The following is a 56,482-nucleotide window of genomic DNA, read 5'->3' as shown; positions in this document are numbered from 1 at the left end:
AGCATGCACGTACCCAGCCCCATCACCAGCAAAGCCATCAGCCAACCATGCGCAGCCTGTATGCGCCAGCGAAAAAGGATCATCAGCCTAGCCATGCCGCCCCCTCATTCGCCGCGACTATAGATAGTCTGCAAAACCACTTCCGTATCCGGTTGTGGCCCGAAGCCTATCGCTGTAACGCGATAGCAGTAATGCGGCGCCGCGCCAGCTGCGGCATCGTCACCGGGCTGGTGGCAAACCAGCCGCTCTATCAGGTAGCGCGGCCGCTTGAAAGGCAGCGCTCCGTCGGCCGCATCGAAACTGGCGCCCGTGCGGGCACCATATTCCACACTGCAGGCGCCATCATCCTCCCGCCCCGAGACATCGACCTTTTGCCATGCAGGTGTCTGCACGCAGGGCGTAAGCACTGCCGTCCCATTCTCCAGATCATGTTCTGCATCCGCCACAGCTGCCTCCGCTGCCTGAAATGCCACGTCCCTATCGCGCGCGGCCCGTGCCGACCGCGTTCCCTGCAAACTCAGCTGCGCTGCCGAGGTGCCCAGCAACAGCACGATCACCAGCAACACCAGACTAAGCAGCACCGCCATACCCCGCTGGGTGCGCCCGCGCATGGCTAGCCCCGCGTATTGCGCAATGCGATGGTGGCGCCCAGCATGACGCGGCTCAGTCGCCGCTGCGCCTGCGGCAGCCTGCGCTCGTCGATGCGCACGCCTTCATCCTCGCCATGCCCGTCCGCATAATCAGCGCCGAACAGATCGAACTGACGGCTGCCCGTGTCGGCTCGCGTCGCCAGCGCGCTGCGCAATAGCAGCGCGACGCGTATGCTGGCTACGCGCTTCCAGTAAGTCTTGCGCCGCAGGTCGGCCTGCCGCTGTGCCGCATCGGTGCCTTCCAGTTCCAGCGCGGCATCGAGTCCATCGACGGCCGATGCACTGAAGTAGGCATTGGGGATGCCATCGGCCGGCACATCCGTATCCACGCCATACAGCACCTGAAAGCTCTCTACGCCACGCACCAGCGCATCACTGCCCCACCCCGCTGCCGAGCGATATTTGCAGCGCAGTTCCGCCACTCCGCTCGTATCAGTCGCCACATAGAAAATGCTCCAGCCCTGCGCTGCAGGCGTGGCCGGAGCAGCTACGCCAAAACCTGCGCAATTGACGCTGGAACCATCACCGGTGGCCCCGCTGCCCGAACCGGCATAACGCAAAGCCAGTACATCACTGCCATGCGCCACGCCGGGCAATGGCGTAGCGATACCGTCACCATCCGGCAAGAGGCTACGGCCGTCCAGCCCGCTCACCGCAGCGGCACCATCGTCCGCCCAGCCCACAGGTGCGGCGCTACTGTCCCACTCCACATAGGCCGCCTGCCGGATCGCCTGCGCGATCAGCGCCAGGGCCTGCTGGGCACCATCATTCAAGTCCTGCTGATCGCTGTGCTGGTGGTAGCTTTGGGCCGCCACCAGCAGCAGGCCGGTAGCGAGCAACGCCAGCAAAGCCGTCAGGCCCAGTGCAAGCAGGAACTCCACCAGCGTGCGACCCGAACTGCGCCTGGGTGTGCGTCCGTAGTACAGCATCACGGCACCCGTACCGTCACGGCCAGCACCGGCGCGGGTGCCGTCATAGCCAGCTCGCCATTATTCTGCACAGCGCCATCCGCCAGTTTGCCGTGCCAGCCCAGCTTGATCACCAGTGGCGCATCGGGGCCACCATCGCAGTCCCACTGCAGCTTGCCCGCCGTAACAGGGTGCTGGTCGCGGCAGATCTGCAGGCGGCCCGCAGGAAGCAGCCGGTACACCAGCAACTGCGCTTCGTAGCAGTCGAACAGCGCTAGCTGGCGGCTGGTGCAGGCAGCGCCGAAACACAGTACCGGCGGCACAGGGGGCGCTGCGCCGCTGGCCGCATCATAGGCAAACAGATAGGGATTGTCGGCAGTGCCATCGCGTGCCGTGGCGGCATTCGCGCGCATGCGTTCAGCCAGCGTTCCGGCAAGATGGCTGGCCTGCACCAGTAACTGGTCCTGATAGGCCACGCGCAGTGCCACCAGCTGCATGGCCGCGCTGCCAGCGATGCCCAGCGCCAGCAACAGCAAGGCCACCAGCACTTCGAGCAGAGTAAAACCGGAACAGGAAAAATGTGCGCGCATGGCACACCTACGCGTTTCGTCTGGGGATAATGCTAGACGCTACGCGCAGCGTAGGGACAATGGCTGAGCCACCTCAATGGTGCGCCCGATGGGAGTGTGTCGCAGGCCGGAGCAGGTTCGGCCAGATTAGGCTAGGCCAGACTAGGCCTTGCGCGGTTTGCGTTCTTGCCCCACTTCGGCAATCGCATCCTGAAACTCGGCCAGATCTTCGAAGTTCTTGTAGACGGAAGCAAAGCGGATGTAGGCGATCTTGTCGAGGCGTTTGAGTTCCTGCATCACCAGTTCACCGATATAGCCCGATTCCACCTCGCGCTGGCCGCTGGTCAGCAGCTTTTCTTCGATGGACAGTATGGCCGCATCCACGGCGGGCGCCGCGACGGGACGTTTGCGCAATGCCAGCATCAGACTGGCGCGCAGCTTATCGGCGGTAAATTCGGTACGGCTACCGTTTTTCTTCACCACGTACGGCATCACCAGTTCGATCCGTTCGTAGGTGGTAAAACGCTTATCGCAATTCACACAGCGACGACGCCGGCGGATGGCATCGCCCTCCTCGGATACACGCGTATCGAGGACCTGGGTATCTTCATGCTGGCAAAAAGGACATTTCATAGGTGCGTAGTTCCGGTGGGTGGCGCCGATCGTGTCAGCGCCACCTTACCACGATATTACTTGGCGTAGACAGGGAACTTGTCAGCCAGTACCTTCACGGCCGCTTTCACGCGCTCGATGGTAGCAGCGTCGTGCGGGTTATCCAGCACGTCGGCGATCAGGTTACCTACCTGCTCGGCTTCCGCTGCGCCGAAACCACGGGTGGTCATGGCTGGGCTGCCCAGACGGATACCCGAAGTCACGAATGGCTTCTGTGGATCGTTAGGGATACCGTTCTTGTTGCAGGTGATGTGGGCGCTGCCCAGAATCGCTTCGGCTTCTTTACCGGTCAGATTCTTAGGACGCAGGTCCACCAGCATCACGTGCGACTCGGTGCCGCCCGAAACGATGCGCAGACCGCGCTTGATCAGGGTCTTGGCCAGTACGTCGGCGTTGATCACCACTTGCTGCTGGTATGCCTTGAACTCTGGGCTCAGGGCTTCCTTGAACGCTACAGCCTTACCGGCAATAACGTGCATCAGCGGACCACCCTGGATACCTGGGAAGATTGCCGAGTTGATGATCTTCTCGTGCTCGGCCTTCATCAGGATGATGCCGCCGCGTGGGCCGCGCAGCGATTTGTGCGTGGTCGAGGTTACGAAGTCAGCGTGTGGCACTGGGTTAGGATACAGACCGGCAGCGATCAGACCGGCGTAGTGCGCCATGTCGACCATGAAGTAGGCGCCAACAGCTTTAGCCACGGCAGCGAAACGCTCGAAATCGATCTTCTTCGAGAAAGCCGATGCGCCAGCGATGATCAGCTTAGGCTTGTGCTCTTTGGCCAGTGCTTCCATGGCATCGTAGTCGATGTCTTCAGCGGCGGTCAGACCGTAGGAAACCACGTTGAACCATTTGCCCGACATGTTCAGCGGCATACCGTGGGTCAGGTGACCGCCTTCGGCCAGCGACATACCCATGATGGTGTCGCCCGGTTTCAGCACAGCGAAGAACACGCCCTGATTGGCTTGCGAACCCGAGTTAGGCTGCACGTTGGCGGCTTCGGCGCCGAACAGCTGCTTGACACGGTCAATGGCCAGTTGCTCGACCACGTCCACGTGCTCGCAACCGCCGTAGTAGCGCTTGCCCGGATAGCCTTCGGCGTATTTATTGGTCAGCTGGGAACCTTGCGCTTCCATTACGGCTGGCGAGGTGTAGTTCTCCGAAGCGATCAGTTCGATGTGATCGTGCTGACGGGTGTTTTCGTGCTGGATAGCGCCGAACAATTCCGGATCGACGTTGGCGAGGGTGTGATCTTTTGCGAACATGTAAAAACTCCAATCGAATGAGTAACTTGTTACTGGCAGGCTGGATCGAATGAGGGACGCCAATAGCGCATAGGCAGCCTCTTCGTGCTTTCCATCGATGGCTGCCCAGGCGAACGGCTGTTGAAATCTCACGTTTCCCGGTGGAGCCCCACCTTTCACTGCACGCATGATGCACCATTTCGGTGCGTCGCGCAGCTTTTCGCCAGTTACGTGAGACGTAATGGAAGCCCGATTGTAATTTATGCGCCTGAAATGAGCAAGGAAGCACTTGACAATATAGTAACGAAATGCGTGTTTTTGTCGCTGCACTGCGGCAGCGCAAACATTTCGGCTACAATTTTGCCGACCTTCCCACTTGCTTCCAACTTACTTCTAACTCATCCACAAGGACAGATCATGATCGTCTTCATCACGGGCGCTACCGCCGGCTTCGGCGCCGCCATGGCCCGCGTTTTCGCCCGCAACGGCCACAAGGTACTGATCAGCGGCCGCCGCGTCGAGCGCCTGCAGGCGCTGGCGGCGGAACTGGGCGAGCAGGCCCTGCCCGTGGAACTGGACGTCACCGACCGCCACTCCATCGACAAGGCGCTGGCCAGCCTGCCTGCCGAATGGCAGGCCATCGATGTGCTGGTTAATAATGCCGGTCTGGCGCTGGGCGTCACCCCTGCGCACGAATCTTCGCTGGCCGACTGGGACACCATGATCGCTACCAACTGCAGCGGTCTGGTAGCGATGACGCGCGCGATTCTGCCCGGCATGGTGGCACGCAACAGCGGCACCATCATCAATCTGGGTTCGGTAGCGGGTGAAACGCCTTATCCGGGCGGCAATGTGTATGGCGCCACCAAGGCCTTCGTCGAACAGTTCACCCTGAACCTGCGCGCCGATCTGGTCGGCACGGGCGTACGCGCCACCAATCTGGCGCCCGGCCTGTGCGGCGGTACGGAATTCTCCAATGTACGCCTGAAAGGCAACGACGCGGCCGCCGCCAAGGTCTACGAAGGCACCCAGCCGCTGACAGCCGATGATGTAGCCAATACGGCCTACTGGATCGCCACCCTGCCGGCCCACGTCAACATCAATCGCATCGAAATGATGCCGACCTGTCAGGCTTACGGCCCGCTGGCCATCAAGCGCGAGCTGTAATACTACGCGGCGCGAAAGCGGGGCCGGCGCCCTGCTTTCGTTTGCCCAGCCTCCATAGCCGTAGTTTTACTATATTGCTAAACAAAACGTAAGCGCTTGTTACAAACCTTGGCAAGCGGCGGGGAAAAAGCTTTACTATAGTAAAATATTGCTCATTCTTACCTGTAGTTAAACAAACATGCCAGCAGAGTTTATCTGGAACGTACGGGTCTATTACGAAGATACCGACGCCGGCGGGATCGTCTATTACGCGAATTACCTGAAATTCTTTGAGCGTGCCCGCACCGAATGGCTGCGCGCCCTGCAGGTGGAGCAGCACGTGCTGGCACAGGAACACGGCATCCTGTTCGTCGTAAAAAGCGTGAGCAGCGACTATCACGCCCCCGCAAAACTCGACGATGTACTAAAATTAACCCTTTCGATCGAAAAAATGGGGCGCGCCTCCATCCAGTTCATCCAGCAGGCTTGGTGCGGCGAACGGCTGCTCAATACGGCTCAGGTGAAGGTGGCGTGCGTCGGTACGGACATGAATCCCTGTGCCATCCCTGCCCTGGTTATCGATAAAATGCGCAGTACCATCAAAACAGCTAGCTCAGACTGAACTTACATGAACGTCACCCAAGACCTTTCCTTCCTGTCCCTCATCGCCAATGCACACCTGATCGTGCAGCTGATCATGGCGCTGCTGTTCGTTATTTCGCTGACCAGCTGGACCTATATCTTCAGCAAACTGTTCGCAATCCGTTCAGCCCGTCGCCTGACGGTGGAATTCGAAAAGACCTTCTGGGCCGGCGGCAATCTGCATGCGCTGCACCAGAACGCCGGCAAGGACCGCGCCAGCAGCGGCCCGCTGGCCCGTATCTTCGAAGCCGGCATGGGCGAGTTCATCAAGAGCAAGGCTGCGTATGCTGCCAGCCGCGAAACCATGGACCACGGCGCAATTCTGGACGGCGCCCGCCGCGCCATGCGCGCCGCCTTCCAGCGCGAAATGGATGCGCTGGAATCGCATCTGGCCTTCCTCGCCTCGGTCGGTTCCGTCTCCCCCTACATTGGTCTGCTGGGTACGGTCTGGGGCATCATGAACGCTTTCCGCGGTCTGGCCAACGTACAGCAGGCCACGCTGGCGGCCGTGGCGCCCGGCATTGCCGAAGCGCTGATCGCCACCGCCATCGGTCTGTTTGCCGCCATTCCGGCCTTCGTGGCCTACAACCGTTTCTCGCACGATGTAGACCGTCTGGCGATCCGCTTCGAAACCTTCGTCGAAGAGTTCTCCAACATTCTGCAGCGTCAGTCGCGTTAAGAGGACAGCATTCATGGCATCGTCTTTCTCCAGCAGCATGCGTGGCGGCCGTGGCCGCAAGCTGAAATCGGAAATCAACGTCGTGCCTTACATCGACGTGATGCTGGTACTGCTGATTATTTTCATGGTCATGCCATCGTCGAATGACCCTAGCGTGGTGGACCTGCCGAGCGCAGAAAAGTCCACCAAGCCGCCATCCGACTACGTGCAGATCGTGCTGAAACAGAACGGCGCCCTCTCCATCGGCGTCAAAGGCAAAGGCGAAGAAGCGCCGGAAACGGCACCGAACCGCGACGCGCTGGTCAAAAAACTGCGTACCATCCATACCGACCATCCTGACTATCCGGTGCTGATCGCCGGTGACAAGGAAAGCAAGTACGACGACGTGATCCAGCTGATTTCGGAAGCGAAGAAAATGGGCATCAGCCGCGTAGGCCTGTCCACCAAATAAACCGTGCAGAACATGAAACCCGCAATGGCAGGCGGCCCCTACAAGGTGCCGCGACAATCCGAAGGCTGGCGCGCTGTCGTGCTGGCCACGGCCGTGCACGCCATTCTGCTGCTGTTCCTGTGGGTGGGCGTGAGCTGGCAGAACAACACGCCGACCGAAGTGCAGGCCGAAATCTGGGACATGAAAGTGCAGGATGCGGCACCACCCGCCCCGCCTACGCCGGAACCTGAGCCGCAACCCGAACCGGAGCCGGAAACCCCGGCTGCACCGCCTACGCCTACCCCTGCACCACCGACGCCGAAAGAACCGGACATCGCGCTCGAGCGCCTGAAGGCCAAGCAGAAGCTGGAACAGGAAAAGCTGGAAGCCGCCAAGCAGGCCAAGCTGAAGAAGGAAGCGGACGAAAAACTGGCCAAACTGGAAGCGAAGAAACTGGCCGAGAAGAAGGAAGCCGAACAGAAGGCCAAGGAAGCCAAGGAGCAGGCTGAGAAGGACAAGAAGAAAGCTGCGGCCGACAAACTTGCCAAGGAAAAAGCCGAGAAAGCGGAAAAAGCTGCCAAGGATAAAGCCTTCGCTGCCGAAATGAGCCGTATTACAGGCAATGCCGCCAAGGGCAGCACGGGCACGGCCGAGAAATCGACCGGCGGCCGTGTCGATGGCGGCTATCAGGCGGCGATCCGCGCCAAAATCAAGAGCAACCTGATTTACGGTACGGTGGACGATACGCTCAGCGCCACCTACCAGATTACCCAGTTACCTACCGGTGAAATCATCGGCGTGCGCAAAATGAAAAGCAGCGGCTCGGCTGCTTACGATAGTGCAATCGAGAACGCGATTGCCAAATCGTCCCCACTACCCAAGAAAAAAGATGGTACGGTAGAGCGCGAATTTGTCGCCGATTTCAACATGAAGGATATGCACTGATGTACACCATGAAAAAATTCAATCAGGTATGGCTGGCCGCTGGCCTGGCCGCCAGCATGGCGCTGTGCGGTACGGCACAGGCCCAGATGCGCATCGAAATTTCCGGCGTCGGCAGCAACCAGATTCCTGTCGCCGTGGCCGGTTTCGCTGACGAAGGTATCGCCCCGCAACAGATTTCGGCCATCATCAAGGCTGACCTCGAGCGCAGCGGTGCCTTCAAGCTGATCGACGCTGGCGTCATCACCAGCATGAACAACATCGACTACGCCGGCTGGAAAGCCAAGGGCGCTGACGCCCTCGTGATCGGCACCGTGGCCAAAGCAACCAGCGGCGATTACGAAGTGCGCTACAAACTGCTCGACACCGTCAAGCAGACCGAATTGTCGCAACTGGGCCTGTCGCGCGCGCCGCAGTACACCCGTCTGACTGCCCACACCATAGCCGACGATATTTTCCTCAAGCTGACCGGCATCCGCGGCGCCTTCTCGACCCGCATTTCCTACGTCAAGGAATACGACAAGCGCCACTACGAACTGCTGGTGGCCGATGCCGACGGCGAAGAAGAACAGATGGCCCTGCGCTCCAACGAGCCTATCATTTCGCCCTCGTGGTCGCCGGACGGCACCAAGGTGGCCTATGTGTCGTTCGAGCAGAAAAAGCCGGTGGTCTACATCCAGAACCTGATCACCCGCGCCCGCACCGTGGTAGCCAATGAAAAAGGCAGCAACTCCTCGCCTGCCTGGTCGCCAGCCGGCAACAAGCTGGCCGTGTCGCTGTCCAAAGACGGCCACACCCAGATCTACACGGTGAATGCCGATGGCAGCAATCTGCGCCGCGTGTCGAACAGCAACGGCATCGACTCAGAAGCCCAGTTCTCGCCGGACGGCAGCAGCATCTACTTCATGAGCGACCGCAGCGGCGGCCCGCAGATCTACCGCATGGGCGTGGACGGCAGCGATCCCAAGCGCATCACCTTCAGCGGCAACTACAACATCAGCCCGCGCATCTCGGCAGACGGCAAGACTCTGGCCTACATCTCCCGCCGCGACGGCAATTTCCAGCTTTACACTCTGGACCTGGCTACCGGCCAGGAACAGCGCCTGTCTGACAGCACCGACGACCAATACCCGAGCTTCGCTCCGAACGGCCGCTACATCATGTACGCCACGCAGGCAGGTGGCCGCAAGTCGCTGGCTGTGGTATCGGTAGACGGACGTGTAAAACAACGCCTGACCACTCAGGCGGGCAATATCAAGGAGCCCACCTGGGGCCCGTTCATGCAGTAATTACTTATCCATCTAGGAGCAACCCATGCGCAAACTCAGCAGCTTAGCTTTCGTTGTCACCACCGCCGCCATCCTGTCGGCCTGCTCGACCCCGGTCAAAATCTCGGAACCGCCTCCTGTCGTCGAGCGTCAGGTTGAGCAGAAAACCACGCCACCAGCCGACACCCGCGCGGTACAACCAGTAGAAACCAAATCGCTGGATCCGCTGGACGATCCAAAAGGCGTGCTGGCCAACCGTAGCGTGTACTTCGATTTCGACAGCTACGTCGTGCGTGAAGACGGCAAGCCAGTGGTAGAAAACCACTCGGCCTATCTGGGCAAAAACAAAGCCCGTTCGATCCTGATCCAAGGCAACACCGATGAACGCGGCGGCGCCGAATACAATCTGGCGCTGGGTCAAAAACGTGCCGAAGCCGTACGTAAAGCCATGACCACTCTGGGCGTCGCCGAAGGCCAGATCGAAGCCGTCTCGCTGGGCAAGGAAAAGCCTAAAGCATCGGGCTCGAACGAAGAAGCCTGGGCACAGAACCGTCGCGCAGACATCGTCTACAAGTAATCAAAAGCACTACCCTTTTGCCGGGTGACAGGCATAATACGGGGCAGCCGACGGATTTACCGTACGCTGCCCCGTTTTCCTTTTAGAAGAGTGTGAAAGTGCCCGACATGAAGAAATTCTCCAAATCCGGCCTGAGCGCCGCCGCCCTGCTGGCTGCAATGACCTGGCTGCCACTGCAAGCCCACGCCGGCCTGTTTGACGACGACGAGGCGCGCCGCGCCCTGCTCGACCTGCGCGCCAAGGTGGAAGCCATGCGTGCCGAGCTGAACGCCCGTATCGACACCAAATCCGACAAGTCCAGCACGCTCGATCTGGTCAGCCAGAACGAACTGACGCTGCAGGAAGTGGCCAAGCTGCGCGGCCAGATCGAAGTGCTGGCCAATGAAATCGCCAACACCCAGAAGCGCCAGAAAGATTTCTACGTCGACCTCGACAACCGCCTGCGCAAGCTGGAGCCACGTGAAGTAGTCATCGACGGCAAATCCGCCCAGGTCGATCCTGCCGAGCAGAAGAACTTCGATGCCGCCATGCAGATCTTCAAAGCGGGCGACTACAAGGCAGCCGGCACGGCCTTCTCCGACTTCGTGCTGCGCCATCCGGGTTCCAGCTATGCCGCCAATGCACAGTACTACCTGGGCAGCGCCTTCTACGCCCAGCGCGACTGCAAGAGCGCCATCAACGCCCAGCTGCTGGTCCTGAAGAACTATCCGGACAGCCCGAAAGCGCCCGATGCCATGCTGAACATCGCCAGCTGTCAGATCGAACTCAAGGACAAGGCTGCCAAGAAGACGCTGCAGGACCTGATCAAGACTTACCCTGACTCGGCCGCAGCAGTCGCCGCAAAAAATCAGCTGAACGGTAAATAATTACCCGGGGGCATTTGACAGAACAGTTAAATTCCTCCATAATCTTGCTTCTTCGGGGGTCGTTAGCTCAGCTGGTAGAGCAGCGGACTTTTAATCCGTTGGTCGCAGGTTCGAATCCCGCACGGCCTACCACCGAAGCCCTTGGGTCGTTAGCTCAGCTGGTAGAGCAGCGGACTTTTAATCCGTTGGTCGCAGGTTCGAATCCCGCACGGCCTACCAAGAATTATCAAGGAAGCCCACGAATTTCGGTTCGTGGGCTTTTTTGTTTCTGGTCGCTCTCTGGTCTGCTCGGGCTCGCCCACTACTTCGCCGCCTAGTAGTAGACAGGTATCAATATTATCCGTACACTAATTTCCTAGAGGCATTCCTGTTCATTACCAGAGCGTTAGGTGCGTAAATGGAAGATAAGGTTAAGGGTGCATGGCTGGTCCATCACGCCCAGAAGATCCAGGCAACTACAAATCAAGATTTCGACTCGATAGCTTTCGCAGGCAAGTGCGGAACCCTGCTTTCCGCAATCTCAGCATCCAAACAAGACCAGATTCCGCAGCGAAAACTGGAAGCGCTGGCCAAAGCTAATCATATTAGCCCTAAGACGGAGATGCCATCAATCCTTACGGAACTTGAGCGGCAGAAGCTAATCCTTCCAGGCGCAGGCGGCTACGAAATCCTGGGGCTCACAGGCCAATCCATTCTTGAGCATACTTCGACGATCTTCAGCGAAAGTACGCACGACCCACATGAAGATGCGGTAATTGAAGCATCCGAAATTGCATCTGAATCACCGCTAACCGAGAGGGCGCTATCCGAGTACATTTCGGATACGTTCGGACTGACCAGCACGAACGCCACAAGCACGCTCCAGCTTGGGCAGAGCATCGGCTTTTTTGATTCGGAAAACATCAACAATACCGATAAGCTGATCTTCAACGGCAACTTATTCCGGAAAGAGGATGCGAAGAAGATTAACGCAGTGCTTAACTCCTTGAAACCAGCTCAAAGTGCCTTGGTATGCGAGCTGAACGAGCGACTGCAAAAAAGCGGCTGCATCCCGCTTGATGCCGCGAACAAAATGCTCGGTGAAGAGCTGTTCAAGACGCTGCATTCGATCGGCATGTTCGATGTCAGTGTGGTCGGAAACGAAGGGGGCAAAAACTATTTTGTTACCCGACCAGCCGCCTTCTCCAAGTTCACCAACTCCATAGCAGACGACGCACTTGACCTGGCAAAGGCCCTCGTGGCATCCCTAACCTACGGGATGACCATAAGCAGTTATTATCGTGGTCGCATAACAATGATTTCGGCACTGATGAATAAATTAATCGCCGGTGGAACGGTCGGCCCTGCAACCGCAATCGGCAACGACTACCAGGCCCTCGAATACAAAGGCGTAGTAAAAGTGACCCCATCAGCCCGGGGGATGTTCACCATGACCCTGTTGAAGCCAGAAATCGGCCGACTAGCATTGTCTGTGATCCAAAGCGGCGATATCATTGCCGAGAGCATACCAAATCTGCCTGGCGCTAAAGTTACTGAATACATCAACCCAGAGGTCAGCCGCACCCTGGTCCGCAAGAGCGCCGACGAGGGCGTCAAACTTGGCGCAAAAAATCTACTAAACGAAATCCGTACTGGTGGGCTGACGAAATGATAGAACCACTGCTAAAAGGCCCAGCTGCGGAAGAAGCGCTGCGCAATTATTTCCTGAGCATCGGGTATTTTGTTATTCGGGGCCCTCGTTTTCAATACAACGGCTTTGACGTAACTGATGTAGATCTTTGGCTATACGGAAAAAGTTCCCCGCTAAGCCGCGAGCGAATAAACGTTGACATCAAAAACAAGAAGACCCCACAAGCTCTGGAGAGAATATTCTGGGCCAAGGGACTTCAATCCATTCTTGGCTTCAGCGGCTGCATTGTCGCGACCAGCGACGTACGGCCCGACGTCCGCGAATTTGGCCTTCAGCATGACGTAAAGGTCTTCGATGGCAGGTTCATGGCTCGACTAACCAAGAGCCAGCGCAGCCAGCAAGAGCGTATTTCAGAAGAGAATTTTTTCGAAGAGTTGGATAATGCCTCGCTAGGGAAACTCGGGGGCGATTGGCGAGGAAAATACGAGGCGAGCAAATCCCGCATCCTTGATTCCCTTTCCTTCGATGGCTGCAATGCATGGCTAGAAGATCTACGCTATTTTTTCGGCGAGATAATGACCCAACCGAATCCGCCAAAATCAACTTGGCGAATGATCAACATGACAGCGGCCTTCTTCGTAGTTGCAATTGATTTCATTTTACGCGAGCACATTTCTGCAGAACACGAACAGCGAAAGGTATTACTTGAAGATGGATTTAGGTACGGCACAGCAGGTCGCGCATATGCGGAGAAGCTAGGACGCATGGCTTCCGGACTTGTAGGTCAATTCACCTCCCAACCGGGCTTAGCCAAAAGCATAGAACACGAACTGCATGAACAGGCTAAAGAGGTTCGCGCTGAAGTATTAGCTGAGTTCTTCTCACGCTCTGCGACTCATACTAATCTTTTCGACATTGCCCGCGAACTGGAAGCCGCCGCATTCGATTTAGAAGTCCGAACTCCGGGCATGCTTAGTGCTAGCACACAGGCGCTATTTGGCATAATTGCCGATTTCTTTTCCCTCGATCGGAAACGAGTACTCATTTAGCCATGCCGTAGCAAGGGGCAAGCCAACACACATGAACGCCTGCTAATTTATAAGTCGTGAAGAAAAACCGCACTGCGCGGCAGTGCGGTTACCCAATCAGCTAAACAAAATCAGCTGACCTGGATGCGAACGCCAGTGCTGGCAGACATTCTCAAACCGCCCGAAGCGGAAGCGAGTGTATTCGCGAACATGCACGGTCTTCGGTCGATCGTAGTGCATATGTCCTCCAAATTAGGATTGGAGGGGTGTTATGCTTGCCTACAGCCTCGCTTGTATCTTAAACTACAAGCAGTCTTCCCCAAGACTGGCTGTAGGTGGCAAGGTTTCCCCTCACCACCTTTGCCGATGGTGAAGCTCATATCACTAATAAGGTCATATGGGGTTTAGCCATATCCGGGCCCTCCTTGATAGCTCTAGCATTGCTACCTATGTAACCGCCGTCCAAGCGGGTGGGTTCACAAAAAGAAAGCCACATCCTCCCCAGGATGTGGCTTTCGCCTTTATACAGCTTGCACAAGGCCGATATCCATCTCCACCGGTTCAGCATCGTCGTCATATACCTGACTCACGTTCATTGCAAACGTCCTAAACCAACGCAACCGCTTCTCTGCTGGCCAAGCCTCGCTCTGTGGAGGAATCTTCTGCAACAATGCGATCAGCAGTGGGTCCAAGTCCAGATTCACAACGGTGCCAGCCGAATTATTCCCTCCGCCACCACCGCCCTTGCCTTGCTCGCTGACAGCCTGAGTTTCTGGTTTCATCACCACCGCAGGCATCACCAAGCGAGATGGTCCATGCTCCCGGAAACCCGTCTGCTGAGCCGAGCTTTCAAAGACTTGGCGAGCGCGCGCCTTCTGCTTCTCAGCCACTCCCAACGATGCTATTTCCCTTTCCAGCGCAGCATTTGGAGGCGTCACGCCTGTCTTATACTTCTCGTACAGCGCCTTGAAGAGAGGCACCCGCAAGAAAGCCTCGGCCTTGGCCATTCGGCTTTGCTGCGGATCGGCCAATTGCGTGCCCAACGTCGTGAGTCGATAGGCTTCCGCGTTATCGCTCTCGATTAGGCCGAACAGGCGAGCTGCAGCGAGATTCGTCCTAAAACCACTACTCTTGGAGCTCACTCCCATCCAAGACGCCAACTGAGCAGAGGCAGAACAGGTACCGTGCCCAACATGATCGTGGATCGACCGAGCAACCGAAGCGGCCGCATCAAAATCCGTATAGGGAAATCCAATCGTCGATCGCTGACGCCCTTTTGGGTCGTCCGCGCTATCGCCTCCATCCCCATCAATTGGCTCTACGCTGGCATTCATAAAGGTTTCCTCTACCCAAGTCCACACATTGGACCCAAGCATATCCACTTTCGAAAAAAGAGTCAAAGAAAAACGAAGAAAAATTGGTTAGCTATTCTGTGAAAGTCATTACGCGCATTAATCGACTCGCAGAAACATCAAGTCAATATTTCTTTTTAGAAATTAAATTCGGTGCAAGTGCCAAAGTTAGCGCTTGTTAGCCCAATCTTCGGCAATTTTATATTTTCTCGCTTAACCAAAATCGACTGCGCATGTTCAAAATATGCAATGCGACAACCGGCGTAGCATTGAGTGAGCTAAACATTTACCTCTGCCGCCAAGCGAAATCCGCCCCGCCCCCCCTCCCTTAACGCCGCTACAGGCGATTTCGCATTAACTCGCACCGCCTGCCACAGCGACCGGAAATGGACCAGAAATACAACTGGCAGCACTCTCAAGAAAACAGCCGTTTCGATTACCTACGTCACACCTCACACATAGTGGCAACGTGCACCGCTCGTCGGGCCGGATCCACGGATTCGAACTCCGTGACTCCACCACCGAGCGGAGGAACAATGTCACTTGTGATATGGCTCAATGAATTTTGTTGGCCCGGCGTGTTGTACTCCTGCTGCCGTATAATTGCCAAATCATGAGCAAAAAAACCTCCCAGATCGCGTCCGAGTTCGCAACGACTGAAGAAGCCGAAGCTTACGACCATTGGTTTCGGACGAAAGTGCAGAAGTCGCTTAACGATCATCGCCCCGCCACCGCTCACGAAGAAGTAATGGCAGCACTCAGGAAAATCATCGAAGCGAAGCGTGACATCAATGCTTCCGATCCGATGGCAAATTGAAGCGCAAGCAGATCTGGCGGCGATTCTCTCCTACATCGCGGAGCGTAGCCAGCATGCAGCGACCGATCTGTACAACGAGATCGATCGCACTGTCTCGCTGCTCCCGCGTCACCCAAATCTATACCGGCCGGGGCGCGTAGCTGGCACCCATGAAATGCTCGTTCATTCAAACTACCTTGTCGTGTATCGCGTTAGCGCTACCGCAATAGAAATTCTTTCCGTTGTTCATACGCGCCAACAGTATCCCTGATTAGCCCCGGCAACAATGCCATAACATGCTGGTCCCCTTCCGGTCGCAGCCAGTTCCAATGAAATCAAGCTACGTCCATCGCGATAGGCCTGCCCTTGTTGATAGCAATCAACGGCGGCCGAATTAGGCGCGACGCTAGGCCAAGCCGCCCGATTATGACCAAAATTGGGGGTACTTTCGGATTGAGGTCAGATACAATGCGCTCAACTAATGTCTACCAGGGAAACCGTCTGCGGTCGGCTTCTCTGTTTGCGCGGAGTACATCATGCCGAAAGCAGCAATTACCCCGATCACCATAGGCCCTTTCGAATTCAGCGCGCCGCTCTGGTGCTACACCGCCGAAAAAGCCAGCTGGTATTTCGTCTCCCTTCCTGTCGACACCGCAGACGATATTCGTGCATGCACGGATGGCGCACGACGCGGCTGGGGCAGCATCCCTGTCAGCGCAACGATAGGCAGCTCCGTCTGGTCCACTTCCCTCTTTCCACACAAAGAAAGTTCGACCTATCTGCTCCCGATAAAAGCAGAAATCCGCAAAAAACAAGCGCTGGAAATCGACAAGATTGCACAGGTCGTACTCTCCATAAAGATCGCCTGACCAGCAGCGCCCAGCTCAGACCGACAGCGTTTCCCGCGCCGCCTGCCGGATCGCCTGCGAAGCCGGATGGCTGATGTGGCGCTCCGTCGTGATCGCATACACCTGCTCGCGCAGGCTGGAGATGGCCCCCACCAGCGCCACGCCATACTGGGCGCAGATGGCATCGGCAATCGCCGCCGGTGCAAAGAACAGCCCTGCGCCCGACTGCCCGAAGGCTTTCAGCATGGCGCTGTCATCGAATTCACCGATCACATGCACCCGCGCCACGTACTTGTGCAGCCACTGCATCAGCCTCGCATGTACGGCAAAGTCTTCGCCGGGCAAGAGCAGCGGCATGCCGCTCAGACATTCAGGGAATTCCCCTTTCAGCTGCTGCACCAGCGCGGGGGCAGCAAATACGGCCAGTTCACTTTCACCCAGCAGGTGGCTATAGCCACGCACGCTCAGATGGCTGGGCATCATGCGGTCGGCAATGATCAGATCGAGCTTGTGCACGGCCAGATCAGCCAGCAGCGCGGCCAGCCGCCCCTCGCGGCAGATCAGGCGGGTCGGCTCGGCCAGCGCCAGTGCCGGCGCCACCAGCTGGCAAGCCACCGCCTTGGAGACGGAATCGGAAACGCCGACACGAAAAATGGTGACCTGCGGCGCCGTCTGGTCCTTGACCACTTCCAGCAAGGCATCGCCGGCGCTGAAAATATCCTCGGCGTGACGCAGCACGCGGTTGCCCGTCTCGGTCAGTTCCAGCCGCCGCCCCACGCGCCGGAATAGCTCGACGCCCAGCGTATCGGCAAATTCCGTGAGCTGGCCGGAAATCGACTGCGGCGTCAGGTGCAGCTCGCCCGCCGCCTTGGCGATGCTGCCGCAGCGCGCCACCATCCAGAAATAGCGCAGGTGCTTGTAGTTGAGTGCCGCCATTACCATCCTTTCAATGCATCGGATTATTCGATGTTTAGTGAAAGTATATTCGAATTGTACGAATGGTTGAGCGTCCCTATCATGAGTTCTGTCATTCACTACGAAAGGAAATGATCATGAACATCGCGATTCAATCCAGCGGTCTGGTCCTGACAGAGAGCCTGCGTGCCTATGTGCACCGTCGCCTGCAGACGGCGCTGGGCTGGGCGCTGACGCGCCGGCTGGCCGTCTGGCTGTCGGACATCAACGGTCCTCGTGGCGGGCGCGACAAGCGCTGCAAGATTCAGATCAGCCTCGATCATGGCAAGACCATCATCATCGAGGATACCGAGGAAGATATGTACGCTGCCATCGACCTCGCCGCTGAACGGGCCGACCGCGCACTGGTCCGCCAGATGGCGAAAAACCGCGCCTACAGCCACGACAAGGGCCACACGCTGGCGACGTCCGAGCCGGAGTCCGACACCACGGACCCGCGCTGACAAGTCCAACTCAAGGGAGAGTAAGCCATGACGGGAACGGAACACATCGGCAGCACTGCCCTCTGGGCTGGCTTCGTCGCTTTCGTGCTGCTGATGCTGGCCGTAGACCTGTGGGTCTTCGGCGGCAACAAGTCGGAGAAAGTGACGGCGCGTGCTGCGGGCGCATGGTCGCTGGGCTGGTTCGGCCTTGCGCTGGCCTTTAATGGCGGCCTGTGGTGGTATCTGCAGGGCAGCGTAGGCGCCGAGATCGCCGGGCAGAAGTCGCTCGAGTTCCTGTCTGGCTACCTGATCGAGAAAGCCCTGTCGGTCGATAACATCTTCATCTTTCTGCTGATCTTCTCGGCGTTTCAAGTCAAACCCGAGTACCAGCGCCGTGTGCTGATCTACGGCGTGCTGGGCGCCATCATCATGCGCGCGATCATGATACTGGCCGGTGCGTGGGTGGTGAGCGAGTTCAGCTGGGTGCTGTATCTGTTCGGCGCCTTCCTGCTGTACACGGGCGTGAAGATGTTCCGCGCAGTAGATCACCAGCCCGACGTGCGCAACAACCCCGTGCTACGCTTTGCCCGCCGCTATCTGCCCGTAGCGGAAGGCGAGCATGGCGAGAAGTTCGTCATCTGGAAAGATGGCAAGCGCTACGTCACGCCGCTGCTGCTGGTGCTGATCCTGATCGAAGCCACGGATCTGGTGTTTGCCGTCGATTCCATTCCGGCCATCTTCGCCATCACCTCGGATCCTTTCATCGTTTTCACTTCGAACATGTTTGCGATTCTGGGCTTGCGGGCGCTGTACTTCCTGCTGGCCGATATCGCCGGGCGCTTCCACCTGCTCAAGTATGGGCTGGCACTGGTGCTGTGCTTCATCGGTCTGAAGATGCTGCTACTGCCATGGCTGCACATACCGGTGCACATCTCGCTGTCCGTCGTCGCTGCGCTGATCGCTGCCAGCGTGCTCGCCAGCCTGTATGTAACACGTAACAACTGACCTTACCAAATTTCTCAAGGAGTACTGCAATGCGACATTACGAAACTGATAGCGCCAGCGCCGCTGGCCGTCTTCTGGCTCTGTGCATGGTGGTGGACGGCAACCTCGCCCCAGCCGAACTGCGCGCGCTGCAGCGTTCGCGCCTGCTGGAATTCATCGATATCGACATCGATACCTTTCACGACCTGTTGAGCGACCTGTGCCACGACATGCTGAGTACTTCAGTCAAGCATGAGCACGTGGTGCTCGATATCGCCACCATCGACGCGCTACTGGGCGAGATTCACGCTCCCGAACTGCGCCGCGAACTGCTGCGTGCCATGTGGATTATTGCCGATGCCGACGGCGTGCTGGCCGATGCCGAGGCCAGACTGCTGGCGCGGGCCTGCGCGGTATGGTCGGCCGAATCGCGCTTCGTCAAGCAAGAGGCGCAGGAACTCGCGCAAGACTGATGCTGCAGCGACGGCCTGCGCGGGCAAAATGTTAGAATGCCGCCTCACCGGTGCGCGCTACCCAGCCGCCCATCGATACCCCCGCAGGCCCACGAAAGCACAACATGAGAAAAACCGATCTGGCCAAATACGACGCCAAGAAACTGATGAATAAAATGACCGTTCCGGGTACGGAATTCGGCAAAGCCGTCGTTACGATCGACAAACGCGAACAGCGCCGTCTCGATCAGGCCGCAGGTCTGGTGCCGTTTGCCACCAAGCTCAATGCGGAGCTGGTGGCACAGTTGCACGCACTGGCCAAAGAACAGGGTAGCGACGTGGGTACGGTAGTCACCACGCTGCTGAAAAAAGCCCTCGCAGCCTGAAGCTGGCGCGCAACCGACCTGCCCCAAGCGCCCCCGCTGCCAGCACGCCCGTGGAACTCGATCATATTTTTCTGCGTACCTCGGCCGGCGCGCCCGAAGCCGCGCTGCTGCTCGAGCTCGGCCTGACCGAAGGCAGCGCCAACCAGCATCCGGGCCAAGGCACGGCCAACCGCCGCTTCTTTTTCAACAACGCGTTTCTGGAACTGCTGTGGATAGCGCATCCGGCAGAAGTAAGCAACGCCGCCACCAGCCCCACCCAGCTGGCGCAACGGCTAGCCCCCGAACAGACGGCATCGCCGTTCGGCCTCTGCTTCCGCCCATCAGGGGCCGGCTCGACACCGCCTTTCCCCAGCTGGCCCTACCGCCCCGCCTATCTGCCAGCCGGCATGCAGGTCGATATCGCCAGCAACACACCCTTGCACGAACCCATGTGGTTCTACCTGGCGCAGGCTGTGCCGCCAGCACAGGCAGTGGCAGCGCGGCGCCAGCCACTACAGCATGCGTTAGGTGTGCACGATATCACCGCCGTCACGCTCACCGTGGCAACGGACACAGACTGGTCGCCGGCCGCGCAGGCAGCCGGCGCCAGCGCCGGCATCACGCTCAAGCGCGGCACCTGCCATCTGCTGGAACTGGGCTTCGACCATGGCGCGCAAGGCCGCAGCATCGATCTGCGCCCTACCCTGCCCCTGCTATTGCATCTCTAGCCTGCTGCCACTCGGCAGCCCGGGACTTTTGCATGGATAATACTTCTGCCTATCTCCGGCAATCCATCCTGAGGCGCTATCGATGCAGCTACTTTTCGTTCACGGACTAGGGTCGACCCGCTTTGATTTTCTGCTTAACGCCAGACGGCTGCGCCGGCACGGCCATCACTGCTCGGCATTTGCCTACTGGGCCGCATTCGAATCGCTGGCAAGCATCCGCCAGCGCCTGATCGCCCGCCTGACGGCAATGGCGCAGCAAGGTGATTATGCTGTCATCGGCCATTCCCTGGGCGGTGTTCTGCTGCGCGATGCCTTGCTACAGCTACCGGCCGGCGTGCGCCCGCCCTGCCATCTGTTTCTGCTAGGTTCACCGATGCTGGCCACGCAGGCCAACCAGTTTCTGAACCGCTCGCGCATCTACCGCTATCTGGCCGGCCCCTGCGGACAACTGGTGGTATCCGCCAGCGCCATGGCTGCCATCGGCCTGCCTGCCCTGCCCACCACCTGCATCGCCGGCACACGGGGACTGACGGGGCGTTACTCGCCGTTCGGCACGCAGGCCAACGACAGCATCGTGCGCACCGCGGAGCTGAGTCTGGAAAGGTTCGAAGATGTGGTCACGCTACCCCTGCGGCACCCGATGCTGCCGGCCAGCGCCGCAGTGGGCGCCGCTATCGCCAGCCGGCTCAGGCAGTAGCCGAACGCGCGCCCAGCTGCAGGCCGGTCGCTTCCATCAGGCGGCCCAGCGGCAGTTCCACCCAGCGGTGGAACACGGCGCCCGCCATCAGGCTCAGCCCCCATGCGGCCAGCATGCCCAGCGCCTGTGCCAGCGGCTCGGCCGGCGCAAAGCGGGTAAAGGCGGCGTTCACCAGCAGGCAGACAGGGAAATGGATCAGGAACACCGCATAGGAAATCTTGCCCATGCCGTGGATGGCCGTCCAGAAATGGCCCCGTGCCGGCACCTTGATGCGGCCGCACACCATCAGCAGCACGGCCACCAGCAGCGCCAGCGCAATGCGGCTACGGAAGTCCACCAGCAAGGCCACCAGCGCCGGCAGCAGCGCCATCAGCACCAGCAAGGCCACCGCCAGCGGCTTGCGGCGCGCATCGCTGCCCCACCAGGCCAGCAGGCCCAGACCATAGCTACCGAAGAAATACGGCGCCCAGTTATCCCAGTCCGGATCGAGATTGAAATGCAGCAGCGACAGGGTGACGCCCAGCGCCATCAGGATGGGCACCAGCCAGCCCAGCCGGCGCGCGCCCGTGCTGCGCCCCACTAGCCACAGCACCAGTACCACCGAGCTATACAGCTGGAAATCGATGGCCACATACCACGCACCGGCCGACAGCGAAGGATAGCCGAGCACACTATGCAGCAGCAGCGCATGGGCGCTGAGCTGGCTCAGCGTGGCCGGTTCCGAGATCGAGTGGTGGCTCATCCACTGCGCGGCGAAATAGGTGGCCGCTGCGGCGAACAGGGTGGCGACGAAGAACGGCGGCGCCAGCTTGGCATAGCGGCGCCAGATGGCCGACAACGGCTCCAGAGTGCCGGCATGGCCGGACGGCGCCAGCGACTTGGCCACCAGAAAACCGCTAATCACCAGAAACACCTGTACAGCGATGCGCGCATTACCGCTCAGGAAGGAGAACAGTTCCGGCCACAGGATACGGGCGTGATCCGACATCGGGCCATAAAAGGCCAGATGGTGCAGCACGATCAGCTGCGCCGCGCCTGCTTTCAACAGATTGATCAAACCAAATTGCGGCGGCGTCGATGCATGTGCCGCAGATTGTTCCCGTGCCACTACCGTCATTCACTTCCTCGAAATACCAGACTACCCAGGGGATGAAACGAAAGGCCGATATGATAGCCGACCTTGCCCCCTCGTGGCGCACTGTTGGCCCCGCCAGCCATGAAAAACGCGACATTATTCGGGTAATGGCCGCTTCGGCCTAACGATAGTTTAACGACGGAAGCGCTTGGGCTGCCGCTTGCGCGCAGCCGAGTTCTGTTCATGCAGCAGCGAGTCCACCCGGTCCGAAGCCTGCCGCGACAATTGCTGGGCCAGTTCCGTATCGGGGAAGTGTTCCGGCTGGCGGTAGGCCAGCCAGGCATAGGCCGAATACAGCCGGCAGGCATCTTCCACTTCCTGCAGCGACATATAGTGCAGCGGCACCTGCACCGCCTTCAGCCCGGTGACTTTTTTCGCTGCCAGCGCGGTCGCCCAGTGTTCCCACGCACGCTGCAGCGACGGCACCTTGCTCGATATCGGCACCAGCGACAGGGCAAATTTTTCCGCCACCGACAGGTCCAGCGTATCGAGCCAGGCGGCCCGCTCGAACTGTTCCTCGGTGATGCGCGGATAGAAGAAACCATCGGGCACGTCGATGTTGTGAACGAAACGCTTGAGCAGCTTGGCCAGCGACTGTTCCAGCGTCACCGAGGAAATCCGGTGCAAATGTTCCAGCGTGGGCGCCACGGCAAAACCGTTGGTCTTGATCGGTACGGGCTTCTCTTTCAGCAGCGAACGCATCACGTTATGCGTCTCGTTGTCGTAGCCGGCTACCAGCCCTTCCTCGTGCACGCCATAGCGCCCTGCCCGTCCCGCGATCTGGCGCGCCAGCGCGGCCGGAATCTCTTCTTCCTCGTAGCCGTTGTATTTCACCGTGGTGGTCATGACGATACGGGCGATCGGCATGTTGAGCCCCATGGCAATGGCATCCGTGCCCACCACCACATCGGCCGCGCCCTCGCGGAAACGCTGGGCCTGGGCACGCCGCACTTCAGGCGACAGGTTGCCGTACACGGTGGCCACCGACAGCCCCAGCTCCGTCACCATATCGCGCCACATCAGCACTTCACGGCGCGAGAAGCAGATGACCGCGTCGCCACGGCGCAAATTACCGAGCTTGCGCACCGCCGTCGGCTCCATGCTGAGCGGCCCTTTGCGTTTGAGGATGTGCACTTCCAGCTCGCATTCGAGGCGGGCGGCCAGCGCTTCGATGGCGCGGCGCGCTTCCGGCGCCCCCACCAGATACACGGTATGGGCCGGCGCACCGCACACGGCCGCCGTCCACGCCGCGCCGCGATCACGGTCGGCCAGCATCTGGATTTCATCGATCACGGCCACATCCACTTCGGTGCGGGTGTCCAGCATTTCCACCGTGCTGGCCACGTGGGTGGCCCCCGGCACCAGCCGGCGCTCTTCGCCCGTCACCAGACTCACGGCCAGCGGCTTGCCGCGCGCCTGCATGCCTTGCAAGCGCTCGTAGTTTTCCAGCGCCAGCAGACGCAGCGGCGCCAGATACACGCCGCTAGGTGCTTTAGCCAGCGCTTCGATGGCCATATGGGTCTTGCCGGAATTGGTGGGCCCCAGCACGGCGATGAAGCGGCGCTTGATGCGGCGCGCCACGTCGAAGGTGGCAGGATACTCGGCCAGATTGATACTCTGGCGCGTACGCTCGGCATGCTGTTCTTCCATCTCGCGCTCGACCGCATGCTCGAGCCGCTGGCGCAGCCGGTCGAACACGATGGCGGCCGGCTCGGCCAGCTGCATGCTGGCCAGCGCATCGAGGAAAGGTGCGGCATCGATATCGCAATCAGCACAGGCTTCGGCGATCTCCACCACGAAGGCCGCCACTTCGGCGTGCAGCGCATCGGCCGCGGCAGCACTAGCACGTTCGCGCAGCGTGGCGCTGCGCGTTGCCACATCCATCTTGCGCCACTTCGAGGCTTTGGCCAGCACACCGTAGGCCGGCACCAGATCATAGGCCACGCTCTGCCCGGCATATTCCACGCTACCGCTAAAGCGCAGGAACACCCGGCCTTCCTGGCGCGCCAGCTGTACGCCTTGCGCTGTCAGGTCTAGCTGGCGCATCAGCTCATCGTCTTCCAGTTGTTCGGGATCGACAGCAAGGGTGGCAGACGGGCGGGAAGTGGAGGACATGATGGGCAGTTTCAACAATTTCTAAACAAGGGGCGGAATTTTAGCAGGTGGTGATAGTTGGTGAGAAAGCCACACTCTGCGGCCTACTATAATCTCGCGCTAGCCAGTGGTGACTGGCTCACTTATGCTCTCAGGCGTGAGTACATTACCTTCATAACAATAACCGATCTGGAAGGACTTTATGGGCATGGTATTCTGCCGCGGCTGCGGCAAAGAAATTCACGAGTCAGCACCTGTCTGCCCGCACTGCGGCGCACCGCAAAACCTCCGGGGCGATAGCGGCCCGCGATCCGACAAGGATTTCGTCGTGACCGTGCTGCTGTGCTTCTTCCTCGGCATGTTCGGCGTGCACCGCTTCTACGTGGGCAAGGTCGGCACCGGCCTGCTGATGCTGTTCACTTTCGGTGGTCTGGGCATCTGGACGCTGATCGATTTCATCATCATCATTCTCGGCAACTTCACCGATAGCGACGGCCAGAAAATCAAGAACGGCTGATCGCGCTGTCCTCCCGCCTTTGTATTTCACAGGATTTCTGGCACCATAGGCCGGTTTACACCGGTTTCCTGCCAGAAGTCCTCATGCCTTATTCCATAGCTGCCCCCGTTCACAGCGAGCTGATCATCAAGAAAAGCCGCTTCATCGCCTGCGTCCAGCCCATGACCGACCGCGCCGCTGCGCAAAAAGTGGTGGCCGAGCTATGGGCCCAGCATCCGGGCGCCGTGCATGTGTGCTGGGCACTGCTGGCAGGCGGGCAATCGGCGGCCGTCGACGACGGCGAACCCAGCGGCACCGCGGGCCGCCCCATGCTCGACGTGCTGCGCCATCAGGATCTGGAAGGTGTGCAGGCCACGGTGGTGCGCTATTTCGGCGGCGTCAAACTGGGTGCGGGCGGCCTGGTCCGGGCCTACACGGACAGCGTGGCACAGGCCCTGCTCAAGGCCGAGAAAGTGGCCATCATCAAGCTACAGCATCTGCGCTGCTGTGCGCCGTATGCCATGGAAGGCATGGTGCGGCGTGAAATCGAACTGGCCGGCGCCACGCTGGCGCAAGTGTCGCACAGCGATCTGGTGCAATTCGAATTCCATCTGCCCGATACGGCGGCACCGGCACTGGTCAGCCGCCTCAACGAAGCTGGCCACGGCCGGCTGCAGTGGCTGGCCGACGAGGACCTGTAAGCACGGCCGGGCGGATGCCCCCCGCGACATCTGCTAAGCCCGCACCAGCGCCAGCGTGGGGCGCGTCCGCCTTGCAGCTACGGCCGGCACAGCCTGCTGGTCCAGCCGGAAGATGCTGACCATCTGCTCCAGATGGGCGGCCTGCTGCTTGAGCGCATCGGCCGCAGCTGCCGCCTCTTCCACCAGTGCCGCATTCTGCTGGGTCACTGCATCCATTTCCGTCACAGCCTGATTGATCTGCTCGATCCCTGCACTCTGCTGTTCGCCTGCGGTGGAGATGTCGCCCATGATATTGGTCACCCGCTCTACGCTGGCCACCACTTCCGTCATCGTCACGCCGGCCTGCTCCACCAGTTTGCTACCGGTATCGACCCGCTCCACCGAAGCACCGATCAACTCCTTGATTTCCTTGGCCGCTGCGGCCGAGCGATGGGCCAGGGTACGCACCTCGCTGGCCACCACGGCAAAACCGCGCCCCTGCTCGCCCGCGCGCGCCGCTTCCACAGCCGCATTCAAGGCCAGAATATTGGTCTGGAAGGCAATCCCGTCGATCACGCTGATGATGTCGACGATCTTGCGCGAAGACTCGTTGATGGCGCCCATGGTTTCCACCACCTGCCCCACCACTGAACCACCCTGTAGCGCCACGGCCGAGGCCGACTTGGCCAGCTGATTGGCATGCTGGGCATTGTCGTTGTTGTGCTGGACGGCAGCCGTCAGCTGCTCCATGGCGGAAGCAGTTTCTTCCAGCGCGCCGGCCTGCTCTTCCGTGCGGTTCGACAGATCCTGATTGCCATGTGCAATCTCGCTGGTAGCGGCCGCTATCGCTACCGTGCCGCCGCGTACTTCGGCCACGATGTTATACAGCGATTCGCGCATGCTCTCCAGCGCGTGCAGCATGCTGTGCTCGTCGCCCTGCTTGATACGGATGTGCACAGTCAGATCGCCGGCAGCGATGCGGTTGGCCACCGTCACGGCAAAGGCCGGTTCACCACCCAGCTGGCGCAGCAGCGAACGGCTGATCAGCAAAGCTGCTGCCACCCCCACCAGTAAAGCCAGCCCGCTCAGCACCAGCATGCTCTGCTGCGCGCGCGCATAGGAGGCTGCCGCATCTGCCGCATCGGCCAGGCTGTTCTGCTTCTGCAGAGCGATATATTCATCCATCGCATCCTGCCAGTGCTGCACGGCAGGGCCGGCTTCCCTGAGTAACACGTCCAGCGCTTCCGCGTCCTGATTGGCGCGTGCCAGCGTCACGACTTTTTCCGTCAGCGGCAGGCTGTGCCGGGCCGCCGCTGCAATGGAAAGGCGCAGCGCCGTTTCATCGGCTTCGGCGCCCAGCGCTTCCAGCGCATCATGCGCCTTGTGGTAACTGTCCCGCGCGTGGTGCAGCTTGCCCAGTTCGGCATCGATGGCCGCAGCATCCGTCAGCAGCACCACCGTATTGCTGATGCGGGCGATCACGTGCACAGCTTCCGACATGTCCTGCACCTGCGCCGTCTTGGCGACATTGCTATGCAAAATCTCTTCGAGCTTGGCATGGATCATGCTCATCCCATACAGGCCTAGCCCTGCTATCAGCAGCAGCAAGGCCAGCACCAGCCCGAAACCGCTGCCCAAACGTGCGCTCACGCGCATCTGATCGATCGCCATAAAACTACCCTTTCATGAACCACATCCAACATTTCATGCATGGAAAACCTGTTAAACAGCTACTTCCTGTCGCAATAATTTCCGCAGAAAAACTTTCAGTTACGAAGTTAGCGGATTCAGCAGGCTTTGTATATGGATATAGCGAAATATTCGAGCGCAAGGCCGCGGAATGCCTCGCGTCTGTCGGATTGGAGACGCTACAATGCCGCCCAGACAGCTTTAATCTAATTTCAATCTGCTCTTTTCAGCAAGCCTGACGACGGACGCAAACCCCCATGACCCTCAACGTGCTTTTCAATCTGCTGGCCGCGATCGCTGTGCTGGCGCTCCTGTATGTCCAGCAACGCCATACCTCGTCCTTTTCGGTGCGCGTATTCACCGGCATGGGGCTGGGCGTGCTGCTTGGTGCCGTGCTGCAGGCGATCTACGGCGCCAGCCATGCCGATTTGCTGACCACGAGCAGTTATCTCGACATCGTCGGTAGCGGCTATGTGAAATTGCTGCAGATGGTGATCGTGCCGCTGATCATGGTCTCCATCATCGGTGCCATCCTCAAACTCAAGGGCATCGATGCGCTGGGCAAGATCAGCGCCCTGACCATAGGCACGCTGATGGCTACCACGCTGGTGGCCGCCTGCCTCGGCATACTGATGGCCAAGCTGTTCGGCCTGACGGCCGTGGGCCTGACTGCTTCAGCGGCCGATATTGCACGCGGCGTCTACCTGCAAGGCAAACTGGAAGCGGCGCAGGCGATCTCCCTGCCCAGCATGCTGCTCAGCTTCATCCCAGCCAATCCCTTCCTCGACATGACGGGCGCGCGCAAAACGTCCACCATCGCCGTGGTGGTGTTCTCCGTCTTCATCGGCGTCGCCGCCAGCGGCATCCACAGCGAGAAGCCGGCCCTGTACGCCAGTTTCGAACATTTCATCCAGGTAGCCCATGCACTGGTGATGAAACTGGTGCGCATGGTGCTGCGCCTCACGCCCTACGGCGTGTTTGCCCTGATGGCACAGGTGGTCTCCACTTCCAGCTATACCGACATCCTGCACCTGATCGACTTCGTGCTGGCCTCCTACAGCGCCATCCTGCTGATGTTCGGCGTGCATCTGGTACTGGTGGCAACGACCGGCCTGAACCCGCTGCGCTATGTGAAAAAAATCCTGCCGCTGCTGACCTTTGCGTTCACTTCGCGCAGCAGCGCAGGTGCCATCCCCATGAGTGTACAGACCCAGACGCTGCGGCTGGGCACGCCGGAGGGCATCGCCAACTTTGCCGCCTCGTTCGGCGCCACCATAGGCCAGAACGGCTGCGCCGGCATCTATCCGGCCATGCTGGCCGTGATGATCGCCCCCACGGTGGGCATCGATCCCTACACGCTCAGCTTTATCGCCCCGCTGCTGGCCATCATCACCATCGGTTCGGTCGGCATAGCCGGCGTCGGCGGCGGCGCCACGTTTGCCGCCCTGATCGTGCTCTCGACCATGAATCTGCCGGTGGCGCTGGCCGGCCTGCTGATCTCGATCGAACCGCTGATCGATATGGGCCGCACGGCCCTCAATGTCAGCGGCTCGGTGGCGGCCGGCACGCTGACCAGCCGCCTGCTGGGCGAAACTGACCAGCAAGTGTTCAACAGCGATGCCGACCTGCCCGTCGATCAGGAAGCTTCAGCAGCCTGAAGGGAACCCGATGGCATTCAGGTGGTCTAACGGATTCCTCTTAATGAAAGGAATCGTTATGACCACCTCCCCCCATACTCCGCGCCTGCTTCTCGTAACTGTACTGGCCGTGGCGGCCTTGGCAGCCTGCAATAAACGTCCGGTCGACCAGCCGCCCACACCTACCGTCGCACCGGAACCGGCTACACCCGCCCCTGCAACACCGGCCACCACGCCGGACACCATGCCCCCCGGCAGCACCAACCCGGCCAATCCCAACGCCAACCCGAGCGCACCAGCGCCTGCCAGCGCCCCGCCCCCTGTCACCCGCCAGTAACTAGCCCGCTTTTTCCGGACGAAAAAAAAGGGCCCGAGGGCCCTTTTTTACTCGCTGCGAAAGACAGGCTTAGAACTTGTAGTTGTAAGCCAGGCCGATCAGCGACAAATGAGTCTGGTAGGTACCACGCGTGGTTTCGCCGTTACCCGTGCAGGTGGTCATCAGCGGATTGCACTTGTTGGTGTAGTTGATGTTCGCATCCTTGAAGTTCAGGTAGCTGTAGGCCAGATCGATGGACGCATTGTTGGCCACTTTCCAGTTAGCACCGAACGAGTACTGGATACGGGTGCTGTCTGGCAGTGCCGGATGGGTCAGTTCTGCGTTCTTGACTGGCGATTCGTCATACGCCACACCAGCGCGCAGGGTCAGCTTTTCGTTGTAGGCATAGTTGCCGCCCAGCGAAACGCGGATGGTGTTTTTCCATTGCTGACGGATCACTTCCGCACCTTCGGTGGTGCCAGGGAACTGGATGTCCAGATCGCCCAGACGGTTGTGGCGCACGAAGGTGATGTCTGCCATACCAGCCAGTTTCGAATCGAACTGGTGGAATACGTTGGCGGACAGGGTTTCCGGAGTACGCAGTTCAACCAGCGCAGCCGAGTTGACTTTGTGCGAAGCAGCCGACAGCACGCCATTGACCACTGGATCGGTGGTCACTTTGGAGAAGTCCCACACCGTGCTGCCGCGCAGTTTGTGCGCGATCGACGAACGGTAAGCCAGGCCGAAGCGGGTGTTCTGATCCAGCGTGAACATATAGCCCAGATTGAAGCCCCAGCCCCAGTCTTTGCCATCGTTGGAGCCGTGGGCATCGCCAGCCGTGCGCAGCAGCGCTGGGTTGCCGCCCAGGGTAGCGATCTGCTTGGCCAGTGCCGCGCCTTGAGCTGCGCCAGCGCCGGTCGACAGGGCAACGATGGAACCCGGTACGTCCACTGCCTGGCCCAGTTCGGCTTTCATGAATTCGGCGTCAATACCGAAACCGAAGGCGTGCTGTTCATTCAGTTTGAACGAAGCCGATGGATTCAGGGTCAGCGCTTGCAGCTTCACATCGGTCAGCGCATAGCGGCCGGTCCAGGTGTTGCCGTAGGAGATTTTCGTACCGTAAGGCACGAAGGAACCCAGACCGACGCTCCACTGGTCGTTGAGCTTTTTGCTCAGGTAGAACGATGGTGCCATCACGGCCGTCGGCACGTAGTCATCGGTTGCGGTACCGCCGGTAGGCTGGCCCGTGAATCGGGTCGAGCCGGTATCGGTGAAGGTCGAGTGCGGCACCACCACGGTTGCGCCTACGCTCATCTGCATGCCATCCAGGCGCGACAGACCGGCCGGGTTGGCGAAGATGGTGGTGGCGTCATTGGCTTCGGCGCCGTTCGCATCGGCCGTGCCTTGAGCGGCCACGCTTTGCGAACCGAAACGGTAGCCGGACGCTTGCGCGCCAACCGACATGACGCCCAGGGCGACAGCAATCATCAGGGGGAGGGTTTTGTGTTGCATCGTAGTCTCACTTTATGTAGGGCGCAGGGCGCCGGGTTCTTCTCGTCTCAGCATCGCAAAAAGTGCAGAGAGGCCAGCAGCATACTACACTTATAAAACAAACCAAAAGGCAAGTTGTTAGAGTGCACACACTAAAGAAAACCTTGAAACCGAGCGGATGCTCTGTACACGGGCGTAAAAAAAGGGCCATGACGGCCCTGTTTAAATGCTTTTAAAACAACAACTTAGCGCTACCCCCTTGCTACAGCGGGCGCCACCGGCGCTCCGCCTTCCGCCCCTCCGCTGCAACGGCAGGGAGCACACGAGAGTTAGCATAATTGAAACCAACTGTCGCATTCTGCCCGTGCACCCCACCCTAGTTACGATGCGCCGGACTTGATGCAGACGCGCTAGGCATAGCGCGTCTGCCACCGCATCAGTGCGCGTCCGGCAGCGGTGCGCCGGGCAGGCCGCTGCCCTTGCGGCCCGTCACCTTGGCCACCAGCGCCAGCACACCACGGTACACGGCACGGACGAACAGCAGCGTCAGCACGGCTTCCAGCAAGGTCATTACGAAGGCCGGTGCCACCGTCCAGCGTGCCACACGGCGCTGGAACTTGGCCACGGCGCGGTCCTTGCTGATTTCTATGCTGTCGTAGAATGTCGGCACCATCAGCAGCGTCAGCAGGGTCGAGGTGATGGTCCCGCCGATAATCGCAATCGCCATAGGACGGTAGAACTCGCCACCCTCGCCCAGACCTAGCGCTACCGGGAACATACCGGCGATCAGCGCAAAAGTAGTCATCAGGATAGGACGCAGACGCATACGGCCAGCGTACATCAGCGAATCTTCCCGGCCAAAGCCTTCTTCCTCGCGCTTACGGGCCGCATCGAGCAGCAGGATCGCATTCTTGGCCACCAGGCCCATCAGCATGATCACACCGATCAGACTCATCAGGTTAATCGTGCTATTCGTCGCCAGCAGGCCCAGCACCACACCGATCAGCGACAGCGGCAGCGACAGCATCACGGCCAGCGGCGCCGTGAACGAGCCGAACTGCATCACCAGAATCAGATACATCAGGCCCACACCGGCCACCAGCGCGATTGCCATGGCACCGAACACTTCATTCATGTCCTTGCCCGCGCCGCCCAGTGCCAGACCATAGCCGGGCGGGAAGTCGATATCTTTCACCAGCTTCATGGCGTCGGCCGTCACTTCGCCGGGCGAACGGCCCTGCACGTTGGCGCTGACCGAGATCACCCGTTTGCCATCCTTGTGCTTGATGGTGGACGGGCCTTTGCCCATGGTGACGCGGGCAATCTGGTCCAGCGGCACCATCTGGTTAGTACCGGACACGGCGATCGGCAGGCGCTCAATGTTTTCCGAGCTGGTACGGTCTTCCGGTGCCAGACGCACGGCCACGTCGCGCGATTCGCCCGTCGGATCGACCCAGTCGCCCACTTCGATACCGGCAAACGCCACCCGCAGAGCCTGCGCTGCATCACCGGCAGCGATGCCCATGGAATTGGCCAGGCCACGGTTCAGCTCGATCTGCAGCTCATCTTTAGGGTCCTGTTCGGACAGGCCCACATCGACCGCACCCGGCACTTTACGCAGGCGGTCCATGAAGACGTTGGTGATTTCCATCAGCTTGCGCGAATCAGCACCGGTGAATTCGATCTGCACCGGTTTGCGGGCACCGTTGCTGAGGTCGTCCAGCACCGTGTATTCGGCACCGACCAGACCAGCCAGCTTCTCGCGCAATTCCTTGGCCACTTCGATGGCGCCGCGCTTGCGCTCGGTCTTCTTGCCAATGTCCACATAGATGCGGCCACCGCTCAGGTTCACATAGCTATTGGTTTCCTTGGTTTCCTTGATGCTGCGGGCAATCACGGCGGCTTTTTCCAGCTTCAGACGCGAGTACTCCAGCGAGCTCGACGACGGCGTCCGCACATCGATGGCGATGGTGCCCCAGTCCGAGGACGGCACGAAGCTGGCGCCGCCGAACTTGGCCTGCAGGCCCAGCGCTGCCACAAAGGTCAGCACGGCGATCACGGCCATGGAACGGCGGTGATGCAGCGCCCAGGCAATCACGTTACCGTAGCGGTCGGCCTGATGGTCGAACCAGTGGTTGAAACGGGCCAGCACTTTCTCGAAGCCTTTGCGCGGTGCCGTGTGGTGATCGGGCGGATCGCCCCAGAAGGCCGACAGCATAGGATCGAGCGTGAACGAGATCAGCAGCGATACCGCGACCGAGCAGGTCACCGTCAGCGCGAACGGACGGAACCATTCACCCGTGATGCCGGGCATGAACGCCACAGGAATGAACACGGCCATGATGGAGAAGGTCGTCGCCGCCACGGCCATACCGATTTCGGCCGTGCCTTTCAGCGCTGCCGTGCGGCGGTCGGCACCGAGCTGCATGTGGCGCACGATGTTTTCCCGCACCACAATGGCGTCGTCGATCAGCACGCCGATGGCCAGCGACAGGCCCAGCAGCGTCATGAAGTTCAGCGTAAAGCCGCACAGCCACACGCCGATGAAGGCGGCCAGCACGGACGTCGGCAGGCTCAGTGCCGTGATCAGCGTCGAGCGCCACGAGTTCAGGAAGGCATACACCACGAAGATGGTCAGGCCGGCACCGAACACCAGCGATTCGATCACGTTGTTCAGGCTGCTTTCGGCATTTTCGCCGTCGTCTTCCGTCACTTCCAGCACGGTGCCTTGCGGCAGTTCCTTGCGCATTTCTTCCGCCATCTCGCGGATCTTCTTGGCCACCGTCACAGTGGAAGCATCGCGCGAACGGGTAATGGAAATCCCCACGTTCGGTTTGCCCGAGCGCACGCTCAGGCTATTGATTTCAGCAAAGCCGTCTTCGATGGTGGCCACCTGCGACAGGCGTACCAGCTCGCCGTTATTGCGCTTGACCACAACTTGCTGGAACTCTTCCGGACGTTCGATACGGCCCACCAGACGGATGGACTGCTCGCCCAGATCGCCACGAACCTTGCCCACCGGCGCATTGGTGTTCTGGTTGCGCAGCGCATTCACGACCTCGCCCACCGACACATTGTATTCACGCAGTTTCTCGGCCTTCAGCAGCACGCTCAGCTCGCGACGCAGGGCACCGTCAATATTCACCGATGCCACGCCATCGATGGCGCGGAAGCGGTCGGCCAGCTTGTCCTCGGCCAGACGCGAAATCACGGCATGGCTCTGGCTCTTGGACGACAGCGCCAGCTGCATCACCGGCTGGGCCGACGGGTCGATGCGCTGCAATATCGGCTCGCGCATCTCGGTCGGCAGCTTGTAGCGCACCGCAGCGATGGCGTTGCGGATCTCGTCCGAGGCTTCGATCAGGTTCTTCGAGAAGGTAAAACGGATGAAGATGGACGCCGCGCTTTCCTGCGCCGTACTGTTAATTTCCGTCACACCCGTGATCGACTGCAGCGACTTTTCCAGCCGGTTGACGATCTCGCGTTCCACCGTTTCCGGCGACGCGCCCGGATACGGGATGTTGACCACGATGAACGGTACTTCCACATCGGGGTTCTGGTTGACGCGCAGCTTTTTCAGCGCCATCAGACCGAGGCACATCATGGCCACGATCAGGACAATCGTCGCAATGGGCCGTTTAATACTGAAATCCGATAAAAACATGGCTGTCTATCCTTTATTTTTCTGCCACGGTGGAGGAAGCCGAAGCGACCGCCTTAGGCGTGCTCAGTTCCACTTTCTGGCCTTCCTTGAAGCCGGAACCCGGCACCCGCACCACCATATCGCCATTGTTCAGACCACTGAGCACCTGCCAGCGGCCACTGCGCTCGTCGCGTGCCCCCACCGTCAGATTCACTTTCGACAGGGTGCCGCCCTTGACGCGCCAGACGTAAGCCGTATCGCCCGTCTGCACCAGTGCCGACGGCGGAATCATCAGCGCCGACGACATCTGCGATTCGATGCGGCCTTCGGCATACAGACCAGCCACGCCGGGCTGGGTGGCATCGGCAAAGTCCACCAGCACTTCTACCTGACGGGTAACGGAGCTGGCCGCAGGATCGACCCGCTTGACCTTGCCGTTAAAGCTCTGGCCCTGATAGCCATTCACGCGGAACAGCACGGGCTGGCCCACTTTGACCACACCGATCTTGTCGGCCGAGACCTTGCCTTCGAAACGCATGCTGTGCGGATCGATCACCTTGATCAGTTCCTTGCCGATCTGCGCCGTATCGCCGTTCGACACCTTGCGGTCGCTGACGATGCCGTCGAACGGTGCACGCACCAGCGTGCGGGTCAGCTGCTGGCGGGCCGATACGCTGCGCGACTTGGCCGCAGCCAGATCGCTCTGCGCATTGTTGCGGCGGATTTCGGCATCTTCCAGCGACTGGGTAGAGACCATGCCCGAGCTGCGCAGCGTGGTCTGGCGTTCGAACATGCGCTGGGCCTGGGCCAGCGTCTGCTCGGCCGCACGGGTGGCTTCATCGGCCGAATTCACGCTGTCGCGGATCGCCGTTTCATCGAGGCGCACCAGCACATCGCCCTTGCGCACGGCTTCACCGTTTTCCTTCAGCACCTGCACCACCACGGCGCTCACTTCGGCACGCAGGTCGGCACGGCGCTCCGGTTCGATCGAACCGGTAATCACGGGGCCGGAGGCCAGCGCGTTCGATTCCACTGTCACCGTATCTTCGGGCGACATCTGCAGGGTAACTAGCGGCTCCTGCTTGCCATCCTTGCCTGCCGTCTTGCCATCTTTACCGGCACTGGCACTGGCGCTGGCGGAAGCACTGGCGCTGGCTTTTTCTGGCTCATGCGAGGATTTGCCGCACGCCACCAGTGCTGAGGCAACGGCGAGAGCGATAAAAGATTTGCGCAACATAAAAGATCTCCGGAAAGTGGCACCGAGGTGCTGAATATAATTGAGCCAGACTACAGGGCGCAGAGTATCGGCTAGTGTTGGAAAATGGTCAACGCAGCTGCGACTGGAGGGGAAAAACGGGGGCTGAACTGCGAAATAACAGGATGGACTGCAAATAAGCGGGATGTCCGGAGGGCAGCAGATTGCAAGCCAGCGGGGCGTAAACTGTCCGGAAACGGGCAAAAACCGGGGTAAAACTGTCCGTTGCGCCGTCCTTTTCCGGCTAAGCCGGCTGGCGCGGACAGTGGCCGGACAGCGAGCCTGAGCCCGCTGCCTAGCTGTCCGGCTGGCCGCTGCCTTAGCCGCGGCCGAACAGGGCGTGGATCAAATGGCCCATGGCGATACCGGTGCACAGGCCGCCGGCAATTTCCACCAGTGTGTGGCCCATGCGTTCGCGCAGCCAGTGGTGGGCTTTGGAGCCCGTCTCGTCCGCCAGCCGGTTGATGGCCGCAGCCTGCTTGCCCACATGCTGGCGCAGGCTGTTGGCATCGATAATCACAATAAAGCACAGTGTGACCGCCACGCCGAAGGCAGGATGGCCTATGCCTTCGCGCAGTGCAATCAGGGTGGCCATGCTCGACACCACGGCACTGTGATTGCTGGGAAAACCGCCGTTGCCGACCAGATTGAAGGCCCACTGACGGGCTTTGGCACTATTGATCAGAAACTTGATAGGGCCGACCGTCACCCAGGTCAGCAGCGGTGTCACCAGATACGCGATATCCATAAAAAATCCTTAGCTTGAAGTTGGCTGCATGAAGTTGGCGCCATTATCGCAGATGGCCTCCCCTCCCCGGAAGCAGGTAATATAGCTGTTGTTACACTTAACATTTCCACAAAACCCACTATGCAAGCCTTCCGTTTCTCCTTCTTCGTTACTGCCGTCCTGCTGGCTCTGGCCGCCTACTGGGGCTATCAGCACGGCGGCAGCGCCGGTTTATTGCAGGCTGTCTGGATCGCCGCCGTACTCGGTGTGATGGAAGTTTCGCTGTCGTTCGATAACGCCGTGGTGAATGCAGGCGTGCTGCGCCACTGGAATGCGTTCTGGCAGAAGCTGTTCCTCACGGTGGGCATACTGGTGGCCGTATTTGGCATGCGTCTGCTGTTCCCCTTGCTGATCGTGTCGCTGGCCACGGGACTGGGCCTGCTTGATGTCTGGCATATGGCCAGCACTACGCCGGACGAATATGCGCGCTATCTGACCGGTGCCCACGCCCAGGTGGCGGCGTTCGGCGGCGCCTTCCTGCTGCTGGTTTTCCTCAATTTCCTGTTCGACGAAGAAAAAGAACTGCACTGGCTGGGCTGGGCCGAAGAAAAACTGGGCCAGCACGGCACCGAAGCACTGGCCGTGCTGCTGACGCTGGGGGCCGTGTTCGCCTGCGTCAGTCTGGTGCCGGCGGCGGAAAAATACACGGTGCTGGCAGCCGGCGTGCTGGGCGTGCTGGTGTATCTGGCAGTCGGCTGGATCAGCGGCCTGCTGGAAGAAGCCGAACCCGAAGATGACGACGACGACACCACGGAAGCGGGCGTGGGCGCCGTGGCCGGCAGCCTCGCCCGTGGCAGTATCGGCGGCTTCCTGTATCTGGAAGTGCTGGACGCTTCGTTCAGCTTCGACGGCGTGATCGGCGCCTTCGCCATTACCAGCGATGTGGTGATCATCATGCTGGGGCTGGCCATAGGCGCCATGTTCGTGCGTTCGCTTACGGTTTTCCTCGTGCACAAAGGCACGCTGGACGAGTATGTCTATCTCGAACACGGCGCCCATTACGCCATCGGCATCCTCGCCCTGATCATGCTGGCCAGCGTGGAATACCACATCCCCGAATGGTTTACCGGCCTGTCCGGCGTAGCCTTCATCGCCGTCTCGCTATGGTCCTCGGTGCGCCACAGGCAGCAACTGGCCGCATGATAGAATTTTAAACATTGCAGAAAGAACAAAGACGATATGATCATCGCCAAACGCGTCACCCTGTATTTCTCCGGCCTGCTGCTGGCCGCCCTGCTGCTGTTTGCTGCCTATGTCTGGATCATGCTGCACCTGTCCTATTCGGACGGCGAGCGGGCCGGCTATCTGCAGAAGTTTTCCAGCCGTGGCTGGGTGTGCAAGACCTGGGAAGGCGAAATGCTGCTGACCTCGATGCCGGGCGCGATTCCGGAAAAATTCGAATTCAGCGTGCGCGATGAGGCCGTGGCCCAGCAACTGATGGCCGCGACCGGCAAACGTGTGCTGCTCACCTACGCCCAGCACAAAGGCATACCGACCCAGTGCTTCGGCGAGACCGAGTACTACATCACCAAAGTCCAGATCCAGCCCACCCCGTGACCATGAGCAGACTGCGCACCCTCACCCTCGCCCTCGCCTTGTGCGCCGCCAGCGCACAGGGACAGGATCTGACGGCCCAGGCGGGCGGCCTGTGGGTCAGCGGCGCGCAGCAGCACAGCTTTGCCGTCGGGCTCAACTACGTCCATCCGGTAGGCGACTATCTGGCTCTCAGCCTGGGCTATCTGAACGAAGGCCATCCGCATAACCACCATCGTGACGGCATTTCCGGCCAGCTCTGGCTGCGCACGCCCGTGGGCCAGAACGGCCTGTCATGGGCCGTGGGCGCCGGCCAGTACTACTTCTTCGATACCTCGCGCCCACACGGCGCAGCGGACGGTCCCTACATCAACGACCACGGCTGGGCGCCCATCTACAGCGTGCAGGCGCTATGGCACCATCGCGAGCGCTGGTACACCCAGGTGCAGCTGAACCGGGTGGTCCCGCAGGGTGCCAAAGAACCCACCACTTCGCTGATGCTGGGTGTGGGCTACCGCTTCGACAGCGTACGCGGCGACAAGCTGCACCTCGATGGCCCGTCCACCGACGATACCCTGACTCTGCTGGCCGGACAGAGCATCGTCAACAGCTTTGAGTCGGAACGCTCGCGCGCCTACAGCCTCGAATACCGCCGTGCCGTGGGGCGCTACGTGGACTGGACCGTCAACTACCTCAACGAAGGCAGCACGCCGGCCACCCACCGCAACGGTGTGGCGACCCAGCTCTGGCTGATCCGCTCGCTCACCACCCATCTGGAACTGGGTATGGGTGTAGGCCCGTATCTGGCTTTCGAAGTGCACGATGTACCGGGCACCCGTTCGCACAAGGCGGGGCTGGCTTCGCTGGCTACGCGCTACCACTTCAGCAAACGCATGGTCGGTACCCTGACACTGAACCGCGTCGTCACCGACTACCACCGCGATGCCGACCTGCTGATGCTGGGTCTGGGCTACAGCTACTAAGGCCGCAGAAAAAAAACGACCACAGCAAAGTGTGGTCGTCGGTATTCAATGCCGGCCGTGGTACCGGCCCTCCTCAGGGTTTAGCGGGCGCGCCACACGGCTTTCACCGGTTTGCCTTCCGCCATGGCACCCTGACGGGCAGCTTCCTTGCGGGCACGGGCAGCATCGAGGGTGGCAACGATGGAGCCATCTTCCACGCTCTGGCACAGGCGCTCGGCCTCGGCCACTTTAGCCTGCACGGCAGCCAGCGCTTTCTGGGCAGCCGCGTGACGGCGGGTTTCCAGTTCCAGCTGTTTGATCTTGGCGGCCGTCATGGCAGCCGTGGTATCGGCCACTTTGCGCTGCATGGTCGCGTGGGCCATGGCAGCTTCCACCAGTGCATGCTGGGCTGCGGTTTTATCAGCCACGGCCTGCTCGGCAGCCTGCTGGGCCTCAGCAGCCAGACGGGCATCGTGCACGGCAGCTTTTTCTGCAGCCAGACGGCCGGCGATGGCTTCCGAAGCACGGTTTTCCGCGGCCGTTGCCAGACGCTGCTGGGTCAGTTTCTGGTCGATCAGCGCCAGCGACTTGCGCTCGGCTTCGACGAATTCCTGTTCGGCCTGCAGCAGCGCAGCGGCAGCCACTTCTTTTTCCTGTTCGACGCGGGCACGTTCAGCCGTCACTTCGCCCAGTTCCAGCGCCAGACGGGCTTGTGCAGCCTGAGCCTGAGCGGCCACTTCTTTCTGTGCCGCTTCCAGTGCGGTCTGCTCGGCCATGACGCGCAGTGCTTCAGCTTCCTGTTCGGCCGCAGCGGCCAGACGCTGGTCAGCCGCCTGTTTCTGGGCCAGCGCTTCCGCCTGGGCACGTTCGGCTTCGGTGCGGATCAGCGCGGCGTTACGGGCCTGCTCTTCCAGCGCCAGCTTTTCTTTCAGTGCAGCGATGGCCTGCTGCTCGGCTTCGGCGCGCGCCTGTTCGGCGGCCAGCAGTGCAGCGGCATGTTCGGCTTTGTCGCGGGCCAGTGCATCGGCCACGCGCTGGGCTTCTACCTGTTCGGCCAGCGTGGCCACTTCCTGTGCGGCGGCAGCGTTCTGGCTGATTATCAGTTGTGCCGCCTCGGCCGTCAGGGCAGCCTGCTGCTGCGCCAGCTCGGTGGCATGTTGCTGGGCTTCGCGTTCGCTGCGCGCTGCATCGGCGGCGGCGGCATCGGCGATTTCGCGCTGGCGGGCCTGTTCGGTCAGCTGGTTTTGCGCTTCCACTTTGGCCAGCGTGGCCAGCTCGGCTTCCTGTTCGGCCTGCACCCGCGACAGCGAGACGGCGCGCAGCTGGTTGTCCGCTTCGATACGGGCTTCGGTGGCGACAATGATTTTGGCATCGGCTTCGCGGCGTGCTTCGGCACTGGCAGCCGCTACCATTTCCAGACGTTCGCGGTGGATGGCGGCATCGCGGATTTCCTTTTCCGTCTGCAGGCGCAGGTGCAGCGACTGGGCGGCGCTGCGGTCGGATTCGGCCTTGGCCAGAGCGATCTGCTCGCGTTCCTGTTCCAGATGGGCCAGTGCGCGGGCTTCTTCCAGTGCGCGCACTTCGGCCGCAGCGCGGTTGAGCGAGGCTTCCAGTGCGATCTGGTCGGCGCGTTCGCGCTTGACGGTAAGTTCCAGTGCTTCCGCTTCGGCCTGGGCCAGCATCTGCGCCGTCTGGCGGGCAGCATGGGCCTGACGCTCGCGCTCGCGGGCCAGCGTGGCAACGCGCGCATCGGCGCTGGCGATGCCCACCACTTCTTCCTTGGCCGCTTCCACGGCGGCGACACGTTCGGCCGCCTGCATGCGGGCCTGTTCGGTCTGGGCTTCCAGTTCCGAGGCAGCGCGTTTTACCTGTTCGGCCAGCTCGGCTTCGGCAGCCAGTTGCTCATGGGCGCGCTGGCGGCTTTCCTGTTCGGCGCGGGCACGCTGTTCGGCCGCCAGACGGATCTGGGTATCGGCTTCCACGCGGGCACGCAGTTCGGCGGTTTCCTGTTTGACTGCTTCCAGCCGGGCTACGCTGGCCTGGGCGGCAGCGCGCAGCGATTCCAGCCGTTCGCGGTTGGCGCTGATGGCGTCTTCGGAAGCCTGGGCATTCTGCAGCGCTACGGCGGCAGCGGCAGCATCCATGGCGGCGCGGTCTTCGGCCAGCGCACGGGCGCGGGCTTCGGCGTGGGCGCGGCTTTCGGCAGCACAGGCAGCCTTGGCGTCCGCTTCGACACGGGCGATAGCTTCCTGTATGGCCTTCATTTCCATCGCAGCACGGGGCGTGGCAGGCGCATCGTCAGGATCATGCAGGGACACCGATGGTTGCAACTGCGTACCGGCATTGCCGAGGTTACCGCTGTCTTGGGCGCTGTCGCGCTGGGCCAGTTGTGCTTGCATGAGAACTCTCGCTAGACGATGTACCCCGGCACCCGCCGGGATTTCTGAGTTCTCATTATCGGACAGGGGAGTCCAGCGCCTAAAGCCAAGCAGAGCGGGAAAATCCCGCTAATTCGCTAGATCGCCAGCGGCGCCTCGTCCATCAGGGCCACCTGCTCGCGCAGTTCCAGTATGCGGTCCTGCCAGTACTGCTGGGTGTTAAACCACGGGAAAGCCAGCGGGAATGCAGGATCATCCCAGCGCCGCGCCAGCCAGGCCGAGTAATGCATCAGGCGCAGCGTGCGCAGGGCTTCCACCAGATGCATCTGGCGCGGCGAAAACTCGCAGAAATCTTCGTAACCGGCCAGTATGTCGCCCATCTGGCGTACCTGTTCGCTGCGTTCGCCCGACAGCATCATCCACAGGTCCTGAATGGCGGGGCCCATGCGGCTGTCATCGAAATCGACGAAATGGGGGCCCGCATCAGTCCACAAAACGTTGCCGCCATGGCAATCGCCATGCAGACGCAACTGGGGCAGTTCGCCGGCGCGGTCGTAGCAGCGCTGCACGCCCTCCAGCGCCAGCTGGCTCACGCTGGCATAGGCTGCAGCCAGATCGGGCGGAATAAAGCGTTGCTGCTGCAGGAAGGCGCAGGACTCGTGGCCGAAGGTAGCGATATCGAGCGCCGGCCGCTCGGTATAGACTTTCTGCGCACCCACCGCATGGATGCGGGCGATGAAGCGGCCCGTCCATTCCAGCACTTGCGGGTCGCCCAGTTCGGGCGCGCGGCCGCCATGACGGGCAAACACGGCAAACCGGAAGCCCTGATAGTGGTGCAGTGTCTGGCCGCCCAGCAGCTGCGCCGGCACCACGGGGATTTCCTGTTCGGCCAGTTCGCGCGTGAAAGCGTGTTCTTCCAGTATGGCGCCATCGCTCCAGCGCTGCGGACGGTAGAACTTCAACACCAGCGGTGCGCCCTCTTCCACGCCCACCTGATAAACCCGGTTTTCATAGCTATTCAAGGCCAGCAGCCGGCCATCGCTATGGATGCCCAGACTTTCCAGTGCATCGAGCACGCAATCGGGCGTCAGTGCCGCATATGGGTGTGCCACTGGCTGGCTCTGGTCCACTGTACTGTCCAGCGGTCCGGCCATGGCAGCGGCCAGCGCTGCAGCGCGCGCATCGGCCGCCTCGTCGTCATAGTCATCTTGGTTCATAACGGCATTGTAAGGGGCCGGCGTGTATACTGTCGGCTTCCAACCAATAAAAAGAGCAGATTATGCAACTCGACCAGCCCCTGAGCGAAAAAGAATTCGACGAACTCGACAGCTTCCTGCTGTCCGAGCGCAGCCCTGAAGATGCCATGACCATGGACATGCTGCACGGCTACCTGACCGCCATCGCCATCGGCCCGGAAACCATCATGCCAGCCGAGTGGCTGAAACGCGTCTGGGGTCAGGAAGATACCGACGTGCCGAAATTCAAGCACGCCAAGGAAGAGGAACGCATCCTCAACCTGATCATGCGCTTCATGAACGAAGTGCTGGTGACGTTCGAAGTGGCACCGAAAGAATTCGAACCGCTGTTCGTCGAGCACGAACACGAAGGCCAGACCCTGATCGACGCCGAAGCCTGGTGCTGGGGCTTCTGGGAAGGCATGGAACTGCGCCCCGGTTCGTGGAATGAAATCTGGGAATCGGATGTCAAAGATCTCATGAAGCCCATCTATCTGCTGGGCGCGGACGAAATCGACGAAGCCGAGCTGCCGCTGGTGGAAGATCCCGTGAAAGCGCACAAACTGGCGCTGGACCTGGAAGCCAACCTGCCGGCCATCCACAAGTTCTGGGTACCGCGCCGCAAGGCTGCTGTCAGCACCGTCAAGCGCGACGAGCCTAAAGTGGGCCGCAATGACGACTGCCCATGCGGCAGTGGCAAGAAATACAAGAAGTGCTGCGGCGCCGACGAATAAGCGCAGCATCACGATGCAAAAAGGGTCAGGCTAGCCTGACCCTTTTTTATTGCCGCTAGCTCTGCAAGCGACTTACAGCTTGATGAAGTGCTCGCGGTAGTACTTGAGTTCTTCGATCGATTCGATGATGTCGGCCAGCGCCGTGTGCTTCTGGTGCTTCTTGAAACCGGCAACGATTTCCGGTTTCCAGCGCTTGCACAGTTCTTTCAGCGTGGAGACGTCGATGTTCCGGTAGTGGAAGAAGGCTTCCAGCTTGGGCATGTAGCGCACCATGAAGCGGCGGTCCTGACCGATGGTATTGCCGCACATCGGCGCTTTGCCCTTGGGTACCCACTGCTTCATGAAGGCGATCAGCTCTTCTTCGGCCTGCGCTTCCGACACGGTGGACGCCTTGACGCGGTCGATCAGGCCGGAACGGCCGTGCGTGCCCTTGTTCCATGCATCCATCTTGTCCAGCGTTTCATCGCTCTGGTGGATGGCGAACACGGGGCCTTCGGCCAGCACGTTCAGGTGCATATCGGTGACCACCACGGCCACTTCGATGATGCGGTCGGTGTCCGGCTCCAGACCCGTCATTTCCATATCCACCCACACCAGATTGAACTCATTCTGCACCGGCTTGGCGGCGGCGGGTACGGAACCTTCTGGCAATTCGTTAGCTTGTGACATAATTCTCTCTTGGCTTAATTAATCCTAATCTGCCATTTTCTCACAGGCATAGAATGTATTCACTCGCGTTTTCGATTTTGTTTGTTTCTTTCATCATTTTGACGCTGATCGTGCGTTTCTGGCTCGCTTCGCGCCAGATCCGCCATGTACTGAGCCACCGCAGCGCCGTTCCTGCCGAGTTTGCCGAGAAAATCCCCCTTGCCGCCCACCAGAAGGCGGCCGATTACACCATCGCCCGCACCAAGCTGGGCCTGGTCAGCCTGCTGATCAGCACCGGTGTGCTGATCGCCTTCACCCTGCTGGGCGGCCTGCAATGGCTGTCGCTGCATGTATTCCAGCTCACCGGTCCCGGCATGGTCTACCAGCTGGCCCTGCTGGCGGCCTTCACCGTAATTTCCGGCCTGATCGATCTGCCGCTGGACTACTACAAGCAATTTAATCTGGAACAGCGTTTCGGCTTCAACAAGATGACACCCGGCCTGTTCTTTGCCGACATGCTGAAAGGCGCGCTGCTGGCCGCTGTAATCGGCCTGCCCCTGATCTGGCTGGTGCTGACGCTGATGGAAAAATCGGGCGCGCTGTGGTGGTTCTATGCCTGGGCCGTATGGAGCGGCTTCCAGCTGCTGATGATGGTGCTGTACCCGACCGTCATCGCGCCCCTGTTCAACAAATTCACGCCGCTGGAAGACGCCGCGCTCAAGCAGCGCATCGAAGGCCTGATGGAGCGCGTGGGCTTTGCATCCAAAGGCCTGTTCGTGATGGATGGCTCCAAGCGCAGCGCCCACGGCAATGCCTACTTCTCGGGCTTTGGCGCCAACAAGCGCATCGTCTTCTTCGACACCTTGCTGTCGCGTTTGCAGCCGCAGGAAATCGAAGCCGTGCTGGCGCATGAACTGGGCCACTTCAAGCTCAAGCACATCATCAAGCGCATCGTCATGATGTTCGCCCTGTCGCTGGCCTTCCTCGCCCTGCTGGGCTACCTGAAGAACCAGCTGTGGTTCTACACGGGTCTCGGCGTCGATCCGCTGCTGCTGCCCGGTCAGGGCAACGACGCCATGGCGCTGTTGCTGTTCATGCTGGTGCTGCCCGTGTTCACCTTCCTGTTTGGCCCGCTCACTTCGCTGAGTTCGCGCAAGCACGAATTCGAAGCGGACGCCTTCGCTGCCAAGCACGCGCAGGCGGCTGATCTGGTGTCGGCACTGGTCAAGATGTACGAAGACAATGCCTCGACGCTAACGCCCGACCCGCTGCATTCGGCTTTCTATGATAGCCATCCGCCCGCCAGCGTGCGCATCCGTCACCTGCAAGCGGCGGCCGCATGAGCGCGCCCAAACATGGCCGCGCAGGCGGCAAGGCACGGGCCCAGCGCGGTAATGGCATCGACGCCACCGGCGAACAGCTGCAGGCGGTAATCATCGCCGCCCACGGCCGCCACTATCTGGCCGAAGCGGACGGCGAAAAACTGCAGTGCGTCACGCGCGGCAAGAAGACCAATGTGGCCGTCGGCGATCAGGTCATGCTGACCCGCACCTCGGCCGATCAGGGCGTGATCGACGAGATCAGCGAACGCCGCACCCTGCTGTACCGCTCGGACCAGTACAAATCCAAGCTGCTGGCCGCCAATCTGACCCAGCTATTCATCGTGGTGGCGACGGAGCCGGGCTTTGCCGACGATCTGGTGTCGCGCGCACTGGTGGCGGCCGAAGCGGCCGGCATCAAAGCCCACCTCATCCTCAATAAGACCGACGTGGTGGAATCACTGGCGAAAACGCGCGAACGGGTGCAACCCTACGCAGCGCTGGGCTACCCTGTGTACGAAGTGTCGGCCAAGGCCCAGCCCGAGCAGACCCTGGCCACGCTCAAGCCGCTGCTGGCCGGCCAGTCGTCGATACTGATAGGCCAGTCCGGCATGGGCAAATCTTCGCTGATCAACCTGCTGGTGCCGGAAGCCGATATCGCCGTGCGCGAAATTTCCGCCGCACTCGATACGGGCAAGCACACCACCACCTTTACCCGTCTCTACCAGCTGCCCGAACTAGGGCCCGATTCGGCCATCATCGATTCGCCCGGTTTTCAGGAATTCGGCCTTTACCACCTGAGCGAAGGCATGCTGGAACGGGCTTTTGTCGAATTCGCGCCCTACCTCGGCCACTGCAAGTTCTACAATTGCCGCCACCTGAGCGAACCCCAGTGCGCCGTACTCGATGCCATCGCCGATGGCAAAATTGCCAAAATGCGGCATACTCTGTACGGGCAGTTGTTGCACGAATCAGCACAAACGCTGTATTAACGACAATAACTTCGCGCCATACTAGCCCGTGTGGCGCGCTGCGCCGTATAATTCCCAAAAGCAATTCGCAACTTTTACGCTGCAAGGAAGCCGATGGAGATGTTCGCGCACGACGATGAGCTAGCACGCTGGGAGCGCGCCCTGCTGTCGCTGCGCGGCCCTGCACGGCTGCCCGTACTGCTGCCGCTCAGCTGGCATCTGCGCCAGCGCGACAGTGCACGTGCCGTGCTGCTGGTGCAGGAATGCCTGCAGTTGCTGGCCGCTTCCACCCTGCCCGATGCCCATCAGCGCCAGCTCAACGCCCGTTTGCAGCTGGTGCAGGCGGAAACCGTCTGGCTGGCCGGTAATCTGGAAACGGCCAGCGAACTGCTCAACCCCGCTTACGCAACCTTCTGTCATCTGGGCGACCATCAGGGCTGCGCCGATGCGCACTGGCTGCGCGCGTGGATCGCCATCGACCACGGCAACCATCAGCAGGCCGGCGAAGAACTGGAGCTGATGGCCGCCGCCGCCCGCAGCGTCGACGACCAGCAGCGGGTGGACATCGCCGAAGCTGCCACGGCGCGCTGGGCCGTCATGCATGATCTGACCTCGGCCGAACGGCGCTGGGGCGAACGCTTCTCCACCAGCCACGATTACCCGACTGCCGTACTGGCCGGCGTGTACGATTTCATCGGACTGGCCGCCAGCCAGCACAGCAACAATGGCGCGGCCGTGCGCTACTACATCCGCGCTTACGAAGCCGCGCTGGAAACGGGCCAGATCCGCGTGGCCGTCACGGCAGCCATCAACATCGGCCTGAATTTCACCTGCCTCAACGACCACCATGCCGCACTGGAATGGATGCAGAGCGCGCTCGATCTGGCCCGCCCTACCGGCTGGCCGCGCAGCATCGGTGCGGCCCTCGTGCATACGGCCGAAACCATGCGCCGCGTGGGTCGGCTCGATGCAGCCGAAGAACTGCTGCGCGAAGCGCTGCAGGTGCTGACACCTCTGCCCGGTGCGCGCAGCTATGCCCATGCCCTGTCCTATCTGGGCGATCTGGCGCTCGATCAGGCGGACTATGTCACCGCACTGGAAGCCTTCGAGCGCATGCAGGCCCGTGCCGACGCCATGCAGCAGGCAGATTTCCAGTCGATCGCGCGGCGCGGCCAGGCCCATGCCCTGTGCTTCCTCGATCGGCCTATCGAAGCGCGCAGCATCGCCCTGCGTGCGGTGGCGCTGGCCGCCGAGCAGACCAATCTGTACAACCATGTGGCAGCGCTGCGCGTGCTGGCCCTGATCCACGAACGCCACGCCCTGCCCGCACCGGCCGGCATGACCGAACCCAACGCCACCCTGCACTATCTACATCTGGCCCTGCAGGTGGCGGCCGGCATCGAAGGCTATACCCTGCCCGGCGACCTGCACGATGCACTGGGGCGCGAATACGCCAACATCGGCGACTATGCCCAGGCCTATGCCTCGGCCCAGGCAGCGGCTGCAGCCCGGCAGAAAACCCATAGCCAGGAAGCCACCAACCGCGCCATCGCCATGCAGGTGCATCACCAGACCGAACAGGCACGCGCGGAAGGCTTGCACCACCGCGAACTGGCAGCCTCGGAAGCGCGCCGCGCCGAACTGCTGCAGCAGACCAGCGATACGCTGGAGCGCCTGTCGGCCATCGGTCAGGAAATCACCACCCACCTGAATGCCGGCGCCGTGTATGCGGCGCTGAACCGCCACGTGCAGGCGCTGCTGCCGGCCAATACCTATGCCATCTATCTGGTCAGCCGCGATGGCAACAACATCAGCCGCGTGTTCGGCATGGAAAACGGCCGCCAGCTGGCGGGCAATACCATCCCCCTGCAGCATCCGCGTGCCAATGCAGCGCGCTGCCTGCGCGAGCGGCGCGAGATCTACATCCCCAACGTGGGGCCGGAAGATATCGTGCTGGCGCCCGGCACCCAGCTCATGGCCAGCGCCCTGTATGTGCCGCTGATCGTGGGCGAACGCACGCTGGGCGCCATGACAGTACAGGCCCAGCATGCCGATGCCTTCGGCGCCCGCGAGCGCCTGATGTTCCGTACCCTGTGTGCCTATGGCGCGATTGCGCTCGATAATGCGCAAGCCTACCGCCAGCTCAAGGATGCCCAGACCCAGCTGGTCTCGCAGGAAAAGCTGGCCGCACTGGGTGCGCTGATGGCCGGTGTGGCGCACGAACTGAATACGCCCATCGGCAACAGCCTGCTGATCGCCAGCACGCTGGCGCAGAAGACCGAGGAACTGGCCACCCGCCTCGACGGCCCCGGCCTGCGCCGTTCCGAACTGGCCAGTTATATGAGCGATGCGCGCACGGCACACGAACTGGTGATGCGCGGCCTGACCAGCGCGGCCGATCTGGTCAACAGCTTCAAACAGGTGGCGGTCGACCGCACCACCGAGCAACGGCGCAGCTTCAACCTGCATCAGGTCAGCCACGAAGTCATTGCCACCATGATGAACCGGGTGCGGGCCGCCAACCACCGCATCGAACTGGAACTGCCCGATAACATCATGATGGACAGCTATCCGGGGCCGTACGGCCAAGTGATCGCCAACTTCATCAACAACGCCCTGCTACATGCCTTCGGCCGCGCACAGGGCGGACTGATGCGCCTGCGCGCCCAGACGCCCGTGGCCGAGCGCGTGCTACTCACCTTCAGCGACAACGGCAGCGGCATCGCGGCGGAGAACATGTCGCGCATCTTCGATCCCTTCTTTACCACCAAGCTCGGTCAGGGTGGCAGCGGGCTGGGACTTTCAATCAGCTACAACATAGTCACTTCGCTACTGGGTGGCCAGATCAGCGTGGAGAGCTCGCCGGCCGGCACCTGCTTCACGCTAGACCTGCCCCTGACGGCACCGCAGCACCAGCAGGCCACCACTACCCAGATCTATACCTGAGCCGTTTATCTACCGCTGCGGAACGGGCGCCGGCGGCGGTGGCGCGCGCATGCTAGCGCCATACTAGCCGCGCGCCAGCTGTATAGACAGGAGAATCTGCGGCAATTCGCCCTTTGCACCGAATTGCCTTTATAATTGACCGGTTCAGCTGGTCAGGCCTGTAGTCTCAAGCCAGCACTTCCGCTGCTGTTTTCAGTTCGTTGCCACTATGTCTATCCAAAAACCGATCAAGCACTATCTGCAGTTCTCCGATTTCACGCTGGAAGAATACGAATACGTCATCGAACGTGCGCACCTGATCAAACGGAAGTTCAAGAACTACGAGATTTACCACCCGCTGATCGACCGTACGCTGGTGATGGTGTTCGAGAAGAACTCCACCCGTACCCGCTTGTCGTTCGAAGCGGGCATGCACCAGCTGGGCGGCGCCGCCATCTATCTGAACACGCGCGACTCGCAGCTGGGCCGTGGCGAACCGGTGGAAGACGCCGGTCAGGTGATGAGCCGCATGTGCGACATCATCATGGTGCGCACCTTCGGTCAGGACATCATCGAGCGTTTCGCCGCCAATTCGCGCGTGCCGGTGATTAACGGTCTGACCAACGAACACCACCCTTGCCAGGTGTTTGCCGACATTTTCACCTACTACGAACACCGCGGCCCCATCACGGGCAAGACCGTGGCGTGGATAGGCGATGCCAACAACATGCTGTATTCGTGGCTGCAGGCAGCGGAAGTATTCGGCTTCCACGTCAATGTCTCCACCCCGAAAGGCTACGACATGGACATGTCGCTGGTCTCGACCCAACGCTACACCTTCTTCGACAACCCGTCCGACGCGTGCGAAGGCGCGCATCTGGTCAACACCGATGTGTGGACCAGCATGGGTTACGAAGCAGAAAACGCTGCCCGTATCAAAGCCTTCGACGGCTGGATCGTGGACAGCGCCAAAATGGCACGTGCCGCACCGGACGCGCTGTTCATGCACTGCCTGCCAGCGCACCGCGGCGAGGAAGTCTCCGCCGACGTCATCGACGGCCCGCAATCAGTGGTCTGGGATGAAGCAGAGAACCGCCTGCACATCCAGAAGGCCCTGATCGAATACCTGCTGCTGGGTCGCGTCGACACCAAATAAACACACTTCAACCCATTGGAACTAGCATGAGCGATATTAAAAAAGTAGTCCTCGCCTACTCGGGCGGCCTCGATACTTCCGTCATTCTGAAATGGCTGCAAGATAACTACCAGTGCGAAATCGTCACCTTCACCGCTGACCTGGGTCAGGGCGAAGAACTGGAACCGGCCCGCGCCAAAGCGCTGAAGTTCGGCATCAAGCCGGAAAACATCTACATCGACGACGTGCGCGAAGAATTCGTGCGCGACTTCGTATTCCCTATGTTCCGCGCCAACACCGTGTACGAAGGCGAATACCTGCTGGGTACCTCGATCGCCCGTCCGCTGATCGCCAAGCGTCTGATCGAGATCGCCAACGCCACCGGCGCCGACGCCATCTCGCACGGCGCCACCGGCAAAGGTAACGATCAGGTGCGTTTCGAACTGGGTGCCTACGCGCTGAAGCCGGGCGTAAAAATCATCGCTCCATGGCGTGAATGGGATCTGCTGTCGCGCGAAAAACTGCTGAAGTACGCAGAAGACGCCGGTATCGAAATCGACATGAAGCACAAGAACGGCGGCGCGCCTTACTCGATGGACGCCAACCTGCTGCACATCTCGTTCGAAGGCCGCCATCTGGAAAACCCGAGCGCCGAAGCAGAAGAAAGCATGTGGCGCTGGAGTGTCAGCCCTGAGGCGGCACCGGACCAGGCTGAATATCTGGACATCGAATACGAACGCGGCGACATCGTCGCCCTGAACGGCGTGCGCATGTCGCCTGCCACCGTGCTGACGGAACTGAACCGTCTGGGCGGCAAGCACGGCATCGGCCGTCTGGATCTGGTGGAAAACCGTTACGTCGGCATGAAGTCGCGCGGCTGCTACGAAACCCCGGGCGGCACCATCATGCTGAAGGCGCACCGCGCCATCGAATCGATCACGCTGGACCGCGAAGTAGCGCACCTGAAGGATGACCTGATGCCGCGCTACGCTTCGATGATCTACAACGGCTACTGGTGGGCACCAGAGCGCGTTGCGCTGCAAACCCTGATCGACCACACCCAGACCACCGTGAACGGCTGGGTACGCGTCAAGCTGTACAAGGGTAATGTGATCGTCGTATCGCGCGATTCCAAAACCGACTCGCTGTTCGACATGAACATTGCGACCTTCGATGAAGACGGCGGCGCCTACAACCAGGCCGACGCCGGGGGCTTCATCAAACTGAACGCGCTGCGTATGCGCATCGCCGCCAATGCCCGCCTGAAACGCGGTCAATAATCGCATCTAGGGGCCGCTCGTTGAGCGGCCTTTTTTTTATAGGATAGTCAGCATGAGCAAGCAATTCGACCAGGTCTCCGTGGTCAAACAGGCCAACAAATACTTTGATGGCAAATGCATTTCGTATAACGTGTTGTTCGCCGATGGCAGCAAGAAAAGCGTCGGCGTGATCTTCCCTTCCAGCCTGACCTTCAACACGGGCGCACCGGAAGTGATGGAAATTCTCGGCGGCGTGTGCAAAATCCGTCTGGCCGGTGCCAGCGAATGGACCACCTACGGCGCCGGTCAGTCGTTCAGCATCGCGGCCAATTCCAGCTTCGATATCGAAACGGTAGAACTGCTGGACTACGTCTGCCACTTCGGCTAATCGTCCACGTAGACGCTCACAGCGCGCAGCATCAGCCTGCGCGCTGTTCACTTCAGCTAGCGCGCTAGCCCGCTACCCTGCCTAGATAAACACCGGCTCCGGTTCCAGCAGCACGCCATAGCGCGCCTGCACATCGGCCTGTATCGCGCGCGCCAGCGCCACCACTTCGGCACCGGTAGCACCGCCCTGATTCACCAGCACCAGTGCCTGCTGCGGATACACGCCGGCGGCACCGAGCGTACGCCCTTTCCAGCCGCACTGGTCGATCAGCCAGCCTGCAGCCAGCTTTTCGCTGCCATCGGGCTGACGGTGGTGCACCAGCGTGGGAAACTGTTCCAGCAGTGCCGCGCATTGCGCGCCGCTCACCACGGGATTCTTGAAGAAGCTGCCGGCATTGCCGATTTGCGCGGGATCGGGTAGTTTGCGGCGGCGGATGGCAATCACCGTATCGGCCACCTGCTGGGCCGTGGGCGCAGCCAGATTCTGCTGCGCCACGGCGTTTGCCAGTTCGGCATAACGCAGATTGGGCTGCCATGCGCGCGGCAGTGCGAACGTCACGTCGAGCACGATCAGATCGCGCCCTGCCGGCTGTTTGAAGATGCTGTCGCGGTAGCCGAAGCGGCACTCGGCGGCCAGCATTTCGCGCGTGCTCCGGGTGGCGGCATCGAATACCGTCACGCTGTGCAGCACATCCTTGATCTCGATTCCGTAGGCGCCAATGTTCTGAATGGGCGCCGCACCGGCCGTGCCCGGAATCAGCGACAGGTTTTCCAGTCCTGCATATCCATGTACAAGTGTCCACTGCACAAACGCATGCCAGTTCTCACCGGCGGCAGCCCGCACAAAGTGATGCGTAGCATCGCTGCGCACATGCTCGCGACCCCGCAGATCCATGTGCAGTACCAGACCGGCAAAATCCTGCGTGAACAGCAGATTGCTCCCCCCGCCTAGCACTAGCTTCGATGAAGTAGCCCATATGGCATCAGCATATACACCGAACAGTTGCTCGGTTTCAGTCACGCGCAAGTATGCGTGCGCCTTCGCGGCGATGCCAAAAGTGTTAAGAGTTTGCAGAGGAAAATCGTACTGGATCGCGGAGAGGGAGGACATGAAGAAGAAAAGCAAAATATTTTGACGATTATAGAGCCAAACCCGTAAAAAACCACGGTGTATATGGCGGCTTGTGGACAGTTGTCCGTTAAAATATCAGCCTTTGATGCACGGCTTACGCAGCCGCTGCAGGCCACACGAAAAGGAAACAAGCATGCCATCGTTTGACGTAGTCTCTGAAGCCGATATGATCGAAGTAAAAAACGCGGTCGAGCAGTCCCAGAAAGAAATCGCCACGCGCTTCGATTTCAAGGGCACCGGTGCTTCGGTCGAGCAAAAAGAAGCAGAACTGACCGTGGTTGCGGACTCGGAATTCCAGCTGCAACAGGTACGCGATGTACTGACCAATAAACTCGCTAAACGCAAAGTCGATGTGCGCTTCCTCGATGAAGGCGAGATCAAGAAAATCGGTGGCGACAAGGTCAAGCAAGTGATCAAGGTCAAAAACGGCATCGAGTCCGATGATGCGAAGAAAATCGTCCGCGTCATCAAGGATAGCAAGATGAAAGTGCAAGCCAGCATACAGGGTGATTCCGTGCGCGTCACCGGTGCCAAGCGCGACGACCTGCAAGCTGCCATGCAACTGCTGCGTAAAGAAGTACCCGAGACCCCGCTGGAGTTCAACAACTTCCGCGATTAAACCATACCGGCACGCTAGAACGTGCCGTCACAAAGCTGTAGTACAGCAGGAGTACAATCGTCTCGGACTTCCTGCGCGCTACTACTGCGCTAACGCCGGGCCCACTGCCCGGCAACCACTTTCGGTAGTCTAAGGATAGCAATGAAACGTGTTGATGATTTCCGCCTGCGCTTTGGCAAAAACGAGTATGTGCCCATCATGATAGGCGGAATGGGTGTGGATATTTCGACCTCGGAACTGGCGCTGGAAGCAGCCCGTCTGGGCGGTATCGGCCATATTTCCGATGCCATGGTCGAAGATGTGTCGGACCGCCGCTTCGATACGGGTTTCGTCAAAGAGAAGACCAAGCTCTACAAGCACAACATCAACAACATGGACAAGGCGCTGGTGCAGTTCGATCTGGCCAATCTGGCCGAAGCGCAGCGCCTGCATATCGGCAAAACCATGGAAGCGAAAAAAGGCCCGGGCCTGATCTTCGTGAACTGCATGGAAAAGCTGACCATGAACGGCCCGCGCGAAACCCTGCGCACCCGTCTGAACGCGGCGCTGGATGCCGGTGTGGACGGCATCACCCTGTCGGCCGGCCTGCACTTCGGCTCGTTCGCGCTGATGGCCGATCACCCGCGCTTCCGTGAAGCCAAGCTGGGCATCATCGTTTCGTCGGTACGCGCGCTGCAGATCTTCCTGCGCAAGAACGCCAAGCTGGACCGTCTGCCCGATTACGTGATCGTCGAAGGCCCGCTGGCCGGCGGCCATCTGGGCTTCGGCATGGACTGGGCCGAGTACGACCTGATGACCATCACCAAGGAACTGCTGGACTACCTGAAAGCGGAGAATCTCGACATTCCGCTGATCGCCGCCGGCGGCATCTTCACCGGTAGCGACGCGGTACGCTTCCTCGAAGCTGGCGCCGCTGGCGTGCAGGTCGCCACCCGCTTCACCGTGGCCAAGGAATGCGGCCTGCCGGACAAGGTCAAACAGGAATACTTCAAGGCCAGCGAAGAAGACATCATCGTCAACGGCGTCTCCCCGACCGGCTATCCGATGCGTATGCTGAAGAACACCCCGGCCATCGGCGCCGGCATCCGTCCCGGCTGCGAATCGTATGGCTATCTGCTGGACTCGACCGGCAACTGCGCCTACATCAATTCGTACAACCGCGAAGTGGAAGCCAAGGGTACCGACAAGAATCTGGTCATCATGGACAAGACCTGTCTGTGCACCCACATGCGCAACTTCAACTGCTGGACCTGCGGCCACTACACCTACCGCCTCAAGGACACCACGCACAAGAAGGCCAACGGCGAATACCAGCTGCTGACTGCCGAACATATCTTCAAGGATTACCAGTTCAGCACGGACAATCAGATTGCCCTGCCTGAAAAGGAAGAAGCATAAAAAAGAACGGCGCTCACTGAGCGCCGTTTTTCTTGCTGCGTACCTAGACCGTTACGGCCCGTGTTTCGCGTGCTGCAGCCAGGTCCCGCAAACTCTGCTGCATCATCACCTCGGCCATCTTCTCGTCACTGACATCGCGCAGCATCAACGAGTAATGGACCTCACCATCCAGCTCGAAGCGACGCAGGCTCAGCGCCAACGGGAAGCGTGCACCACAGGCCCGCATGCCTGTCGCTTCGGCCCGTATCATGGGCATCTGCCCTTCCGTCGAGATCACCGAGCTGCACAGAACATCCAGCTGTTCGCGGTCAAAGCCCGGCACACGGACTTCCAGCTTCACGCCGAACAGCTTGCCGCTGGCTACACCGAAAATATGTTCCGCGGCCTGATTGGCCGACACCACGCAGCCATCACTGTCCAGATTCAGCACGCCTTCCGGTGCCGCATCCAGCACGGCACGCAACTCGGTCTGGCTACGCAGCAGGCGCCGGCTCATCATGCGCGTCACCGTATCAGCGCGCGCCCGGATGATGGCCTGATGGTTAAGCAGCAAGGTCAGCGCCACACTCACGCACAGGCCGAACAACAGCCACTGCCAGCTATGCCTATCGAAGCCGCTCGATGCACGCGAACGCACCACCATCGTCCAAGAGCGTCCGCCCCATGACAGCTGACGGCTCGCCATCAGCTCTTTGGCCGACGATTTACGGCTACCGTAGACCTGCCACTGAGGATCGGCCAGAACACCGCTATACAGTTGCACAGACGCGTCAGGATAGGCGCGCACCAGCACGCGGTTCAGCAGCACATCCAGGCGCACCAGCGCAACCATAGAGCCCTGCACTGCAGCGCGGCGCTGCTCTACGCTCAGCAATGCAGCGTCTGGCCGGTACACGGGCAGATACAAGGCCACCAGCAAGCCTTTGCCGGCCTCTGGCACAACGTTTGCTGCCAGCGGCCCGCTCATGCTGGGCTGCCCGCTATCGCGTGCTTTCAGCCATGCGGACAGGCGCGCATCGTTTGCGCCGAGGGTGTCGGCTGCCGTAGGGCTGAATTCGAGAGCGAGCAGTTCCGGCTGGGTCTGTGACAGCTTGAGCCCTTCGGTATATCGGCGCCAGTCGGCATCGCTCATGGCCAGATTGGTCTGACGATAAGCGGCCGCGCCACGCAGGATCAGCTGATAGTTTTCAAGGCGATGCTGTAGCGTGCCGAGAATGCGCTCGGTAGAGCTTTGCAATTGCGCATCTTCGTCGGCACGCTCCTGCATGCGCATCCACTGCCAGCCTGCCAGCGTGACAGTCAGGCCCAGCAGAATAGCAACCGCAGCACTACGGTTAGGCTTCAGAAGATGCCACCTTTGCGCGATTTTGTCGGACGCCCGCGCCAGGCGTTCCCTGAAAGCGTTCATATTCACCTCCAGCTCACAACAAGCGGGCCATAACCTTGTTGCACCTTGCCCGCGACATATTTCTCTCGTTTTTATCAATTTAGGCGATTAAATTGATTTTGCAAAGAAAAAAATTATTCAGAGAAATTTTAGTTGCATTTAAGACTCACCAAAACGTATCGTGGCTTTTCGGCGTCCAAAGCAAAAAACCCCCGACAGTCTGCGACTGAAGGGGGTTCTTCTTAATAACTAGCTTGACGATAACCTACTTTCACACTGGTTGCAGCACTATCATCGGCGCAGAGTTGTTTCACGGTCCTGTTCGGGATGGGAAGGGGTGGGACCAACTTGCTATGGTCATCAAGCT

Annotated in this window: 55 protein-coding genes, 2 tRNA genes, 1 rRNA gene and 1 riboswitch (1 of these 59 cut by a window edge); of the genes, 37 read left to right on the top strand and 21 right to left on the bottom strand. The window is 60.3% G+C overall.

The window, feature by feature from the left end; genetic code table 11:
* From GTP23_RS08060 to glyA, 6 genes are all read right to left on the bottom strand, one after another.
* Positions 1-83, bottom strand: the 5' portion of a protein-coding gene (locus tag GTP23_RS08060) for a pilus assembly protein (protein WP_229256008.1). The gene continues 2,125 nt to the left of window position 1, outside the view; only the first 83 of its 2,208 coding nucleotides appear in the window; its start codon is at positions 81-83; its stop codon lies off the left edge, out of view.
* Positions 84-104: 21 nt separating this feature from the next.
* Positions 105-611, bottom strand: a complete 507-nt coding sequence (locus GTP23_RS08055) for a pilus assembly PilX family protein (RefSeq protein WP_161034738.1) — start codon at positions 609-611, stop codon at positions 105-107.
* 2 nt (positions 612-613) lie between these two features.
* Positions 614-1,579, bottom strand: a complete 966-nt coding sequence (locus tag GTP23_RS08050) for a PilW family protein (protein WP_161034737.1) — start codon at positions 1,577-1,579, stop codon at positions 614-616.
* A complete protein-coding gene (pilV, locus tag GTP23_RS08045; RefSeq protein ID WP_161034736.1) occupies positions 1,579-2,148 on the bottom strand; it encodes a type IV pilus modification protein PilV in 570 nt (189 codons plus the stop codon). The genes GTP23_RS08050 and pilV overlap by 1 nt, the downstream gene beginning before the upstream one ends.
* 141 nt (positions 2,149-2,289) lie before the next feature.
* Entirely contained in the window at positions 2,290-2,760 is a 471-nt protein-coding gene (gene nrdR / locus GTP23_RS08040; RefSeq protein WP_161034735.1) for a transcriptional regulator NrdR, read from the bottom strand.
* A gap of 56 nt (positions 2,761-2,816) precedes the next feature.
* The gene (gene glyA, locus GTP23_RS08035) at positions 2,817-4,064 is read right to left on the bottom strand and encodes a serine hydroxymethyltransferase (RefSeq protein ID WP_155436525.1); all 1,248 of its coding nucleotides are present in this window, start codon (positions 4,062-4,064) and stop codon (positions 2,817-2,819) included.
* Between the two features lie 96 nt (positions 4,065-4,160).
* A riboswitch (ZMP/ZTP riboswitch) is annotated at positions 4,161-4,284 on the bottom strand.
* 176 nt (positions 4,285-4,460) lie between these two features.
* Between glyA and GTP23_RS08030 the strand changes: the two genes are divergently transcribed.
* The 12 genes from GTP23_RS08030 (at position 4,461) to GTP23_RS07975 (ending at position 13,272) form a co-directional block, all read left to right on the top strand.
* Entirely contained in the window at positions 4,461-5,210 is a 750-nt protein-coding gene (locus tag GTP23_RS08030; protein ID WP_161034734.1) for an SDR family oxidoreductase, read from the top strand.
* Between the two features lie 178 nt (positions 5,211-5,388).
* Positions 5,389-5,811: a tol-pal system-associated acyl-CoA thioesterase gene (gene ybgC / locus GTP23_RS08025; protein WP_155436527.1), complete on the top strand. Its 423-nt coding sequence runs from the start codon at positions 5,389-5,391 to the stop codon at positions 5,809-5,811.
* Positions 5,812-5,817: 6 nt separating this feature from the next.
* The gene (tolQ, locus tag GTP23_RS08020; protein ID WP_161034733.1) at positions 5,818-6,510 is read left to right on the top strand and encodes a protein TolQ; all 693 of its coding nucleotides are present in this window, start codon (positions 5,818-5,820) and stop codon (positions 6,508-6,510) included.
* A 13-nt stretch (positions 6,511-6,523) separates the two neighbouring features.
* Positions 6,524-6,961 (top strand): ExbD/TolR family protein, encoded by a 438-nt coding sequence (locus GTP23_RS08015; RefSeq protein ID WP_161034732.1) that lies wholly within the window; start codon positions 6,524-6,526, stop codon positions 6,959-6,961.
* Between the two features lie 12 nt (positions 6,962-6,973).
* Positions 6,974-7,885: a cell envelope integrity protein TolA gene (tolA, locus tag GTP23_RS08010; RefSeq protein WP_161034731.1), complete on the top strand. Its 912-nt coding sequence runs from the start codon at positions 6,974-6,976 to the stop codon at positions 7,883-7,885.
* On the top strand, positions 7,885-9,171 hold the full coding sequence (gene tolB / locus GTP23_RS08005) for a Tol-Pal system beta propeller repeat protein TolB (RefSeq protein ID WP_161034730.1): 1,287 nt from the start codon (positions 7,885-7,887) through the stop codon (positions 9,169-9,171). The genes tolA and tolB overlap by 1 nt, the downstream gene beginning before the upstream one ends.
* Before the next feature lie 25 nt (positions 9,172-9,196).
* A complete protein-coding gene (pal, locus tag GTP23_RS08000) occupies positions 9,197-9,727 on the top strand; it encodes a peptidoglycan-associated lipoprotein Pal (protein ID WP_161034729.1) in 531 nt (176 codons plus the stop codon).
* Positions 9,728-9,834: 107 nt separating this feature from the next.
* Entirely contained in the window at positions 9,835-10,593 is a 759-nt protein-coding gene (gene ybgF, locus GTP23_RS07995) for a tol-pal system protein YbgF (RefSeq protein WP_161034728.1), read from the top strand.
* Between the two features lie 56 nt (positions 10,594-10,649).
* Positions 10,650-10,725 (top strand) — tRNA-Lys (locus tag GTP23_RS07990).
* 11 nt (positions 10,726-10,736) lie between these two features.
* A tRNA-Lys gene (locus GTP23_RS07985) sits at positions 10,737-10,812 on the top strand.
* 178 nt (positions 10,813-10,990) lie between these two features.
* A complete protein-coding gene (locus GTP23_RS07980) occupies positions 10,991-12,244 on the top strand; it encodes a hypothetical protein (protein ID WP_161034727.1) in 1,254 nt (417 codons plus the stop codon).
* The gene (locus GTP23_RS07975) at positions 12,241-13,272 is read left to right on the top strand and encodes a hypothetical protein (protein WP_161034726.1); all 1,032 of its coding nucleotides are present in this window, start codon (positions 12,241-12,243) and stop codon (positions 13,270-13,272) included. The genes GTP23_RS07980 and GTP23_RS07975 overlap by 4 nt, the downstream gene beginning before the upstream one ends.
* A 500-nt stretch (positions 13,273-13,772) precedes the next feature.
* On the opposite strand, the gene GTP23_RS07970 is transcribed toward GTP23_RS07975, so the two are convergent.
* Complete coding sequence (locus GTP23_RS07970) at positions 13,773-14,585, bottom strand: hypothetical protein (RefSeq protein WP_161034725.1); 813 nt, start codon at positions 14,583-14,585, stop codon at positions 13,773-13,775.
* Between the two features lie 631 nt (positions 14,586-15,216).
* Between GTP23_RS07970 and relB the strand changes: the two genes are divergently transcribed.
* From relB to GTP23_RS07955, 3 genes are all read left to right on the top strand, one after another.
* On the top strand, positions 15,217-15,420 hold the full coding sequence (gene relB / locus GTP23_RS07965; protein WP_161034724.1) for a type II toxin-antitoxin system RelB family antitoxin: 204 nt from the start codon (positions 15,217-15,219) through the stop codon (positions 15,418-15,420).
* Positions 15,395-15,670, top strand: coding sequence for a type II toxin-antitoxin system RelE/ParE family toxin (locus GTP23_RS07960; protein ID WP_161035538.1), 276 nt, complete (start codon positions 15,395-15,397; stop codon positions 15,668-15,670). Before relB ends, GTP23_RS07960 begins: the two co-directional genes overlap by 26 nt.
* Before the next feature lie 265 nt (positions 15,671-15,935).
* Positions 15,936-16,268, top strand: coding sequence for a DUF1905 domain-containing protein (locus GTP23_RS07955; protein ID WP_161034723.1), 333 nt, complete (start codon positions 15,936-15,938; stop codon positions 16,266-16,268).
* Positions 16,269-16,283: 15 nt separating this feature from the next.
* On the opposite strand, the gene nhaR is transcribed toward GTP23_RS07955, so the two are convergent.
* Complete coding sequence (nhaR, locus tag GTP23_RS07950; RefSeq protein WP_161034722.1) at positions 16,284-17,183, bottom strand: transcriptional activator NhaR; 900 nt, start codon at positions 17,181-17,183, stop codon at positions 16,284-16,286.
* A 116-nt stretch (positions 17,184-17,299) separates the two neighbouring features.
* On the opposite strand from nhaR, the gene GTP23_RS07945 reads away from it, so the two are divergent.
* From GTP23_RS07945 to GTP23_RS07920, 6 genes are all read left to right on the top strand, one after another.
* Positions 17,300-17,665 carry an HPF/RaiA family ribosome-associated protein gene (locus GTP23_RS07945; RefSeq protein ID WP_161034721.1) on the top strand — a complete coding sequence of 122 codons (366 nt, stop codon included), beginning with the start codon at positions 17,300-17,302 and terminating at the stop codon, positions 17,663-17,665.
* A 27-nt stretch (positions 17,666-17,692) separates the two neighbouring features.
* The gene (locus tag GTP23_RS07940) at positions 17,693-18,649 is read left to right on the top strand and encodes a TerC family protein (RefSeq protein WP_161034720.1); all 957 of its coding nucleotides are present in this window, start codon (positions 17,693-17,695) and stop codon (positions 18,647-18,649) included.
* Between the two features lie 29 nt (positions 18,650-18,678).
* The gene (locus GTP23_RS07935) at positions 18,679-19,101 is read left to right on the top strand and encodes a TerB family tellurite resistance protein (protein WP_161034719.1); all 423 of its coding nucleotides are present in this window, start codon (positions 18,679-18,681) and stop codon (positions 19,099-19,101) included.
* 104 nt (positions 19,102-19,205) lie between these two features.
* Positions 19,206-19,466 carry a hypothetical protein gene (locus GTP23_RS07930; RefSeq protein WP_161034718.1) on the top strand — a complete coding sequence of 87 codons (261 nt, stop codon included), beginning with the start codon at positions 19,206-19,208 and terminating at the stop codon, positions 19,464-19,466.
* A 50-nt stretch (positions 19,467-19,516) separates the two neighbouring features.
* The gene (locus GTP23_RS07925) at positions 19,517-20,173 is read left to right on the top strand and encodes a VOC family protein (protein WP_161034717.1); all 657 of its coding nucleotides are present in this window, start codon (positions 19,517-19,519) and stop codon (positions 20,171-20,173) included.
* An 82-nt stretch (positions 20,174-20,255) separates the two neighbouring features.
* Positions 20,256-20,870, top strand: coding sequence for an esterase/lipase family protein (locus GTP23_RS07920; RefSeq protein WP_161034716.1), 615 nt, complete (start codon positions 20,256-20,258; stop codon positions 20,868-20,870).
* On the opposite strand, the gene GTP23_RS07915 is transcribed toward GTP23_RS07920, so the two are convergent.
* Positions 20,860-21,927 (bottom strand): acyltransferase family protein, encoded by a 1,068-nt coding sequence (locus tag GTP23_RS07915; RefSeq protein ID WP_371866860.1) that lies wholly within the window; start codon positions 21,925-21,927, stop codon positions 20,860-20,862. The genes GTP23_RS07920 and GTP23_RS07915 overlap by 11 nt on opposite strands.
* Positions 21,928-22,137: 210 nt before the next feature.
* Positions 22,138-24,120 carry a helicase-related protein gene (locus tag GTP23_RS07910; protein ID WP_161034714.1) on the bottom strand — a complete coding sequence of 661 codons (1,983 nt, stop codon included), beginning with the start codon at positions 24,118-24,120 and terminating at the stop codon, positions 22,138-22,140.
* A gap of 181 nt (positions 24,121-24,301) precedes the next feature.
* Here GTP23_RS07910 and GTP23_RS07905 point away from each other — a divergent pair, with 181 nt between their 5' ends.
* Together GTP23_RS07905 and GTP23_RS07900 are read left to right on the top strand one after the other, a co-directional pair.
* Positions 24,302-24,616 carry a TM2 domain-containing protein gene (locus GTP23_RS07905; protein WP_161034713.1) on the top strand — a complete coding sequence of 105 codons (315 nt, stop codon included), beginning with the start codon at positions 24,302-24,304 and terminating at the stop codon, positions 24,614-24,616.
* 83 nt (positions 24,617-24,699) lie between these two features.
* Positions 24,700-25,296 carry an IMPACT family protein gene (locus GTP23_RS07900; RefSeq protein ID WP_161034712.1) on the top strand — a complete coding sequence of 199 codons (597 nt, stop codon included), beginning with the start codon at positions 24,700-24,702 and terminating at the stop codon, positions 25,294-25,296.
* 33 nt (positions 25,297-25,329) lie between these two features.
* On the opposite strand, the gene GTP23_RS07895 is transcribed toward GTP23_RS07900, so the two are convergent.
* A complete protein-coding gene (locus GTP23_RS07895; RefSeq protein ID WP_161034711.1) occupies positions 25,330-26,946 on the bottom strand; it encodes a methyl-accepting chemotaxis protein in 1,617 nt (538 codons plus the stop codon).
* Positions 26,947-27,221: 275 nt separating this feature from the next.
* Between GTP23_RS07895 and GTP23_RS07890 the strand changes: the two genes are divergently transcribed.
* Together GTP23_RS07890 and GTP23_RS22575 are read left to right on the top strand one after the other, a co-directional pair.
* A complete protein-coding gene (locus GTP23_RS07890) occupies positions 27,222-28,622 on the top strand; it encodes an L-cystine transporter (RefSeq protein WP_161034710.1) in 1,401 nt (466 codons plus the stop codon).
* A 58-nt stretch (positions 28,623-28,680) separates the two neighbouring features.
* The gene (locus GTP23_RS22575; protein WP_155436546.1) at positions 28,681-28,938 is read left to right on the top strand and encodes a hypothetical protein; all 258 of its coding nucleotides are present in this window, start codon (positions 28,681-28,683) and stop codon (positions 28,936-28,938) included.
* A gap of 69 nt (positions 28,939-29,007) precedes the next feature.
* Here the strand turns inward: GTP23_RS22575 and GTP23_RS07885 are convergent, their stop codons facing one another.
* The 4 genes from GTP23_RS07885 to GTP23_RS07870 all read right to left on the bottom strand — a co-directional run bounded on the left by GTP23_RS07885 (position 29,008) and on the right by GTP23_RS07870 (position 36,054).
* Positions 29,008-30,429 (bottom strand): OmpP1/FadL family transporter, encoded by a 1,422-nt coding sequence (locus GTP23_RS07885; RefSeq protein WP_161034709.1) that lies wholly within the window; start codon positions 30,427-30,429, stop codon positions 29,008-29,010.
* Positions 30,430-30,844: 415 nt separating this feature from the next.
* Positions 30,845-34,072, bottom strand: coding sequence for an efflux RND transporter permease subunit (locus tag GTP23_RS07880; RefSeq protein ID WP_161034708.1), 3,228 nt, complete (start codon positions 34,070-34,072; stop codon positions 30,845-30,847).
* Positions 34,073-34,085: 13 nt separating this feature from the next.
* A complete protein-coding gene (locus tag GTP23_RS07875) occupies positions 34,086-35,288 on the bottom strand; it encodes an efflux RND transporter periplasmic adaptor subunit (protein WP_161034707.1) in 1,203 nt (400 codons plus the stop codon).
* A 337-nt stretch (positions 35,289-35,625) separates the two neighbouring features.
* Entirely contained in the window at positions 35,626-36,054 is a 429-nt protein-coding gene (locus GTP23_RS07870; RefSeq protein ID WP_155436550.1) for a divergent PAP2 family protein, read from the bottom strand.
* A gap of 120 nt (positions 36,055-36,174) precedes the next feature.
* Between GTP23_RS07870 and GTP23_RS07865 the strand changes: the two genes are divergently transcribed.
* The 3 genes from GTP23_RS07865 to GTP23_RS07855 are packed head-to-tail and all read left to right on the top strand — an operon-like array spanning position 36,175 to position 38,609.
* A complete protein-coding gene (locus tag GTP23_RS07865) occupies positions 36,175-37,236 on the top strand; it encodes a DUF475 domain-containing protein (RefSeq protein WP_161034706.1) in 1,062 nt (353 codons plus the stop codon).
* A gap of 36 nt (positions 37,237-37,272) precedes the next feature.
* Complete coding sequence (locus tag GTP23_RS07860) at positions 37,273-37,650, top strand: DUF8785 domain-containing protein (RefSeq protein ID WP_161034705.1); 378 nt, start codon at positions 37,273-37,275, stop codon at positions 37,648-37,650.
* Positions 37,651-37,652: 2 nt separating this feature from the next.
* On the top strand, positions 37,653-38,609 hold the full coding sequence (locus GTP23_RS07855; protein WP_229256007.1) for a hypothetical protein: 957 nt from the start codon (positions 37,653-37,655) through the stop codon (positions 38,607-38,609).
* Positions 38,610-38,689: 80 nt separating this feature from the next.
* Here the strand turns inward: GTP23_RS07855 and GTP23_RS07850 are convergent, their stop codons facing one another.
* Together GTP23_RS07850 and GTP23_RS07845 are read right to left on the bottom strand one after the other, a co-directional pair.
* Positions 38,690-40,987, bottom strand: a complete 2,298-nt coding sequence (locus tag GTP23_RS07850) for a coiled-coil domain-containing protein (protein ID WP_161034703.1) — start codon at positions 40,985-40,987, stop codon at positions 38,690-38,692.
* A gap of 116 nt (positions 40,988-41,103) precedes the next feature.
* Positions 41,104-42,120 carry a serine/threonine protein kinase gene (locus GTP23_RS07845; protein WP_443093190.1) on the bottom strand — a complete coding sequence of 339 codons (1,017 nt, stop codon included), beginning with the start codon at positions 42,118-42,120 and terminating at the stop codon, positions 41,104-41,106.
* 125 nt (positions 42,121-42,245) lie between these two features.
* On the opposite strand from GTP23_RS07845, the gene GTP23_RS07840 reads away from it, so the two are divergent.
* Positions 42,246-42,935 (top strand): UPF0149 family protein, encoded by a 690-nt coding sequence (locus GTP23_RS07840; RefSeq protein ID WP_155436555.1) that lies wholly within the window; start codon positions 42,246-42,248, stop codon positions 42,933-42,935.
* Between the two features lie 72 nt (positions 42,936-43,007).
* Here GTP23_RS07840 and orn read toward each other — a convergent pair whose 3' ends face one another.
* Positions 43,008-43,604: an oligoribonuclease gene (gene orn, locus GTP23_RS07835; protein WP_196308816.1), complete on the bottom strand. Its 597-nt coding sequence runs from the start codon at positions 43,602-43,604 to the stop codon at positions 43,008-43,010.
* A gap of 53 nt (positions 43,605-43,657) precedes the next feature.
* Here orn and GTP23_RS07830 point away from each other — a divergent pair, with 53 nt between their 5' ends.
* The 6 genes from GTP23_RS07830 (at position 43,658) to ppnP (ending at position 51,580) form a co-directional block, all read left to right on the top strand.
* Complete coding sequence (locus tag GTP23_RS07830; RefSeq protein WP_161034701.1) at positions 43,658-44,926, top strand: M48 family metallopeptidase; 1,269 nt, start codon at positions 43,658-43,660, stop codon at positions 44,924-44,926.
* Positions 44,923-45,894 (top strand): ribosome small subunit-dependent GTPase A, encoded by a 972-nt coding sequence (gene rsgA / locus GTP23_RS07825; protein ID WP_161034700.1) that lies wholly within the window; start codon positions 44,923-44,925, stop codon positions 45,892-45,894. Before GTP23_RS07830 ends, rsgA begins: the two co-directional genes overlap by 4 nt.
* Before the next feature lie 93 nt (positions 45,895-45,987).
* Positions 45,988-48,819: an ATP-binding protein gene (locus GTP23_RS07820; RefSeq protein ID WP_161034699.1), complete on the top strand. Its 2,832-nt coding sequence runs from the start codon at positions 45,988-45,990 to the stop codon at positions 48,817-48,819.
* A 208-nt stretch (positions 48,820-49,027) separates the two neighbouring features.
* A complete protein-coding gene (gene argF, locus GTP23_RS07815) occupies positions 49,028-49,954 on the top strand; it encodes an ornithine carbamoyltransferase (RefSeq protein ID WP_161034698.1) in 927 nt (308 codons plus the stop codon).
* Between the two features lie 26 nt (positions 49,955-49,980).
* The gene (locus GTP23_RS07810; RefSeq protein WP_155436560.1) at positions 49,981-51,213 is read left to right on the top strand and encodes an argininosuccinate synthase; all 1,233 of its coding nucleotides are present in this window, start codon (positions 49,981-49,983) and stop codon (positions 51,211-51,213) included.
* A gap of 52 nt (positions 51,214-51,265) precedes the next feature.
* Positions 51,266-51,580: a pyrimidine/purine nucleoside phosphorylase gene (ppnP, locus tag GTP23_RS07805; protein WP_161034697.1), complete on the top strand. Its 315-nt coding sequence runs from the start codon at positions 51,266-51,268 to the stop codon at positions 51,578-51,580.
* Positions 51,581-51,661: 81 nt separating this feature from the next.
* Here ppnP and murB read toward each other — a convergent pair whose 3' ends face one another.
* Positions 51,662-52,690, bottom strand: a complete 1,029-nt coding sequence (murB, locus tag GTP23_RS07800) for a UDP-N-acetylmuramate dehydrogenase (RefSeq protein ID WP_161034696.1) — start codon at positions 52,688-52,690, stop codon at positions 51,662-51,664.
* 154 nt (positions 52,691-52,844) lie between these two features.
* Between murB and GTP23_RS07795 the strand changes: the two genes are divergently transcribed.
* Both GTP23_RS07795 and GTP23_RS07790 read left to right on the top strand, forming a co-directional pair.
* Complete coding sequence (locus GTP23_RS07795; protein WP_161034695.1) at positions 52,845-53,330, top strand: YajQ family cyclic di-GMP-binding protein; 486 nt, start codon at positions 52,845-52,847, stop codon at positions 53,328-53,330.
* A 141-nt stretch (positions 53,331-53,471) separates the two neighbouring features.
* Positions 53,472-54,728, top strand: a complete 1,257-nt coding sequence (locus tag GTP23_RS07790) for a nitronate monooxygenase (protein WP_155436564.1) — start codon at positions 53,472-53,474, stop codon at positions 54,726-54,728.
* Positions 54,729-54,771: 43 nt separating this feature from the next.
* Here GTP23_RS07790 and GTP23_RS07785 read toward each other — a convergent pair whose 3' ends face one another.
* Positions 54,772-56,136 (bottom strand): CHASE domain-containing protein, encoded by a 1,365-nt coding sequence (locus GTP23_RS07785; RefSeq protein ID WP_161034694.1) that lies wholly within the window; start codon positions 56,134-56,136, stop codon positions 54,772-54,774.
* Between the two features lie 231 nt (positions 56,137-56,367).
* Positions 56,368-56,480, bottom strand: a 5S ribosomal RNA gene (rrf, locus tag GTP23_RS07780).
* Positions 56,481-56,482 lie beyond the last annotated feature (2 nt).

The sequence above is a fragment of the Duganella fentianensis genome, from assembly GCF_009857835.1.
In the GTDB taxonomy this organism is placed as follows: Bacteria; Pseudomonadota; Gammaproteobacteria; order Burkholderiales; family Burkholderiaceae_D; genus Rugamonas; species Rugamonas fentianensis.
The sequence above is the reverse complement of the archived record's forward strand: the minus strand, read 5'-3'. Positions and strand labels throughout refer to the sequence as shown.

Coding starts and splice junctions, on each gene's coding strand:
- GTP23_RS07935 (WP_161034719.1), top strand. CDS start 18,679: ATGCGACATTACGAAACTGATAGCGCCAGCGCCGCTGGCCGTCTTCTG.
- GTP23_RS07785 (WP_161034694.1), bottom strand. CDS start 56,136: ATGAACGCTTTCAGGGAACGCCTGGCGCGGGCGTCCGACAAAATCGCG.
- GTP23_RS07885 (WP_161034709.1), bottom strand. CDS start 30,429: ATGCAACACAAAACCCTCCCCCTGATGATTGCTGTCGCCCTGGGCGTC.
- relB (WP_161034724.1), top strand. CDS start 15,217: ATGAGCAAAAAAACCTCCCAGATCGCGTCCGAGTTCGCAACGACTGAA.
- GTP23_RS07865 (WP_161034706.1), top strand. CDS start 36,175: ATGCAAGCCTTCCGTTTCTCCTTCTTCGTTACTGCCGTCCTGCTGGCT.
- GTP23_RS07900 (WP_161034712.1), top strand. CDS start 24,700: ATGCCTTATTCCATAGCTGCCCCCGTTCACAGCGAGCTGATCATCAAG.
- GTP23_RS08015 (WP_161034732.1), top strand. CDS start 6,524: ATGGCATCGTCTTTCTCCAGCAGCATGCGTGGCGGCCGTGGCCGCAAG.
- ppnP (WP_161034697.1), top strand. CDS start 51,266: ATGAGCAAGCAATTCGACCAGGTCTCCGTGGTCAAACAGGCCAACAAA.
- GTP23_RS07910 (WP_161034714.1), bottom strand. CDS start 24,120: ATGTCCTCCACTTCCCGCCCGTCTGCCACCCTTGCTGTCGATCCCGAA.
- GTP23_RS07930 (WP_161034718.1), top strand. CDS start 19,206: ATGAGAAAAACCGATCTGGCCAAATACGACGCCAAGAAACTGATGAAT.
- GTP23_RS07810 (WP_155436560.1), top strand. CDS start 49,981: ATGAGCGATATTAAAAAAGTAGTCCTCGCCTACTCGGGCGGCCTCGAT.
- GTP23_RS07890 (WP_161034710.1), top strand. CDS start 27,222: ATGACCCTCAACGTGCTTTTCAATCTGCTGGCCGCGATCGCTGTGCTG.
- murB (WP_161034696.1), bottom strand. CDS start 52,690: ATGTCCTCCCTCTCCGCGATCCAGTACGATTTTCCTCTGCAAACTCTT.
- rsgA (WP_161034700.1), top strand. CDS start 44,923: ATGAGCGCGCCCAAACATGGCCGCGCAGGCGGCAAGGCACGGGCCCAG.
- GTP23_RS08030 (WP_161034734.1), top strand. CDS start 4,461: ATGATCGTCTTCATCACGGGCGCTACCGCCGGCTTCGGCGCCGCCATG.
- pilV (WP_161034736.1), bottom strand. CDS start 2,148: ATGCGCGCACATTTTTCCTGTTCCGGTTTTACTCTGCTCGAAGTGCTG.
- glyA (WP_155436525.1), bottom strand. CDS start 4,064: ATGTTCGCAAAAGATCACACCCTCGCCAACGTCGATCCGGAATTGTTC.
- nhaR (WP_161034722.1), bottom strand. CDS start 17,183: ATGGCGGCACTCAACTACAAGCACCTGCGCTATTTCTGGATGGTGGCG.
- GTP23_RS07920 (WP_161034716.1), top strand. CDS start 20,256: ATGCAGCTACTTTTCGTTCACGGACTAGGGTCGACCCGCTTTGATTTT.
- GTP23_RS07905 (WP_161034713.1), top strand. CDS start 24,302: ATGGGCATGGTATTCTGCCGCGGCTGCGGCAAAGAAATTCACGAGTCA.
- GTP23_RS07870 (WP_155436550.1), bottom strand. CDS start 36,054: ATGGATATCGCGTATCTGGTGACACCGCTGCTGACCTGGGTGACGGTC.
- GTP23_RS07955 (WP_161034723.1), top strand. CDS start 15,936: ATGCCGAAAGCAGCAATTACCCCGATCACCATAGGCCCTTTCGAATTC.
- tolA (WP_161034731.1), top strand. CDS start 6,974: ATGAAACCCGCAATGGCAGGCGGCCCCTACAAGGTGCCGCGACAATCC.
- GTP23_RS07945 (WP_161034721.1), top strand. CDS start 17,300: ATGAACATCGCGATTCAATCCAGCGGTCTGGTCCTGACAGAGAGCCTG.
- GTP23_RS07850 (WP_161034703.1), bottom strand. CDS start 40,987: ATGCAAGCACAACTGGCCCAGCGCGACAGCGCCCAAGACAGCGGTAAC.
- GTP23_RS07860 (WP_161034705.1), top strand. CDS start 37,273: ATGATCATCGCCAAACGCGTCACCCTGTATTTCTCCGGCCTGCTGCTG.
- GTP23_RS07875 (WP_161034707.1), bottom strand. CDS start 35,288: ATGTTGCGCAAATCTTTTATCGCTCTCGCCGTTGCCTCAGCACTGGTG.
- GTP23_RS07845 (WP_443093190.1), bottom strand. CDS start 42,120: ATGGCCGGACCGCTGGACAGTACAGTGGACCAGAGCCAGCCAGTGGCA.
- GTP23_RS07880 (WP_161034708.1), bottom strand. CDS start 34,072: ATGTTTTTATCGGATTTCAGTATTAAACGGCCCATTGCGACGATTGTC.
- nrdR (WP_161034735.1), bottom strand. CDS start 2,760: ATGAAATGTCCTTTTTGCCAGCATGAAGATACCCAGGTCCTCGATACG.
- GTP23_RS07940 (WP_161034720.1), top strand. CDS start 17,693: ATGACGGGAACGGAACACATCGGCAGCACTGCCCTCTGGGCTGGCTTC.
- GTP23_RS07840 (WP_155436555.1), top strand. CDS start 42,246: ATGCAACTCGACCAGCCCCTGAGCGAAAAAGAATTCGACGAACTCGAC.
- GTP23_RS07830 (WP_161034701.1), top strand. CDS start 43,658: ATGTATTCACTCGCGTTTTCGATTTTGTTTGTTTCTTTCATCATTTTG.
- GTP23_RS07790 (WP_155436564.1), top strand. CDS start 53,472: ATGAAACGTGTTGATGATTTCCGCCTGCGCTTTGGCAAAAACGAGTAT.
- argF (WP_161034698.1), top strand. CDS start 49,028: ATGTCTATCCAAAAACCGATCAAGCACTATCTGCAGTTCTCCGATTTC.
- GTP23_RS07970 (WP_161034725.1), bottom strand. CDS start 14,585: ATGAATGCCAGCGTAGAGCCAATTGATGGGGATGGAGGCGATAGCGCG.
- tolB (WP_161034730.1), top strand. CDS start 7,885: ATGTACACCATGAAAAAATTCAATCAGGTATGGCTGGCCGCTGGCCTG.
- GTP23_RS08055 (WP_161034738.1), bottom strand. CDS start 611: ATGCGCGGGCGCACCCAGCGGGGTATGGCGGTGCTGCTTAGTCTGGTG.
- ybgC (WP_155436527.1), top strand. CDS start 5,389: ATGCCAGCAGAGTTTATCTGGAACGTACGGGTCTATTACGAAGATACC.
- GTP23_RS07975 (WP_161034726.1), top strand. CDS start 12,241: ATGATAGAACCACTGCTAAAAGGCCCAGCTGCGGAAGAAGCGCTGCGC.
- GTP23_RS22575 (WP_155436546.1), top strand. CDS start 28,681: ATGACCACCTCCCCCCATACTCCGCGCCTGCTTCTCGTAACTGTACTG.
- orn (WP_196308816.1), bottom strand. CDS start 43,604: ATGTCACAAGCTAACGAATTGCCAGAAGGTTCCGTACCCGCCGCCGCC.
- GTP23_RS07855 (WP_229256007.1), top strand. CDS start 37,653: ATGAGCAGACTGCGCACCCTCACCCTCGCCCTCGCCTTGTGCGCCGCC.
- GTP23_RS07820 (WP_161034699.1), top strand. CDS start 45,988: ATGGAGATGTTCGCGCACGACGATGAGCTAGCACGCTGGGAGCGCGCC.
- GTP23_RS08050 (WP_161034737.1), bottom strand. CDS start 1,579: ATGCTGTACTACGGACGCACACCCAGGCGCAGTTCGGGTCGCACGCTG.
- ybgF (WP_161034728.1), top strand. CDS start 9,835: ATGAAGAAATTCTCCAAATCCGGCCTGAGCGCCGCCGCCCTGCTGGCT.
- tolQ (WP_161034733.1), top strand. CDS start 5,818: ATGAACGTCACCCAAGACCTTTCCTTCCTGTCCCTCATCGCCAATGCA.
- GTP23_RS07795 (WP_161034695.1), top strand. CDS start 52,845: ATGCCATCGTTTGACGTAGTCTCTGAAGCCGATATGATCGAAGTAAAA.
- GTP23_RS07895 (WP_161034711.1), bottom strand. CDS start 26,946: ATGGCGATCGATCAGATGCGCGTGAGCGCACGTTTGGGCAGCGGTTTC.
- GTP23_RS07980 (WP_161034727.1), top strand. CDS start 10,991: ATGGAAGATAAGGTTAAGGGTGCATGGCTGGTCCATCACGCCCAGAAG.
- pal (WP_161034729.1), top strand. CDS start 9,197: ATGCGCAAACTCAGCAGCTTAGCTTTCGTTGTCACCACCGCCGCCATC.
- GTP23_RS07960 (WP_161035538.1), top strand. CDS start 15,395: ATGCTTCCGATCCGATGGCAAATTGAAGCGCAAGCAGATCTGGCGGCG.